This window comes from Methylobacterium sp. D48H (assembly GCF_053345715.1).
This window is the reverse complement of record NZ_JBKFAP010000004.1, coordinates 1-55,092: the sequence shown is the minus strand read 5'-3', so window position 1 is coordinate 55,092 and position 55,092 is coordinate 1. Positions and strand designations below refer to the sequence as shown.

Genomic DNA, 55,092 nt, shown 5'->3' with positions numbered 1-55,092 from the left:
CCGCGCCGCGGTGACCGCCATGATCCCCTCGGCCCTCATCCCCGTGCTCTGCGTGATCCTGCCGGGCCTGGAGGGCGTGGCGAACTTCACGTGGTTCATCGGGTGCGCCCTGGGCTTCGCGATCTACACCGCCCTCATGCGCCGCCCCGCGGGCGCGGCCCGTCCTGCCTGAGGCCGTCCTGCCTGAGGCCGTCCGGATCTGGACCTGCCCCGGTCCGGATCGGAGACACGAACGGCCCGGCGGCGCGGCCTGACCCGCGCCGCCGGGCCCCCCGACCTCTCCATCCCCGGCCGGCTGCGTGCGGGCCTCTGCCCGGCCATCCGGCCGGCTCCCGCCACCCGAGGGCGCCATGCGGATCCTGCTGCTCAATCCGAACACCAGCACGTCTGTGACCGACCTCCTGGCCGGGCAGGTAGGGACGATGGCGGGCGCGACTGCGACCTTCGTCCCGGCCACGGCGCGGTTCGGCGCCGCCTACATCGCCAGCCGGGCGGCCCTGGCCATCGCCGGCCACGCCGCCCTCGACGCCTTCGCGGAGCACGGCCGGGACTGCGACGCGGTCTTCCTCGCCTGCTTCGGCGATCCCGGGCTGCTGGCCCTGCGCGAGGTCTCACCGGTCCCGGTGGTGGGGATGCTCGAAGCGTCGTGCCGCGAGGCCCAGCGGGTCGCCGGGCGCTACGCCATCGTGACCGGCGGGGCCCTGTGGAAGCCCATGCTCCGCGAGTGCGTCGCGAGCCTCGGCGTCGGTGACGGCCTCGCGGGCATCCGGACGATCGCGCGCACCGGCGGCGAGATCGCCAAGGACCCGGAGGCGGCGCTGTCCGACCTCGCGGCCGCCTGCCGGGCCTGCGCCGAGGAGGATCGCGCCGAGGCGGTGATCCTCGGCGGCGCCGCCCTGGTCGGCCTCGCGGCCCGCCTGCAGCCGCACGTGCCGGTCCCGGTCCTGTGCTCGGTCACGTCGGGGGTGAAGGCGGTCGTCGCCGCCGCGGCCGCGCCCTACCGGCGCCCGCCCGCCGTCGCCGCGGACAATGTCGGCCTCGGCCACGCCCTCGCGACGCTGCTCGCGCCGCGCGAAGCCATCGTCTGAGACGGGGCGGGCGGCCCGCCGGCGCGAGACTGGCAGCCGTCCTGCATCGCTCGGAATTCCAACGCCCTATTCCGGATGGGGCAACCCTGTGGGGCCAGCCATGACGATCCAGGCGCACCACGCGACCGACATGCCGGCCCTCGCGGCGCCCGCGCGCCTGGACGACGCCTACCGCCGGATCACGTGGCGGCTGCTGCCGTTCCTGATGGTCCTGTGGATCCTGTCCTGGATCGACCGGGTCAACATCGGCTTCGCCAAGCTGCAGATGCTGGCCGAGCTCCGGTTCAGCGAGACCGTCTACGGCATCGGCGCGGGGATCTTCTTCATCGGCTACTTCCTGTGCGAGGTGCCGAGCAACCTGCTGCTGGAGCATATCGGCGCCCGCAAGACGATCGCGCGGATCACCCTGCTGTGGGGGCTCTGCTGCGTGGCGATGATGTTCGTCACCACGCCGGCGTTCTTCTACGTCCTGCGCTTCCTGCTCGGCGTCTTCGAGGCCGGATTCTATCCCGGCGTCATCCTGTACCTGACCTACTGGTATCCGAGCGAGCGCCGGGCGAAGGTGTTCGGGCTGTTCATGTCCGCCTCGGCGCTGGCCGGCGTCATCGGGGGGCCGCTCGCGGGCGCGATCATGTCGGGGATGCACGGCGTCAACGGCTGGTCCGGCTGGCAGTGGGTGTTCCTGCTCGAGGGCATCCCGTCGATCCTGGCCGGGATCGTCACGCTGTTCTACCTCACGGACCGGCCCGCCAAGGCCGGCTGGCTGACGGCGGAGCAGAAGGCGCTGGTCGAGGCCGACCTCGCGCGCGACGCCGCGGCCCTCGGCCACCGCGAGCACCGCATCCTCGCCTCGCTGAAGGACGCGCGCGTCTGGCAGTGCATCGCGATCTTCTTCTGCATCGTCACGGCGAACTCGGCCCTGACCTTCTTCGGCCCGAGCGTGGTGCGCGACGCCGGCTTCACCGACCCGCTGACGGTCGGCTGGATCATGTCGGCCGCCTATCTCTGCGGCGGCGCCGGGATGATCCTCAACGGCCGCCACTCGGACCGGACCGGCGAGGCGCGGCTGCATTGCGGGGTCCCGGCCTTCGTCGGGGCACTGGCCATCGCGCTCACCGGCGTCTTCATCGCGGGCGCGCCGGTCCTCGCGCTGCTCATGCTCGGGGTGGCGATCGTCGGCACGATGAGCGCGATCCCGGTCTTCTGGCAGATCCCCGGCCGCTTCCTCGCCGGGTCGGCGGCCGCGGCCGGCATCGCGCTCATCAACTCGGTGGCCAATCTCGCGGGCTTCGGAGCGCCGGCGGCGATGGGTTACCTGCGCGAGCAGACCGGCTCGATCGCGACCGGCCTCTGGCTGGTCGCCGCCGTCGAGGCCGCGGCGCTCGTCCTGATCCTGGCCTTCGTCCCGCCGGCGACGCCGGAGATGGGTCGGCGCGCCCGGGCCCGCGCGGCGCACGAGCCGGCGTGAACCGCAGCACGAGAGGGAGGCTTTCTTGGAACACGGACCCGAACGACACGCTCTGACGCGGCGCGGCCTCGTCGCGACGGGGCTGGGCGCCGCGGCCGCGGTCTCCGCGGGCCCGGCGCTGGCGCAGGGCGCGCCCGCTCCGGCGGCGGCTCCGGCCGATGCTCCGGCCGGTGCCCCGACCAAGCCCGGCACGCTGAACACCGCGCCCGTGTCGCAGGCCGGCCTCTCGCCGCGGCTGACCCTGCACGCCATCGACAATTTCCACGGCACGCCCGGCGCCGGGATGGTCTGCGACCTCGCGATGCACGACGGCACCGGCTACCGGCCGATCCGGACGGTCACCACCGCGCCGAACGGCCGGACCGCCGAGCCGCTCCTGGTCGACGAGGCCTTCAAGGTGGGCCGCTACGAGCTGGTGCTGCACCTCGAGGCGTATTTCGCGAACCTGGGCGTGAAGCTCCCGACCCCGAACTTCCTCGGCCTCGTGCCGATCCGGTTCCGGATCCGCGACGCGAGCCAGCGCCACCACCTGCCGGTGCTGTTCACGCCCTGGGGCTATTCCTACTACCGCGGCAGCTGACCCGTCCGATCCCCGACGCGACAAGGAGACCCGGCATGGCGGGCATCACCACACACGTCCTCGACACCGATCGCGGCCGCCCCGTCGCGGGGGTCCGGATCGACTTCTCCGTCCTCGAGAACGGCCAGTGGCGGCTCGTGAAGAGCGTCGTCACCAACGCCGACGGCCGGACCGACGCGCCGATCCTCCCGGCCGACAAGGCCGAGACCGGCCAGTATCAGCTGGAATTCTTCGTCGACCCTTATTTCCTGGGCCGGGCCGGCACGGCGGAGGCCGACATCTTCATCGACAACCCGGTCGTGCGGTTCGCCGTCTTCGACGCCAAGCAGCATTACCACGTGCCGATGCTGTGCGCCCCGTCGAGCTTCACCACCTATCGCGGAAGCTGAGCGGCATGATCGACCTCGACCGCCTCAACGCCCTCGAGCGCGACGCCTTCGTCGCGTATCTCGGCGGCGTCTTCGAGCACGCGCCCTGGGTCGCCCGGGCCGCCCACGGCGCGGCGCCCTTCGCCGACCTCGCCGCTCTCCACGGGGCGATGATGGCGGCCGTGCGCGCGGCGCCGCCGGACGTGCGCCTGGCCTTCCTCAACGGCCATCCCGAACTCGCCGGTCCGGAAGCCCGGGCCCGGGCGATGACCGCCGATTCCGCGCAGGAGCAGGGCAGCGCCGGCCTCGACCGGCTGACGGAGGCGGACGCGGCGGCCTTCGACCGGCTGAACGCCGCCTACCGGCACCGGTTCGGCTTCCCGTTCATCGTCGCCGTGCGCGGCCGGGACCTGCGCGAGATCCGCGCGCTGTTCGAGGAGCGCCTCGCGCGCGCGGTCGCGGACGAGGAGGCGACGGCCCTGGAGGAGATCGGCGCGATCACCCGGATGCGGCTCGACCGGCTGGTGCGGCCGGTCTAGCGCGGCGCCCCGCGGCGATTTCGATCTTGGCCGGCCGGTCGGGCGCGTCCATGCTGGGCGCGGTCGGGACCGCTGTCCCGGTTCGAGGGCTGCATGAAGCGACTGGACGTGGCCGTCATCGGCGGCTCGATCGCCGGGCTGACCACGGCGTGCCTGCTCGCGCGGAGCGGCCACGCCGTCACGGTGTTCGAGCGGTCGGCGGCCGCGCTCACGGGCCGCGGGGCGGGGATCGTCACGCATCCCGGCCTCCGGGCGGTGCTGGCGCGCTGCGGTGCTCCGGCCGGGGCAGGCGAGCTCGGCGTCACCGTCGAGGGCCGCCGGGTCCTCGACCGGGACGGGACCGTGATCGCGGAGCGGAGCCTGCCGCAGGTGCTGGCGAGCTGGGGACGGCTCTACGGGCTGCTCCTGGACGCCGCGCCCCCGGACAGCGTCCGCTACGGCGCGGCGCTCGCCGCGGTCGAATCCGACGGCGCGCGCGTCGTCGCCTTCTTCGAGGACGGTCGCCGGATCTCCGCGGATCTCCTCGTCGGCGCCGACGGGCAGTTCTCGACGGTGCGGTCACGGTTCCTGAGCGGTGTCGCGCCGCGCTACGCCGGCTACGTGGCGTGGCGCGCCGTCGTCGACGCGGCGGCCCTCGCGCCGGCGACCCGGGAGGCGATCGGCGGCCATTTCGCGTTCTGCCTGCCTCCGGGCGAGCAGATCCTCGGCTATCCCGTGCCCGGGCGCGCGGACGAGGCCGCCGGGCTGTGCTTCAACGCGGTCTGGTACAGGCCGACCGAGGAGGCCGCGCTCGCCGCGATGCTGACCGATACCGGCGGCGTCCGCCACGCCCTCTCCATCCCGCCGGGCCGCATCAAGGCCGCGGTGCTGGAGTCGATGCGCGCCGACGCGGCGCGGATCCTCGCGCCGCCCTTCGCCGAGGTCATGCTGCGCGCCGAGCAGCCGTTCCTGCAGGCGATCCTGGACATCGAGACGCCGACCATGATCCCGGCGCGCGGCGTCGCGCTGATCGGCGACGCCGCCTTCGTGGCCCGGCCCCATGTCGGGATGGGCGTGACCAAGGCCATGGAGGACGCCGCCGCCCTCGCGGACGCCCTGGACGCGGCCGGCGCCGACGTGGACGCCGCGCTCACGGCCTTCGAGGCGCGCCGACGCGCCTACGGCGCGGCCGTCGTGGCGCGGGGACGCGATCTCGGCGCGTACCTGCAGGCGCAGCAGCGCGGCGCGGCCGAGCGGGCGGCGGCGGAGCGGTTCCGCAGCCCCGAGGCGGTGATGGCCGGGACGGCGGTCCCGCCCGATGTCCCCCGCGCTTAGGCCGCGCGGCGGGTCGCCTCCGCGCGCACGGCGGCCGGGAGCGCGAGGGGCGGGTTCGCGCTGTCCAGGAACTCGACGGTGGTGAAGATCAGCTCCGTGTCGCCGATATTGGCGAGGTCGTGGGTCATCGACTCGCCCGGCCCGAACGACAGGTGCTGGATGTCGCCCGCGCGGTAATCGACCTCCGCGACCCGCCCGTCGCCGTAATGCGAGCGGGCCCGCCCCGCCGTCACCGCGGTCCAGAAATAGTCGAGCACGTGCGTGTGGAAGCCGATCCGGGCGCCGGGCGCCAGGACGATGGTCCAGACCCGGGAGCGCTCATCCTCCGAGAGCAGCCGGGTGCCGACGCAGCCGTTGTCCCGCGCCGCCGCGTATTCCTGTGCCAAGTGGGGCGGCAGCGCCGCCGGTTCCGTTCCCTGGGTCATGGCGTTCCTCCGGCCCGCGAGGCTAACGCAGTTCCCGCGAAAGTCATCGCCGCGGCCGCCCGCTCCGGTGACGCGGGCGGGCCGGACCGGCGCCTCCCGTGATCCGGGGATCCCGGGACGGCCCTACAGCGCGTCGGACGACCGCGCCGCCGTCACCACCTGGCGGTGGGTGGCGAGCAGCCCCGGAAGCGCGGCGTCGAGCATGGCGGCCCGGACCGCGTCGCGGTCCGCCGTGCCGTCCATGCCGTAGACCCGCGAGCGCAGGCCGACGTAGACCAGCGCGCCGTGGATGCCGAACAGGAGCTCGAACTCGTCCGCGGCGAGCGGCTGAACCTCCGGGTCCGGCAGGTTCGACTCGGCGCGCATCCCGGCGAGCAGCGGCGCGAAGATGCGCGCGCGGACCATGCCGAGGTAGCGGCTCGGCAGATCGAACCCCTTGAGGCCGGCCGACACGAAGATCCGCAGCCACGCGTAGTCGTCGATCCGGCGCTGGTAGTCGATCTCGAAGCGCCGGAAGCGCTCGAGGACGGGGAGCGCGGTGTCGCGCACCGTCGCCTCCCAGCCGGGATCCCAGCGCCTGAGATAGACCTCCTCGTAGATGCGCTCGATCAGCGCCGCCTTGGTCGGGAAGTAGCGGAACAGCAGCGGCTGCGTGATGCCCAGCCGGCGGGCGAGCTCCCGGGTGTGCCCGTCGAGGCCGACCTCGGCGAAGTAGGCGACCGCGCCCTCGACGATCTGGCGCTCGCGGGCCTCCGGCGTCAGCCGCCGGCCGGTCGGCACGCGACCGTCACTGTCCGCCGGCCTGCTTGACGCCATCTCGGTTTCGCCTTCTATTGAGCGAACGATCAATAAGGGCCTCCAGCCTGTCCCATCGGGGCGGTCATGGGCAAGCCCATCGGGAGGAGGACCAGGGCTTGAAGGCGCCCGACTTCGCCTACGCGCGTCCGGCCTCGCTCGACGCGGCGCTGGCCCTGCTCGCCGAGCACGGGGAGGACGCCGTTCCGCTGGCGGGCGGCCAGAGCCTCGTCACGGCCCTCAACATGCGGCTCTCGGCGCCCGGCCTGCTGGTCGACCTCAACGCGATCCCCGAACTCACCGGCGTCTCGGAGGCCGGCGGCGAGGCCGGCAGCACTGTGCGGATCGGCGCGATGACGCGTCACCGCGACGTCGGGACCGCGGCACTCGTGCGCGAGCGCCTGCCGCTGCTCGCCGCCGCCCTGCCGCACATCGCCCATCCGGCGATCCGCAACCGCGGCACGATCGGCGGCTCGGTGGCGCTGGCCGACCCGGCCACCGAGTGGCCCGCCTGCTGCCTCGCCGCCGGCGCCTCGATCGTGGTGCGCGGCCCCGGGGCCGAGCGGCGCGTCCCGGCGGACAATTTCTTCCAGGGCCTCTACACGACGGCCCTGGAGCCCGGCGAGATCGTCACGGCGATCGAGTTCCCGGTTCCGGGGGCCGACGCGGTCTGGGGCTTCGAGGAACTGTCGCGCCGCCACGGCGACTACGCCCTCGTCGGCCTCGCGGCGACCGGGCGGCGAGGCGAAGGCGGCCTGTCGGACCTGCGCCTCGCCTTCTTCGGCGTCGCCGACCGGCCGGTGCTCGCCCGCGCCGCCGCGGCGGCCCTGGAGGCCGGCGACCTCGCGGGCGCCCAGGCGGCGCTCGCCGGTGAGCTCGACCCGCCGGACGACCCGACGACCAAGGCCGCGACGCGGCTCCACCTCGCCCGCGTGATCCTCGGCCGCGTGGCGGCGAGGATGCGCGGCGGCAGCGCGCAGGAGGGCGGTCCCGATGGCGTCTGAGAGCCCCGACCGCGCGCACGCGGTCGCCTTCACGCTGAACGGCGAGGCCGTGCGGGCGCATGTCCCCGCCCGGATGCATCTCGGCGACCTGCTGCGCCAGTCCTTCGGCCTCACCGGCGTGCATCTCGGCTGCGAGCACGGCGTCTGCGGCGCCTGCACGATCCTGGTCGACGGCCGGGCGGTGCGGTCCTGCCTGATGCTCGGCGTCCAGGCCGACGGCGCGACCGTCGAGACCGTGGAGGGCCTGACCGAGAGCGGGCGCATCCGCGACCTGCAGGACGCCTTCCACGCCCGCAACGCCCTGCAATGCGGCTACTGTACCCCCGGCATGCTGGTGACGGCCGCCGAGCTCCTGGACGACGCGGACGCGGCCACCTCGCGCGAGGCGATCCGCGCGGCGATCGCGGGCAATTACTGCCGCTGCACCGGCTACCACGCCATCGTCGACGCCATCGCGTCGACCGCCGAGGCGCGCGGGCAAGGCCGCCGGGATGCCGGCAGGGATGCCGGCCTGGAGGCCGCCGAATGAGCGCGGATCCGGGCGGCCTCACCTTCCTCGACCGGCCGAACAGCTATATCGGCCGCTCCGTCCCGCGGCCGAACGCGCGGCGCCTGCTCGAGGGACGGGGCGTCTACGTGGACGACGTGGCCGTCGCCCGCCTCGGCCACGTCGCCTTCCTGCGCAGCCCCCACGCCCACGCCCGCATCGTCGCCCTGGACACCGCGGACGCCAAAACGATGCCCGGCGTGATCGCCGTGGTGACGGGGCCCGAACTGGCGGCCGTGTGCACGCCGTGGGTCGGCGTGCTCGGCCACTTCAAGGGCCTGCGCTCGGCGCCCCAGCACGCCCTGGCCCTCGACCGGGTGACCTGGGTCGGCGAGCCGTTCTGCGCGGTCGTCGCGCACGGCCGGGCCGAGGCCGAGGACGCGCTCGCGGCGATCACGGTCGAGTTCGACCCGCTCCCCGCCGTCGTCGACATGGAGACGGCGCTCGATCCCGCGACGCCCGCGATCCACGCCGAGCTCGGCGACAACCTCGCCTTCGAGCGCGTCCTCGACGTCGGCGACGTCGACGCGGCCTTCCGCGACGCGGCCCTGGTGGTCGAGGAGACCTTCCAGTTCGGCCGGCACACGGGCGTGTGCCTGGAGCCGCGGGCGATCCTGGCCGACTGGACGGCGGCGGACGGGATGCTCACCGTCCACCACTCCTTCCAGGCGCCGCACATGATGCAGGACATCCTGTGCAAGCACCTCGCCCTCCCCGAGGGGGCGGTGCGGGTGATCTGCAAGGATGTCGGCGGGTCCTTCGGGATCAAGGTCCACATCTACCCCGACGAGATGGCGACCTGCGCGCTGGCGCTGATGCTCAAGCGCCCGGTCAAGTTCGTCGCCGACCGACTGGAGAGCTTCCAGAGCGACATCCATGCCCGCGACCACCGGGTCACCGCCCGGATGGCCTTCTCGGCCGAGGGCGACATCCTCGCCCTCGACATGGACGACCTCACGGGCATCGGGCCCTACTCGGTCTACCCGCGCACCAGCGCGGTCGAGGCCAACCAAGTCGTCAACCTGACCGGCGGCCCCTACCGGCACCGGCACTACCGGGCCCGGGCCCGGGTCGTGCTCCAGAACAAGGCGCCGACCTGCCAGTACCGGGCGGTGGGCCACCCGATCGCCACGATGGTGGCCGAGGGGCTCGTCGATCTCGGCGCCGCCCGGCTCGGCCTCGATCCTTTGGCCGTGCGCGAGCGCAACGTCATCCCGGACGACGCCTATCCCTGCGCGGGCGTCTCGGGAATCAAGCTGGAGAAGCTGTCCCACCAAGCGGCGCTCGCCAAGCTCAAGGCGATGATGGACTACGACGGCCTCCGGGCCGAGCAGGCGGACCTGCGCCGGCGGGGGATCCACCGGGGCATCGGGCTCGCGGCCTTCATCGAGATCACCAACCCGTCGGCGGCCTTCTACGGGGTCGGCGGCGCGCGCATCTCCTCCCAGGACGGCTGCACGATCCGGCTCGATCCGCAGGGGGGTGTCGTCGCGTCGGTCAGCGTCACCGAGCAGGGCCAGGGCACCGAGGGCATCATCGCGCAGATCGTGGCCACCGCCACGGGCGTGCCGATGGACAAGGTCCGGGTGATCTCCGGCGACACGCAGGCGACCCCCTACGGCGGCGGGACCTGGGCCTCGCGCGGGGCCGGCATCGGCGGCGAGGCCGCGTGGCAGGCCGGCAAGGCGCTGCGCGGCAACGTCCTGGCGGTGGCGGGCGCGATCCTGCAGGCCGATCCGAAAAGCCTCGACGTCCGCGACGGCGCCGTGGTGGACGCAGGCACCGGGACCGAGCGCATGCCGCTCGCGGAGCTCGGCCGCATCGTCTACTTCCGCCCCGACACGCTGCCGCCGGGGGTGCAGCCCGAATTCGTGGCGACCCGGCACTACGTGCCCAAGGACTACCCCTTCGCCTTCACCAACGGCGTGCAGGCCTCCTACGTCGAGGTCGACACCGAGACGGGCTTCGTGCGGCTGCTCAAGCACTGGTGCGTCGAGGATTGCGGCACCGTGCTCAACCCGCTCCTCGTCGACGAGCAGATCCGCGGCGGCATCGTCCAGGGGATCGGCGGGGCCCTGTTCGAGCACTGCCTCTACGACGGCGAGGGGCAGCTGCTGAACGGGTCGATGGCCGACTACCTCGTGCCGATGGCCGGCGAGATGCCCGATATCGACGTCGCCCACGTGGTCTCGGCCACCGCGTCGTCCGAGATCGGCGCCAAGGGCGCGGGCGAGGCCGGCACCGCCGGCGCGCCGGCGGCGGTCGTCAACGCCATCAACGACGCGCTCGCGCCGCTGAACGCCCGTGTCGCGCGCCAGCCGGTGACGCCCGAGGTCGTGCTGGAGGCGCTGGGACTGATCTGAAACCGGCTGCGGGCTTCCCGTCTTTGCGAGCGCAGCGAAGCAACCCAGGGCAGCGGGACGCTGCCGAACGTGGCGGATCCCTGGATCGCTTCGCTGCGCTCGCGAGGACGGATGACCCTTTCGGGTCAGGACACATCGACCATCACGGGGCACGGTCCGCCGAAGAGACCGGTCCCGACGAGGAAACGCCGACGGAGGGACGGGAATGGGAACGGGCTTCGACAGGCGCCGGCTGCTCCAGGGCAGCGCCGCCGCATCCGCGCTGGCGCTCGCCGCCCCGGCGCTCCTGCGCTCCGCGATCGCGCAAGGCGGTTCGACCGGAGGCCCGATCCGGATCGGCTTCCCGGTGCCGCTCACCGGCGCCTTCGGGGCCGAGGCGAACGACCAGGTCCGCGCCGCCCAGCTCGCCGTCAAGGCGTTCAACGAGGCCGGCGGCTTCCAGGGCCGCACGGCCGAGCTCCTCGTGCGCGACGACAAGCTCAACCCCGGCGAGGCGGCGACCCGGACCCTCGAGCTGATCGAGAAGGACAAGGTCAACTTCCTGGTCGGCGGCCTCTCGGCGGCCGTGACCCTGTCGATCAACAACGTCGCCCGCGAGCGCGGCGTCATCTACAACTCGATCAGCCAGTCCGACGCGATCAACGAGGCCAAGGATTTCGGCCGCACGACCTTCCACGAGGCCCTGAACCCGCACATGACCGCGGGCGCGGTCGGCCGCTACGTCTTCCCGAAATCGGGCAAGCGCGTCGCCTTCCTCAGCGCCGACTACGCGTACGGCCACGAGATGATGCGCGGCTTCAAGCGCGCCGGCGAGGCCTCGGGCATCGAGGTCGTGGCCGACATCCGCCACCCGATCGGCGCCTCCGACTACTCGGCCTTCCTGCCCCGGATCGCCGCGCTCAAGCCCGACGTGCTCTGCCTGTGCAATTTCGGCCGGGACCAGGTCGTCTCGATCCAGCAGGCGACCGAGTTCGGCCTGAAGCGCTCGACCAAGCTCGTCGCGCCGGTCCTGCTCTTCACCGCCCGCAAGGCCGGCGGCGACGCCTTCGACGGCGTGATCGGCGGCACCTCCTACTACTGGCGCCTGGAGGACAGCGTGCCCTCCGCCAAGGCGTTCAACGACCGGTTCCGCGCCGCCTACAACGGCGCCGTGCCGTCGGATTACGGAGCGCTGGGCTATGCCGGCGTCCGCTCGGTGCTGGAGGGCGTGAAGGCCGCCGGGTCGGTCGAGACCGACAAGGTCGTGGCCGCCATGGAGGCCCTGAAGGCCGACTTCTACAAGGGGCCGCAGAGCTTCCGGAAATGCGACCACCAGTCGGTGCAGTCGGTCCTGATCGTCGAGGCGAAATCGAAGGACATGAAGACTCCGGACGACGTCTTCACGATCCTCGGCACGGAGGGGCCCGACGAGCGCTTCCTGCGCGGCTGCGACGAACTCGGGCACAAGGCGTGAGGCGCTCCGTGCGGACCCGCGGGAGGGCGCGGCCTTGAGCGCCATCACGATCGGCGGCTTCCCCCTCGATCTCCTCGCCCTCCAGCTCGTGACCGGCATCGCGCTGGGAGCGATCTACGTGCTCGTCGGCATCGGCCTGTCGCTGATCTTCGGGCTGATGAACGTCGTCAACTTCGCCCACGGCGCGTTCTTCATGGTCGGCGCCTATGTCGGCGTCTTCCTGTACGGCTACACCGGCAGCTTCTGGCTCAGTCTCGTCGCGGCGCCGCTGGCGATGGGGCTCCTCGGGCTCGCCGTGGAGCGCGCGCTCGTGCGCCCCCTCTACGGGCGCGGCATCGACGACCCGCTGCTCCTCACCTTCGGCCTGTCGTACGTGATGGTCGAGAGCGTGCGCATCGCCTTCGGGCTGACGGGCCTGCCCTTCGGCGCGCCGCCCGAGCTGCGCGGCGCGGTCGACATCGGCATCGGCTACTTCCCCCTCTACCGCCTGTTCCTGATCGGGTTCGCGCTGGCGGTGGTGGGCGCCCTGTGGCTGTTCATCGAGCGCACGCCCTTCGGCCTCGTGATCCGGGCCGGCGCCCGCGACCCGCAGATCGTGCAGGTGCTCGGCATCGAGATCACCAAGGTCTGGCTCGCGGTCTTCGCCCTGGGCTGCGCGCTCGCCGGGCTCGCCGGCATCCTCGCCGCGCCGCTGCAGGGCGTCACGCCCGAGATGGGGGTCCCGGTGCTCGCCGAGGCCTTCGTGGTCACGGTGGTGGGCGGCATGGGCTCGCTGGCCGGGGCCGTGCTCGCCGGGCTGATCGTCGGGATCGTGGTGGCGATGACGTCGCTCGTCGCCCCCGACATGACCAAGATGGCGATCTTCGCCCTCATGGCCCTGGTGCTGCTCGTGCGGCCCCGGGGCCTCCTCGGCCGGGCCGGAGCCCTCGGATGAGCGCCCGCGCCCCCTCCCCCGCCGTCACGAAGGGCGGCGCCCTTCCGGCTACCTTGCCGGCGGCCCGGCCGGGCTCCGGCCGGACCGGGCGCCGGCTGGCGTGGTGCGGCCGGCACCGCGTCGCCCTGACGCTCGCCTTCCTCCTCGTGTTCCCCTGGATCGCGCCCTACCAGGCCCTCGCCGTGAACATCCTGGTGCTCGGGCTCTACGCCCTCGGGTTCAACCTGCTGTTCGGCTATACCGGGCTCCTGTCCTTCGGCCACGCCGCCTTCCTGGGCGGCGGCGCCTACGGCTGCGGCATCGCCATCGTCCATTACGGGCTGCACCCGGCCCTGGCCCTCGTCGCCGGCACGCTGCTCGCGACACTCATCGCCGCCGTCATGGGCGTGCTGGCGATCCGCACCCGCGGCATCTACTTCGCGATGACGACCCTGGCGCTGTCGATGTGCGTCTACTACGCCTTCTACCAGGCGGAGGCCTTCACCGGCGGCGAGAACGGTCTGCGCGGCATCAACGTGCCGACGCTGACCCTGCCGGGCTTCAGCCTCAACCTCCTCGACCCGGTGGTGAAGTACTACGTCGCGCTGGCGGTGGTCGGCGTCGCGGTCTGGCTGTTCTCGCGCCTCCTGTCGTCGCCCTTCGGGGCCGCCCTCGAGGCGATCCGCGAGAACGAGGGCCGGGCGCAGGCCTGCGGCTACGACGTGCGCCGCATGAAGCTCGCGGCCTTCGTGATCTCCGGGGCCCTGTGCGGCCTCGCGGGCGGTCTCCAGGCGATCCACCTCTCGATCGTGCCGATCGAGACGATGCACTATTCGACCTCCGGCCAGGCCGTGATGATGGCGCTGCTCGGCGGAATGGGGACCTTCTTCGGGCCCTTCGTCGGCGCCGCGACCTTCGCGCTCCTGCAGGACGGGCTCGCCACCGTGACGAGCCACTGGCAGCTCTTCGTCGGCGCCGTCTTCATCGCCTTCGTGCTGTTCCTGCCGCTCGGCATCTGGGGCGAGGTGCTGGCGCGCCTGAGGAGGGCCGGATGGTGAGCGCCGCCCCGGTCGCCGCGCCGGCCAAGGCGCCGAGTACGGCGCCGCCGATCCTCGCCACGGAGGGGCTCGGCAAGCGGTTCGGGCATTTCCGCGCCCTGTCGGACGTGACGGTCGCGTTCCCGGAGGGCGGCATCACGGCGATCATCGGGCCGAACGGGGCGGGCAAGTCGACCTTCTTCAACCTGATCTCGGGCGCCTTCCCGCCGAGCGAGGGCCGCGTGCTGTTCCGCGGGCGCGACATCACCGGGGCGGCCCCGCACGCCTTCGCCCGGATGGGCATCGCCAAGTCGTTCCAGATCACCAACGTCTTCCCGCACCTCACGGTGCGCGAGAACGTGCGGGTGGCCGCCCAGGCCCGGCGGGTCCGCTTCGCGTTCTTCCGGGACCGCGCGGCCTATCCCGAGCTGGCGGAGCGGGCCGAGGAACTCCTCGGCGAGGTCGGGCTCGGCGCCCGGATGGACCGCCTCGCGCGCGAACTCGCCCACGGCGAGCAGCGGGCCCTGGAGATCGCGGTGGCGCTGGCCGCCGAGCCGAGCCTCCTCCTCCTCGACGAGCCGACCGCCGGGATGAGCCCCGAGGAGACGCGCGAGATGATGGACCTCGTGCAGCGCCTCGCCGAGACCCGGACGCTGATCCTCGTCGAGCACAAGATGAAGCTCGTCATGGGCCTGTGCCGGCGCCTCGTCGTCCTCCACCAGGGCCAGCTCCTGGCCGAGGGCAGCCCCGACGACATCCGGGCGCATCCGGAGGTGCGCCGCGTCTACCTGGGCAACACGGCGGGCAAGATCACGGGCACGACCGCATGAGCGCCGCCGTCACGCAGCCGCTCCTGGCGGTCGAGGACCTGCGGGCGTGGTACGGCCACTCCCACATCCTGCAGGGCCTCTCGCTGGAGGTGCGCCCCGGCGAGATCGTCACGCTGGTCGGCCGCAACGGCGCCGGCAAGACCACCACGCTGAAGGCGATCATGGGCCTCGTGGCGAAGCGCGAGGGGCGCGTGACCTTCGCGGGCGCCGACATCCTCCACCGGCCGCCCCACGAGCGCTTCCACCAGGGCCTCGCCTACGTGCCGGAGGAGCGGCGCATCGTGCCGGGGCTGACCGTGGAGGAGAACCTGCGCCTCGGCATCCTGGCCGCCAGGGGGGCAGGACGGGGCGCGCGCGCGACGCGCCGCGACGAGGCGCGGCGGATCGAGGTCATCGCCGAGACCTTCCCGCGGCTGAAGCAGCGCCTGAAGCAGGAGGCGGTCACGATGTCGGGTGGCGAGCAGCAGATGCTCGCCATCGCCCGGGCGCTCATGGCCGAGCCCGTGATGGTGCTCCTCGACGAGCCCTCGGAGGGGATCATGCCGATCCTGGTCGAGGAGATGTTCGCGCAGTTCGTCGCGATGAAGCGGGCCGGCACCACGATCCTGCTCGTGGAGCAGAACGTCGAGCTCGCCCTCGACGTGTCCGACCGCGTCTACATCGTCGACGGCGGCGCCGTCGTCTACCACGCCCCCGCGGCCGCGCTGCGGGACGATCCCGAGATCCAGGCGCGCTACTGCGCGGTCTGAGCGCCCGCACCGGCCGGTGGGCGGCGCAGTGTCAGGAGGAGACCAGGATGGACATCGCTGGCGCGTATCGGATCCCGGTCGCGCGGGAGGCCGTCTGGGCGGCGCTGAACGATCCGGAGGTGCTGGCCCGCTGCATCCCCGGCTGCAAGGAGCTGGTGCAGGCCTCCCCGGAGGAGATGACGGCCAAGGTCGCCCTCAAGGTCGGGCCGGTCTCGGCGACCTTCGCGGGCACGGTCCGCCTCGAGGACTTGCGCCCCCCCGAGGGCTACAGCCTCGTCGGCCAGGGCAACGGCGGCATGGCGGGCTTCGCCAAGGGCCGCGCCGCCGTCAGCCTCGCGGCGGAGGGCGGCGAGACGCTCCTGACCTACACCGCCAAGGCCGAGGTCGGCGGCAAGATCGCGACGCTGGGCGGCCGGCTCATGCAGGCGACCGCGCGCAAGCTCGCCGACGAGTTCTTCGGCAAGTTCGCCGCCGAACTCGGAGCGACCGGCGACCCGGCCGCGCCCAGGGCGGCCGAGGCCTAGGAAAACCGCGCCTCGACCGCGCCTTGACCGCGCCGGCCGGGACGGTCGCGCCGGTCCGGCGCGTCGGAGATCGGTCATCGCTGCGATCCGATCTGCAGGACATTGAAGCCGCGCTGCAGGGAGGTCCCGAGGAACTCTCCGAACGGGGTGTTCGCACCCGCGGCACGATCGACGCGGAGGACGGCGGCACAGCCGCGCTGCGGGCTCTCGACCGAGCGGCCGTCGACGGAGGCCGCAGGGGCCATGCCGGCTCGCCAACGCGCCTTCAGCGCGGAGACGGCCCTGTCGGCCGTCCGGCAATCGGGATAGGCAAGGGATACGAGCAGGGCCGGTCCGTTCTTGCCTTGATAGTCCGCCACGATACCGCCGGCATAAGCCGGGACGCCGTCCCGTCCGCGCTCGCGCTGATCCGCGATCGCCTTCCTCTGCGCGGCCAGATCGGTCGTCGCCGACAGGAGGGCGGCAGGATCGTCGGGGGTGATCCCCATCAGCGGCGTCACGACGGCCGCTTGAAGGATCGCGCCCGGGTCGCGCTCATCCGCGGCGGCCAGACCCGTCAGCGCTGTGGCGACCGCCTCGTGATCCGCCGCGCTCCGACCGACCCCGACGCGTGTCTCCAGATCCGCGGCCGCGGACGCCTGCGCGATGACGCGATCGATCGCCAGGATCGCGCTGGTCTCGCCCATCGGGCCGGACCAGGGATCGGTCGGCTGCCGGGCCCTGAGATTCAGGGCGCGCGGCTCACCGTTGGCGAGAATGCGCGGCGCGGTCGAGACCGGCCGGAAGTTCCTGTCCTTCAGCTTGGCGACCAGAGTGTCGGCTGCCGCCTTCGTCGCCAGACCCCAGTAACTCACGCGCGCCGGAGGCTGGCCGAAGGCCGCGAAATACGAGATGTCCTCGAACGGGATGCCGGCCTTCTCGGTCCATGTCTGCGCGCCGCCGTAGCTGAGGGCGTTCAGCGGGCGGATGCTCTGCGCGAAGGCCATGCGCCGCAGGCCGGCGTCGCTCAGCGCACCGCCGGCGGCCCGGGACAGCGCCTGGACGTCCATGAAGACGATCGGCATCGGGTCAGGCGTCGCCAGGACGGAGTCCGGCACCGCGCGGAGAGCCGCCTCCAGAGTGCTGGCCGCCTGGGCCGCCGGCGCGATCATCAGGACTGAGAAGGACACGACGACGAGGCGGGATGAAACTGAGCGCCAGAGAGGTCGTGTCACGTCGAATCCCATGCTCCAGGTCCCTCGGGAGCGCCGATGCCCGTCTGCCGGTCATGACGATGATCGCGTCGGGTAAGAAGAGATCTCCGCAGTGCTCACCTGATCATTGCTGGACAGGCTCTCTTCTGTCTCCCTCAGTCGATTTTAGCTGAGCCGCTCTCGGCTTCCACTAGTGAGGGTGACCTATTGACCGCGCCGCCCGGATCGCCGCCGATCGGACGCCCGGCGCCGTCGAGACGAGCGACGACCGATGGGGGGCGTCGGCTCTGTGAGAGCCGCAACGTGACTTCGGCCTCCGCGTGTCGCCCCCCGCGCGCCGATCCTCTCACGCGAGCGATTCTCCGGTCCGATCGCGCATCGTGAGGACTGCGGCGAGCGAGATGGCCGACAGCACGGCGACGTAGAGGCCCGGCCCCGTGGGCCAGGCCAGGTGGTGGACGATCCACGTCGCGGCCATCGGGGCGGTGCCCCCGACCAGCGCCATCGAGGCGTTGAAGCTGATTGCCAGGGCCGTGCAGCGCGAGCGGTGCTGGAACATCTCGACGAACGCCGTCGGCACGACGGCGGCGTTGCCGGCGATCAGGATCGCGAACGCGACCTGGCTCAGGACGATCAGAAGCGTGTCGCCGGTGGTCAGCAGCATGAAGAGCGGCCACGACAGGATTGTCAGGCCCGCCCCGGTCAGGACCAGAACACGCTTGCGCCCGAAGCGGTCGGACAGGGCTCCGGCGATCGGGATGCACACGGCTTGAACCACCATGGCGAGGGAGTTGATGAGAAACGCCGTGTGTTGCGGGAGGCCCGACACGGTGTGCATGAACGTCACGAGGTAGACGAACACCACGTAGAAGCCGCACGCCAGGCCGAGATTCATCGCGAAGGCGCGCAGCATGGCGGAGCCGTCGATCTCGACGGCCGTGCGCAGCGGTGAGCGCTGGTCCGTCGGTGCCCGATCTTCGCGAAACACGGTCTCGACGTGATCGTCGTCGATATGGCGACGCAGAGCGAAGATGAAGACGCCGAGCACGATCCCGAAGAGGAACGGCAGGCGCCAGCCCCACTGGTGCACGTCCTCCGGCGTGAGCAGGCCGGTGACGAGCGTCCCGGCAATGGAGCCGAGCAGGATCCCCCCGGCGGCCCCGATGCAGGCGAGGCTGCCGGTCAGGCCGCGGCGCGCCGGTGCTGCGGTCTCGGACAGGAAGATGGCCGAGGAGGTGTACTCGCCGCCGACGGAGAGACCCTGGCCGAGCCGCAGCACCACGAGCAGGACCGGCGCGAGGAGTCCGGCCGACGCGTAGGTGGGCAGGCAGCCCATCAGGAAGGTCGAGACGGCCATGAGGCCCGCCGACAGCAGGAGTGCCGTCTTCCGGCCGTAGCGGTCGCCGATGTGGCCGAACACGATGCCGCCGATCGGGCGCATGAAGAAGGCGGCGGCGAACACCGCGAAGGCCGACAGTAGCGACGTCGTCGGGCTGTCGGACGGGAAGAAGTTCCGGCCGATGACGGCACTGAAATACCCGTAGGTGGCGAAATCGTACCATTCGAGCGTGTTGCCGATGGCGCCCGCGACCACGGAGCGACGCCGCGCCGCGCCGGGGACCTTCGGGCCGTCGGCGATCGCGTCGGAACTGATCGGGAGCGGCGGCTCACCGTACGGAGGGGTGGATTGCATGATGCGCCCGCCTTGCCGCCGAATTCAGTCTAGACGCTAGACTGAAACGCCAAGCTTGGCGAGACCATTGGAGAAGGACGACATCGCTCTTCCGCTCGACAGTTAATAGGCGCTGGGCCGCCCCGCGCGGGCGAGCCCGCCAAGGCCGCACGCACCTCCGTCCTCCGCGGCCAGACCGCGATCGGGAGGCCCTCCGTCCTCACGGTGCCTCGGCGTCGGCGGGAAGATCCGGAGCTTCGGCCGCCGCGGCGAACGCCCGCCGGGCCCGCTCGATCTCGGCGTGGTGCGTCTCGGCCCAGATCCACACGCCGCAGAACGCGGCGCCCAGGCTCCGGCCCAGCGGCGTCAGCGTGTAGTCCACGCGCGGCGGGATCACCGGGTGCACCGTCCGCCGGACGAGACCGTCCCGCTCCATCTGGCGGACGGTCTGCGTCAGCATCTTCTGGCTGATCCGGCCCACGGCCCGGCCGAGCTGCGTGAACCGGAGGGTGCCGTGCTCCTCCAGGGCCTCGAGGATCAGCATGGTCCACTTGTCGGCCACTTGGCCGATGATGTCGTTCACCAGGGCCTCGATCGCCGGATCGACGTCCTGCGGGGGTGTCCCGCGCCGCTTCGCCTCGATCGCGGGGTCAGGGGCAGCCCTGCGCATTCGACACTCTCCTTTCGGTGCGTACAAATCTTTTCGGTGCCTACTTCAGGGCGGAGAGTGTCAACCATACTCTCTGCGGCGACAACAACGGGGTCGCCATCATGAAAACCTCCGGCAACACGATCCTCATCACGGGCGGCGGGTCCGGGATCGGAGCCGCGCTCGCCCATCGCTTCCACGATCTGGGCAACACCGTCATCGTCGCCGGTCGCCGCGCGGAGGCGCTGGAACGGGTCACGGCCGGCCGCCCGGGCCTGCACGCGATGCCCCTCGACATCGCGGATGCCGGAGACATCGCGGCGTTCGCCCGGCGCGTCACGGCCGAGCACCCGGCCCTGAACGTGGTGATCAACAACGCCGGCATCATGCGCTTCGAGGCGCTGGATCAGGCGCGCGACCTCTCCGACGCGGAGGCGACGATCACCACCAACCTGCTCGGCCCGATCCGTCTGACGGATGCCCTCGTCGCGCATCTGGTCACACGGCCGGACGCGGCGCTGATCAACGTGTCGTCCGGGCTGGCCTTCGTGCCCCTGACGACCACACCGACCTACTCGGCGACGAAGGCGGCGATCCACAGCTACACGGTCTCGCTGCGCGAGGTCCTCAAGGGCCGTGTCGAGGTGATCGAGCTGGTGCCGCCGGCGGTCCAGACGGATCTCACGCCCGGCCAGGCCACCCGCGCGGGCTACCTGCCGCTGGCCGATTTCATCGACGAGGTGATGGCCCTGTTCCAGCAGCAGCCGACGCCGCCCGAGATCCTGGTGCAGCGCGTCGCCTTCCAGCGCAACGCCGAGGCCGAGCACCGCTTCGACGCGGCCGTCGCGACCCTGAACGAGGCCGCTCGCGCGGCCCGCGCGGCGCAGGAATGAGGTGCGCGCGGAGATCCGCGAGGAGATCCGCGTCGCCGCGCGCGGGCGCGACCCGTGTTTCATCAGTTCAGCCCGGAGACGATCGATGCCGTTCGCCAATTTCAAGATCCCGCAGGGCATGATGACCGGTCCGCAGAAGGCGGATCTGATCCACCGCACGACGGATCTGCTGGTCTCCTTCTTCGGGGAGGCCGCGCGCCCGCACACCATGGTCTTGGTCGACGAGGTCGTGGATGGCGGCTACGGGCGCGCGGACGAGGTCTTCGATCTCGAGGCCCTGCGACGCCTGCGGGCGCACCACGAGACGGGCCCCGTTCCGACGGGACTAGGAGGGAGCGCCGTTGCGTGAGACTCTGGGCCTGCCCCGGCGGGCGGGGCGAGGCGGAGTGCCATGCGATGAGCCAGGACGACGAATCGCCGCCGGCGCGGCGCCGCTTCCTCGCACAAGGCGCGGCGGCGGCCGCGGCCGTCCTCGCGGGCGGGCCGGCCCGATCGGACGAGGCGGCGCCTCCGGCCGTTCCCGAATGGATGAAGGTCCCGGGCGCCGATGTCGGCAGCCAGACCTACGGCCGGCCCTCGCGCTTCGAGGAGGGCGTCATCCGCAACGTCCCGAAGGGTCTGAAGCAGTACATCTCGGCGTCGAGCCGCACGCCGCTGCAGGATCTCGACGGCATCCTGACGCCCAACGGCCTGTTCTACGAGCGTCACCACGGCGGCATTCCGGACATCGATCCCGCCCAGCACCGGCTGATGATCCACGGACTCGTCGAGACGCCGCTCATCCTGACGATGGACGACATCCGCCGCTTCCCGTCGGAGTCGCACATCTACTTCCTCGAATGCTCGGGCAACCCGGGCTTCGAGGCGATCAAGGGCAAGACGGCGTCGGACCTCGTCGGCCTCGTCAGCTGCGCCGAATGGACCGGCGTGCGCCTCGCGACGGTCCTGGCGGAGGCCGGGCTCAAGCCGGACGCGCGGTGGGTCGTGGCCGAGGGCGCGGATTCCGCCGCGCTGACCCGCAGCATCCCGATCGCGAAGTGCCTCGACGACGCCCTGCTGGTCTACAGCCAGAACGGCGAGCGGCTGCGCCCCCAGCAGGGCTACCCGCTCCGGGTGCTGCTGCCCGGCTACGAGGGCAACATGAGCGTGAAGTGGCTGCGCCGGCTCAACGTCACGGCGGAGCCGGCCTATTCCCGCGAGGAGACGTCGAAGTACACCGACCTGATGCCGGACGGCACGGCGCGGCAATTCACCTTCGTCATGGAGGCCAAGTCGATCATCACGCGGCCCTCGGGCACGCAGCGGATCGCCCCCGGTTTCCACGAGATCACCGGCCTCGCCTGGAGCGGGCGCGGGCGGATCCGCGGCGTGCAGGTCTCGACCGACGGGGGCGGGAGCTGGCGCGACGCCGCCCTGCAGGAGCCGGTGCTCAACCGGGCGCTGACGCGGTTCCGCCTGCCCTGGCGCTGGGACGGGACGCCGACGACCATCGCGAGCCGGGCGATCGACGAGACCGGCTACGTGCAGCCGGGCTTCGAGGCGCTGACGGCGGTGCGCGGCCTCAAATCCTTCTACCACAACAACGCGGTCGTGCCCTGGCGCATCGCCGCGGACGGCGAGGTGGCCAATGGCTATGCGTGAAGCCCGCGCCGCCGCGGGGATCGCCCTGGTGCTCGCCGGCGCCGGGCCGGTACGGGCGACGGAGCGCCTCGGGATCGGGCGTCCGGCCACGGAGGCCGAGATCGCCGCCTGGAACATCGACGTCGACCGGGACGGCCGGAAGCTGCCGCCCGGACACGGCAGCGTCGCCCACGGCCGAGAGGTCTTCGAGACCCAATGCGCCTCGTGTCACGGCAGCCGGGGCGAGGGCGGGACCGGCGAGCGGCTGGCCGGCGGCCAGGGCACGCTCGCCTCGGCGAAACCGCTCAAGACCGTCGGTAGCTTCTGGCCCTACGCGCCGACCCTGTTCGACTACATCCGGCGGGCGATGCCGATGAACGCCCCGCAATCGCTCAGCGCCGACGACGTCTACGCGGTCTCGGGCTACGTCCTGTACCTGAACGGGCTCGTCCCGGAGAGCGCCGTGCTCGATGCCGCCACCCTGGCCGCCGTCCGCATGCCGAACCGCGACGGGTTCGTGCCGGATCCCAGGCCGGATGTGAGACCCTGACGGGAGCGGCGTACCCGATCAGGCCGCCCCGGCCCCGCCCGCCGCCGTGGCGCCACGGTGCTGTGGCCGTTCCGCCACTGTCCTCGCAACATTATTACATTCGGTTGCCGGGGCGTTGACCCGGCCGGTCGCCGCGGCAAGTATTTTCCTGCCAAGGTTATCCGGGCACGGCCCGGAGCCGGCGTGGTAATCCGGTGCGCGCTGCGCGGTGCGTCCGGATCTGCCCCGCACCTGTCGACTGGGCGCGCCCGTTCCCCGCGGCCGCCGGTGCCGCGCACCGGGACGGTCCGGCGGCGGCGATGACGCGCGTCACGGGAGGCGGCCTTCGGCGCGACGACGTTCCTCGGGCGCGGTGCCCCAGCGGAGCGCGCGGTGCCGCCCGTCCGGGCGTGACGCCGCCCGCCTCCGCGTGGCCGCGCGCCGGCAGCAGCGAGTGTGTGGTGGCGAGTTCTGGACGATTGTCGTTCCGCGAGAGTCCCAGGCCGCGCCGGGGATGCGCCCGCCCTGCCGGGGCGCGGCGCGGCAGCCCGCGCCTGGCCCTGGCGGCCATGCTGTCCGCCGGCGTGCCGGTCGGGGAGGTCCGCGCGCAGGAGAGCGTGACCCTGGAGGAACTGTCGGTCGAGCATGTCGGCGAGGGCGCCGCCCGGACGACGGCGTCCGGGCGCGGCAGCATCGGCCTGATCGGTCCGACACCGGGCTACGGCGCCGGCGCGGCGGTCAGCGCGACGCGCACGGCCACACCGCAGATCGACGTGCCCGTGGCCGTGTCGGTGGCGCCGCGCGAGACGATCACCGATATCGCCGCCACCCGCGTCGACCGGGTGTTCGCCTACCTGCCCGGCGTCGCCCGCCAGAACAATTTCGGCGGCCTGTCGATCTTCAGCTACGCCATCCGCGGCGTGACCACCTCCGAGATCTACAAGAACGGCTTTCCCCTCAATCGCGGGACGCCGCCGCCGCCCGACGCCCAGAACATCGAGCGCATCGAGGTGCTCAAGGGGCCGGGAGCGGCCCTGTTCGGGCGCAGCGACCCCGGCGGGCTGGTCAATCTGATCACCAAGCAGCCGACCGCCGAGCGGTTCGTCGAGTTCGGCAACCAGGTCGACTCGTTCGGCCTGACCCGGGGCACGATCGATGCCGGCGGTGCGCTGAGCGCGGACGGCACGGTGCTCTACCGCTTCAACCTCGCCGCCCAGGGTGCGGGCAGCTTCCGCGACTTCGTCGACAGCGACCGGCTCCTCGTCGCGCCGGTGGTGAGCTGGCAGGTCACCCCGGACACGCGGATCACGGTCGAGACCGAGTTCGTGAAGAACCGGATCGTCTTCGACCGGGGCGTCATCGCGCTGAACCGGCAACTCGGGTTCCTGCCCGTCTCCCGCTTCCTCGGCGAGCCCGGGCAGAGCACCTATCAGAACAACAACACGCTGCAGGTCCGCGTCGACCACCGGTTCGACGAGAACTGGCAGCTTCGCCTCGCGACCTACTTCAACACGGGCGATCTCGCGGGCGAGTCGGCGGAGATCCGCGCCATCGCTGCCGACAACCGCACGGTCTCGCGCGACCGCAACGTGCGCGACTACCGCTGGGACGTGGCCGTCGGGCAGGCCGACCTCGTCGGGCGCTTCGATACCGCCGGCATCGGCCACACGCTACTGCTCGGCATGGACCGGGAGAGCACCGACAGCCGCACGCAGTACTTCCGCTCGAACTTCCGCACGAGCCCGTTCGCCCTGGACATCTACGCCCCGGTCTACGGGCAGGCGCTGCCGCCGATCACCATCCCGCGCAACAACCTGGAGCGGATCACCAACACCGGCCTCTACGCGCAGGACGAGATCGTCCTGAGCCCCGAATGGCGAGCGCTCGTCGGTGTGCGCCTCGACATCTTCGAGCAGAGCTTCCGCGAGCGCGCCGTCCGCAGTCAGGTCGACCAGTCGCGGGTCGCCGCGTCGCCCCGGGCGGGCCTCGTCTACCGGCCGATCCCGGAACTCGCCCTCTACACCAACGTCGGCACGAGCTTCCGGCCGAACATCGGCCCGGACGCCGCCGCCGTGACCCGCGGCACGGCCCTGCCGCCCGAGACCGGCCTCGGCTACGAGGTCGGCGCCAAGTCCGAGCTGTTCGGCGGCAGCCTGCTCCTCACCGCCGCCGCCTTCCGGGTGGAGCGGGAGAACGTGCTCACGCCCGATCCCGCCAATACCGGCTTCTCCCTCGCCGCCGGGGCCGTCCGCAGCCAGGGGTTCGAGCTGACGGCCCAGGGGCAGATCACGCCGGAGCTGAAGCTCCTGGCCGGCTACGTCTACGCCGACGCCCGGGTGACCAAGGACAACGTGCTCCCGGTCGGAGCCCCTCTCATCAACGTGCCGCGCCATTCCGGCAGCCTCCTCGCGGTCTACGAGCCGGAGGGGGCGTGGCGCGGCTTCGGCATCGGCGGCGGCGTGCGGGGCGTGGGCGCGCGCGCCGGCGACGCGGCCGGCTCCGGCTTCACCCTGCCGGCCTACGTCGCGGTCGACGCGCTCGCCTACTACCGCTTCGACAATGCCCGGATCGCGCTCAACGTCGAGAACATCTTCGACACCGCGTACTACGAGAGTTCGCTGAACGTGTTCCGGGTCTATCCGGGCTCGCCCCGGCGGATCACGGGCTCGGTGACGGTGCGGTTCTGATGGCGGGCCCGCGGCCCCCGTCCAGGCAGCCGCCGGGATCGTCGCGCCGGCGAGAGGACGCGCCTGCGGGACTCCGCAGGCCGACCGCTTCTGCGCTATGTCGGATTCCGTGCTGCACGGCAGCAGCGACGCGACAGGCCCGGGCAACGGGGCCGAGGGGACGGTATTCGGGTGGGTAAGGCTTTGATGGAAGCGATCGTCCCGTCCGATGGCACGGCGCCCCGCGTCGTGCGGCGCCGCATCGTTCTGCTCTACCTCGTCCTGATCGCGGCCAACGTCGCCGCCTGGTCCTGGGCCTACAGCCTGTTCGCGGGGCAGCCGGCCCTGCTCTCGACCGCGCTGCTGGCCTACGTCTTCGGGCTGCGCCACGCGGTCGACCCCGACCACATCGCCGCCATCGACAACGTCACGCGCAAGCTGATGCAGGCGGGCCAGCGGCCGGTCTCGGTCGGCTTCTGGTTCGCCCTCGGCCATTCCACCGTCGTGGTGGTGGCCGCGGCCGCGGTGGCGCTGGCCGCCACCAGCCTGATCACGGCCTCGGAAGGCTACCGGGAACTCGGCGGCCTGATCGGCACAGGCGTCTCGGCCGCCTTCCTGATCCTCATCGGCCTGGTCAATCTCGTCGTCCTCGCGGGGGTCTGGCGCGCGTTCCGGCAGGTGCGGCGCACCGGCCGCTACGTCGAGGCCGACCTCGACATGCTGCTCGCCAACCAGGGCGTCCTCGCCCGGATCCTGCGGCCGCTGTTCCGCCTCGTGACGCGCTCCTGGCACATGTACCCGCTGGGCCTGCTCTTCGCGCTCGGCTTCGATACCGCCACGGAAGTGAGCCTGTTCGGGCTCTCGGCCGCCCAGGCGAGCCAGGGCATCGATCTCTGGACGATCCTGGTCTTCCCGGCGCTGTTCACCGCCGGCATGACGCTGGTCGACGCGACCGACGGCGTGCTGATGCTCGGCGCCTACAGCTGGGCCTATGTCCAGCCCATGCGCAAGCTGTTCTACAATCTCACCATCACCCTGGTGTCGGTGGTGGTCGCGCTGGTGGTCGGCACGCTGGAGGCGCTGAACCTCCTGGCGGACAAGCTCAACCTCCAGGGCTGGCTCTGGGAGCGGATCGCCGCGATCAACGACCATTTCGGCGTGCTCGGCTTCGGCATCGTCGGCCTGTTCGCGGCGGCGTGGCTCCTGTCGTTCCTCATCTACCGCCTCGGCCGGTTCGACCGGATCGACGTCAAGCCGGCCGACATCCCCTGACCGGCGTCGGCCGTGTCCACGCGGGACGTCCGGCGCCGGTGACCTGGGCCGATGTCGAAGCGCGCCGGATGCGCGCGGCGGGCTGAACCTACCCGGCCGCCTCGCTCAGCCTCAGGCCGGTGAACGTCAGCGTCGCCGTGTAGATCGGGGCGCCGGCCGCATCCCGGACGACCACCGTGTAAGTTTGCCTGTCCCCGTCGCTCGGGATCTCCCATCGCGCGACGTCCGGGAGGGAGATCATCGCTTCTCTGCGCGCAGCGTCGAAATCGGCGCACTCGGTCCCGTCCTCGTCACGTTGCAACTGACCGTCGTGGATATCGAAGAAATAGCGCGGCACCCACGCCTCCGTGACTGGCTTCCCCTCACGAAAGCTAACCGGGATCAGAAACGCCGGTTCTCGGCGCGCGGCGCCCGATCCGCGCCGGTGACCGCGGCCGACGCCCTCGGATGAGCGGGCGTCGACCGGGCCCGGCCGGCTATCCGTTCCGGGCCTTCCGGCGCGGGCGGCCGTGCCGTCGCGTCGCCGGATCGCGTCCCCGAACGGACACGTCGCGCGGGGCTGCGGATCGGAAGTGAGAGCGCCGCGCGACGGCGTGCGCGGCGTGACGGGACCGCTCCGGCCGTTCCGGCCGGGCCCGTGCCTCCGGACGGGCGGTCGCGGACCCGCGGTCTCTCAGCGGTCTCTCGTCTTCGTGGTACGGGAATCCTGCGTCTTGTTTCCGTCGTCGGCCGGCGAGGCGCCCGGAACGCCGGTGTTGCCCGAGCCCCCGCCCCTCTCTCCGCCCTTCATCTGATCGCCGTGCTGCATCCGCTGCCCGCCCGACCCGGACGGCGCTGGCCCGGACGTCGATCCTCCGGCGGCGCCCTGTGCCGTTGCCGCGCCGGCTGTCCCGAGAAGGAGCGACGAGACGAGGACGAAGATCCGGATTGGGGTCATGATGTTCTCCCGAAAACTACCATTGGGCAAGCACAGAAAGCTGTCTGAGTTCCGGAATATCGCAAAATATCGAGGGTGAGCTCATGATGTTATGTTTTTCTTATTGAATACTGCGAGTCGACGTGCCGAAATATCCGATGGCGGTCCGGGCGCGCGCGCATCGGCGGGCAAACCGCCCGGATCGCGCCTGAGCTGTGGGAAGCCGACGTGGATAGGCCTCCCAGCGGGGAGCCCGCAGATCGGTCCGACACGGCGCGGCGGGCCGCGCTGAGAGCGGCTCGGAGGGCCGGAGGGGTCGGTCCGCCGACGATGACGGCACGAAATGACCGCCGCGGCGTGAGCCGGGCGGTCCAGGTGGTCTCGGGATGTCCAGAGTTAGACGATCGCGGGCCGCGCTTAATCCGCGCCGCGCGGAGCGGACCGCCGTGCCGGCCGCGTCCTCCGGCGGGCCTCGTCGTGCTGCGGCGCTCGCGCGCCATGTCCACGTCGTCGGCGGCGATGCCGACGCGTCGGTCCTGACCCGCGTCCGCGACGAGGACACGCGCCCCATATAACCGTCGCGGGAGCGCGGGCCTCCAGGAGGCCGTCCGTGGCGGCGCGGGGATCCCGCAGAGCGCCGGGTTCGACGCGGTGCTTCCCGATCGGAGCCGCGCAAAGTCGGGGGATGAGGAGGACCGAGATGCTGCGCGACAATGTCGAGCGAGGCCGCTTCGAGCTGCAGGTCGGCGGTGACGCCGTCTTCGCGACCTATCGGCGGGAGCCCGGCCAGCTCGTCATCAGCCACGTCTACGCGCCGCCGGTCCTGCGCGGCACCGGGGCGGCCGGCCGGCTCATGGAAGGCGTCGCGGCGCACGCGCGCGCCGAGGGCGATCGGATCGTGCCCCTGTGCGGCTACGCCCGGGCGTGGCTGCGCGGGCATCGGACGCATCGCGACCTGCTCGCGTGAGGCCGCGACCGGGCCGGGATCGGCCGCCGCCGGGGGGCGGTGCCGGGATCGCCTGGCGCTAGGTCATCCGTTGCGCCACGTGCCGCCGCCGGCGCTGGACGGCCTCGCGGACATGCGCGACGAGCAGGGCGACGAGGCGGATCTCGACGCTCTCCGTTCGCCTGTGGGCCTCCATCCGGATCGTCTCCGCCGCGAGCGCGTCGGCCTCCCGCTCCAGATGATCGAGCTCGACCGGATCGGCGCTCGACACGGACAGCCAGATCTCCAGGAGGCGCATGACCCGGGTGGGCGGCTGCAGCGGCCGGAAGCGCCGATACAGGCCGATGCCCGCCGCGCCGAGGGAGGCCAGCGCGCTGATCATGAGCCCGACCCAGTAGGCCGCGTTCTGCGCCTGATCGCTCAGGCTGGGCTGGTTCCCGGTCAGGTACGCCGTCGCGCCCGGGTGGATCGGGAGCGCCTGGACCTTGTCGTCGGTGTCGGGGGCCTCGATGCCGGCCAGATCGTCGTCGAGCGCGACGAGCCGCGGCTTGCCGGTGAGAACCTCGCGGGTGATCTCGCCGGCGAGCCAGTCCGGCATGGCGCCGCGGGCCACGAGCCGGTGGCTGACGGACAGCGTGGTGATGTCGTCGCCCGGGGCCGGCAGGGAACCGAGGAAGGCGCCCTTGGGCACGTCGATCGTGTCGAGCACGGGGTGCTCCTTGGCGATCGCCGCCGCCTCGTCGACCTCGAACAGCTTCGCCGTCCCGGAGCCTTTGCGCAGCGCCGTGAACAGCGGCAGCCAGAGCGCGCTCCCGACCGGGGCCACCACGAACACCGAACCGATCTGGCGGCTGCGGGCGGCCTCCGTCAGCTGGTCGATCGTCAGGATCCGGCGATGCACGCTGCTCGGGGGCACGCCGAAATGCGTCAGGATCAGGTCGAGCAGGCGCGGGTCGAGCTTACGCCCGTCGAGGAGTCCGACGGTGCTGCCCCGCAGCTTGGCCACGCTGTCGACGGGGCTGCCCCCGGGCGCGACGAAGACCACCGCGTCGCGGCGCAGGATGACCAGGGTCTGCCCGTCCTTCGGCGCGGCGTCGCTGCGCACCAGGGCGAGCTGGGTCTCGCCCTTGTCGAGGGCCGCCGAGGCGCCGAGGCGATCCGGCTCGAAGATCGTCCGGATGCGCACCCGCGGATGCTGGGTCTGGAAGAGCTGGGTCAGCGCCTGCGCGGCCTCCCGATCCTCGGTGCTGGTCTTGGCGACCGCGATGTCGAGGGAGAGCAGGCCGAGGAGCAGATGGATGAGCAGAGCAGCGACGGCGGCCCCGGCGATGACGCCGAGGACGATGACTGTCGTTCTGGAACGCCGGATCATCCGTGCCGCGCTGATCTGCCGATCCTCCAGCATAGCGCGCGTGTCTGGCCCAGTCTCCCGCTCCCGGACAGGATCGGACGACGCTCCGCCCCATGCTGTATCGGGTGCCGGCGCGCCGCGATCAGTTCATCTGGCGGTGCCGGTTCTGGACCTCCTGGAGGGCGAGCCTGCGGCCCAGCGTCATCAGCAGCGCTTCGGCCTGCACCTTGAGCTCCGCGTCCCGCAACTCGCTGATCGCGTACATCGCCGCGATGGCATGATCCGCTGCCAGCTCGAGGGGCGACGTCTCCGCACGCGGCACGGCCTCGTCGGCCATGTCCTCGAACATCCGCATCCGGGTGATGTCGAGGAGGATGCCGCTGCCGCCCTGGAGCCGCCCGACATGATCGCCGGTGAAGCGCCCGCGCACCAGGACCCAGCGCGTCCGACCGTCCGCCGAGGTCACCCGATGCTCGGCGAGGTACGGTGTCCCCTCGCGGGCGCTGCGCCGAATCAGATCATCGATCCGCTCGCGATCGTCCGCGTGGATGCTGCTCATGTAGCGGCCGAGCGGGACGCCTTCCTCGGCCTCGGCTGGATCGACATTGTACACCAGGGCGACGAAGGCGTCGGCCCGCACCCGATCGACGCCCGCGTCCCATTCCCAGCGGCCGACGACGTCGAGCGCGTCCAGCGCCGTCTGGAAGGTTTCCGAGGCTGTTTGCCCGTCTAGGGGCTTAAAAGCTGCCACCCGAGCACCCGTATTCAGTTAACACTAACATGGGTGGGCCTAAAGCGCTGCAACCGCAAGGGGCATAATCTGGTCTGCAATCAACTGTTGCGTGCCGGACACGGGTCGGCCCCGGCGAGCCGCCGGGGCCGGGTACCGACGACGGGCCGCGGGCGGTCCTTGCAGATCGGAACGTGGACACCCATTATGACTACAGTGGTCACGGAGGGCGCCATGCAGGAGATCCAGCTTCGGGACGCCAAGGCGACGCTGTCGGCCGTCATCGACCAAGCGAAGCAGGGCGCGCCCTCAATCATCACCCGCCACGGCCGCCCCGAGGCCGTGCTGCTCAGCTTCGAGGACTGGCAGCGGCTGTCCCGCGTCCCGTCGTTCGGCCGCCTGCTCATGGCCGCGCCCGTCGCGGCGGACGACCTCGCCCCTCCGTCCGGCGGGCTCAGAAGCGCCGAGCTGTGAGGCGGTGTACCTCGTCGACACCAACGTGCTCTCGGCCGGCGCGCCGACCAAGGCCGTTCCGGCCGTCGCACTGATCGACTGGATGGACCGGAATAGCGCGGGGCTCCACCTCTCGGTCGTCACGATCGCCGAGATCGAGGACGGCATCGCGAAGAGCCGCAGGGACGGTGCCGCGCGCAAGGCCGAGCGCCTCGCGGCGTGGCTGGAGACCTTGCTGCACCTGTACGCCGCCAAGGTCCTCCCGATCGACCTCGCCGTCGCGCGCCACATCGGCGGGTTGTCCGATCTGGCGCGCGGACAGGGGCACGCGCCCGGCTTCGCGGATCTCGCGATCGCCGCCACCGCGCGCTGCAACGGCTGGACGGTCCTGACCCGGAACGTGCGGCACTTCGCGCCGCTCGGCGTTGCCGCCTGCGATCCCTTCGTCGCGCTGCCGGCCGATGGGCGGTGACGGCGTCGCGCCGGTCACCGCGGGGCCGCGGCGGCGTGCCGATCGCGGCGGGACTATCGGGACGGTGTGCAGAACTCGGCCGTGAGACCAGCGAAGGCCGCCCGCAGGAAGGCGTCCACGGGACGGTCGCCGCCCGCCTGGATCCAGGCCTCGATCGCCAAGCGCATCGCACCGAGCGACGCCATGGCGACGAGGCGCAGCGGGGCGCTGCGGACGGGATCCGGCCAGCGCTCGATCAGCGCGGCATGCAGGGCCTGCTCGTGCAGGCCGTAGGCCGCCTGCTTGCGGGCCTTCAGGGTCTCGCTGGACCGCATGACGCGATCGATACTGATGAACTCCCGGGTCCGGAAACCCGTCGACAGCGCCAGCAGGGCGTCCCGGACGGCCTCGACCGGGACCTTGCCCTCCGGCTGGGCCAGGACGGCCTTGCGCAGCGCCGCGCCGAAGCCGCGCATCTGCCAGTCCAGCAGGATCTCTTCCTTTGACTTGAAGTAGTAGAAGAAGGTTCGACGCGAGATGCCGGCCGCCTCGGCGATCGCGTCCAGGGTCGTCGCCTCGTAGCCGTGCCGGCTGAACAGCCGCAGGCCGGTCTCGGCGATCCGTTCCAGAGTCTCCTGCCGTTTTCGCGCGCGCAGGCTGCCGGGCTTCGGTGGCGGGCTCCCCATGCCGGCGTTGTGACATGCGATTCCGCACTTGCAAAGTTGCACGCGGTGCAATTATATTTTTTACACCGAGTGCGATTTTGATGCGCGGTCTCGGGACGCGGTGCGGAGTCCGGTCGGGCGCCCGCCCCTTCCTGCCGATATCGGCAGCCTCGTTCGCCGTCGGGGCCTCCGTCGGCGAACGGAATTCGGTTGGCGCGCGCCGGGGGGCGAGGGCGCGTCGTGATCGGGCTGCGGCCGGCGATGCGCGGCTCTGCGAACCCTCCTGGCTCCCCTCCTCTCGCGAAAGCCCTCCTCATGCTCGAGTCTTCCGGTCCGACAGCGGCACGGCCGTTGCCCAACCGTCGGCAGGTCGGCGCCATGCTGCTGGGAATCCTGGCCGCGGGTGTGACGCGGCCGGCCGCGGCGGAGCCCGTCGTCGAGGACGTCCGGATCGTCGACTTCGACTGGGTCGACGGCGCGCGCCAGCGACCGGTGCCGGTACGCCTGTACTGGCCGAACACGTCGTCCCTCCGGCGGCGCGTCCCGCTGGTCGTGTTCTCGCACGGTCTCGGACAGTCCCGGACCGGCTACAGCTATCTCGGTCGGCACTGGTCGTCCCACGGGATCGCGAGCCTGCACCTGCAGCACGTCGGCAGCGACAGCTCCGTCTGGACCGGCAATCCCCTGGCCCTGCTCGACCGGATCGAGCGGGCGGCGCAGGAACGGGAGGCGATCGCCCGGGCGCGCGACCTGCGCTTCGCCCTGGACCGCTTCCTCGTTCAGGAGGGGGGCGCCTTCGGAGACCGGATCGACCCGCGCCGGATCGTGGCGGCCGGCCATTCCTACGGCGCCAACACGACTCTGATCGCCGCGGGTGCGCGCGTCGTCCGCGACGGGCACGCCCTTCAGGCGCGGGATCCGCGGATCGCGGCCGGGATCGTGATCTCGGCGCCGCCCTTCTACGGCGAGCGCGACCTCCGGGCCGTCCTGGGCGCCGTCGAGATCCCGACCCTGCACGTGACGGCGACCGAGGATGTCATCCAGCTGCCCGGTCGCACCTCGCCGTTCAGCGACCGCCTCGCCGTGTACGAGGCGATCGCGACGCCCCGGAAGTCCTTGGCGGTCTTCCAGGGCGGCTCGCACAGCATCTTCACCGACCGTCCCCTCACGGGCGGTCTGAACCTGAACCCGCAGGTCAAGGCGGCGACCGCCGCCGGGACGCTGGCCTTTCTCGACCTGGCCTTCCGCGGCGATCCGGAGCCGCTGCGCGCGTGGTCCTCGACCTGGCGACCGATCCTCGCCGTCGCGCCCGCGGGCTACGCGAGCGCGTCGCTGGCGCAACCCGCGATAGCGACCCGCGGAAAGGAGCGGACGCGCGCCCAGCCCGTGGAGCCGCTCTGACAGGCCGCTCGTCGCGCCCCTTGGCGACTGAGGTCAGGAGCCCGGCCTCCTCCGCGAGGTCGGTGCACGGGGTCGGCGCCTCGGGTCAGGTCGCTTCGCGCGCCGTCAGGGTGCGGTCGACCAGCTCGAGGATCCGTTCCCGCTCCAGCGCGGTCCCGAACAGGATCCGGTAGAGGATCGGCGAGACGACCCCGTCCAGCACCGCCTCGGGGTCCGGGAAGGCCTCGCCGCGGGCCACGGCCCGATCCGCGATGATCGCGATCTGATCGCGGGTGAAGCTGCAGCATCGCTGGGCACAGTTCGCGTCCGCCGCCGCCAGGACGTCCCGGATCATCTCCCGCCCCGGTGCGGACGACATCTCGTCCGCGTACTGCTCCGCCCACGCCTCGAGATCGGTCCGGCCGCTCCCGGTATCGGCCGGCTCGCCGTCGGGACGGAGCCGCTCGACCGCGACATCGGCCAAGAGCTCGGCGAGCGTGCCCCACCGGCGGTAGATCGTCGACGGCGTCACGCCGGCCGCGGCGGCCACCAGGGGCACCGTGATCTCCGAACGGTCCGTCGTGGTCAGGAGCGCGCGCACGGCCGCCTGAACCGAGGTCTGCACCCGCGCGCTGCGGCCGCCCGGACGCGGCCCTTGCCTCGTCGTCATCCTGCACTCTGCCATCTGGGGCGCCACAAACGCAAAGATATTGCGTTTGTGGCGCGGAGGGCCTACGCATCAAACGCAACGGATTAGCCTTTAGGTTCGCCAATGACCAGGGACCGCAAGCTGAAAGTTGTGGCTGTCGCAGGCAGCGGCACGCTGTTCTTCCACGCGGCGGTGCTCGGCACCTTCCTCGCCGCGTCCGCCGCTCCGACGCCGCTGTACCGGTTCTACCAGGAGACCTACGCGCTCTCCCCCGTGCTCACGACCGCGGTGTTCGCCGTCTACGCGCTGGCGCTCCTCAAGGCGCTCCTCGTCGCCGGGTCGATCTCGGACCATCTGGGCCGACGACCGGTGATCTTCGGCGCGCTGCTCCTCGAGCTGGTGGCGATGGCCCTGTTCACGACGGCCAGCGGGGCTTGGGGACTCATCGCGGCGCGCTTCGTCCAGGGCGTGGCGACCGGCATCGCGGCGAGTTCGCTGGGCGCCGCGCTCGTCGACGTCGACCGGGCGCGGGCCCAACTCGTGAACGCGATCATGCCGCTGATCGGGATGGCGGCGGGCGCGCTCGGAACCAGCGCCCTCGTGCAGTACGGCCCGCACCCTCTCCACCTCGTCTACGCGATCCTGGGCGCGGTGTTCGCCGCGCAGGCCGCTCTCCTCTGGCTCACGCCCGAGACCGGCGAGCGCCGCGCGGGCGCCCTGCGGGCCCTGAGGCCGCGCGTCGTGGTTCCGCCACAGGCCAGGCGGCCGCTCGCCGCGATCACGCCGACCAACATCGCGACCTGGATGCTCGGTGGCTTCTACCTCTCCATCGTTCCCTCGCTGGTCGTCGCCGCGACGGGCAGCCGGACCCCGTTGACGAGCGGCGTCATGGTCGCGGCCCTGATGGTCGCCGGCGCCCTCGCGGTCCTCCAGCGGCGCGGCCGGGACGCCGCGGCCAACCTGACGATCGGGACGCTCGCCATGACCGCCGGTCTCGTCATCGTGCTCGCCGGCATGCACGGCGGGAGCGTGCCGGTCCTGATCGGCGGGACCCTGGTCGGCGGGGCCGGCTTCGGGACGAGCTTCCTCGGCGCCCTCGGCACGATCGTCCCGCTGGCGAAGCCGAGCGAGCGGGCGGAGCTCCTCGCGAGCTACTACGTCGAGAGCTACCTGGCGTTCAGCCTCCCGGTGATCTGTGCCGGGTATCTCGTGCGCCGGATCGGCTACGTGACGACCGCCGACCTCTACGCGGCCGCGATCCTCGCCATGAGCGCGGCCGGGTTCCTGGCGCGGCGGGCGCTGACGTCGCGACGCGTCTCGCCCGGCTGACGTACCCTGCCTGCGGCGCTCCGGTCGGGTCCGCGTCCCGGACGGGCACCGAAGCCGGCCGCCGGGGGCCCTCGCGCGATCGCGCCGCCAACAGCCGTCGTGCCGGCCGGGGCGATCCCGGCGCGACCGTCCCGGCCCGGCCGCGTTGACCCGGATCAACGTTGCGCGAACGGGACGGCCGTTATCGGCACGCTCCCGGGACGCGGAGCCGAGCGGAGGCATCATGCGAGACTTCACCGTCGCCTGGGACGCGAACCGGCTGGCCTGGGTGCGGGAGCGCGTGCGGGCCTACCGCATGCCGCGCCTGCCGACGGGGGCCGGCTGGCGCTACGGCTGCGATCCGGACGTCCTGGCCGACCTGTGCGCCCACTGGCTCGACGGCTTCGACGAGGCCGCGGCCGCGGCCGAGCTCAACCGCTTCCCGCAGATCCTGGCCCGCGTCGAGGATCTCGACCTGCACGCCGTCCACGTCGTCGGCGAGGCGGAAGGCCGGCGCCCGCTGCTGCTGATCCATGGCTGGCCGGGTTCGATCTACGAGTTCTGGTCGGTGATCGAGCCCCTGGCCTTCCCGTCGCGCCACGGCGGGCGGCCGGAGGACGCGTTCGATCTCGTGATCCCGGCGCTGCCCGGCTTCGGCTTCTCGGGCAAACCCGCCGTGCCGATCGGCGCGCGCAGCACGGCGCGGCTGTTCGACCGCCTGATGCGCGAGACTCTGGGCTACCCGCGCTACCGGGTGCAGGGCGGCGACTGGGGCGCCGGGGTCGCGGCCTGGCTCGGCCTCGACCACGCCGCGTCGCTGGAGGCGATCCACCTGAACTACCTGCTGGTGCAGCCCGATGCCGAGCCGGAGAGCGCCGCGGAGCGGGTTTGGCAGAAGCAGGCCGGAGCCACCCAGCAGGCGCTCGGGGCCTACGCGCAGCTGCAGGGCACCAGGCCGCTCTCGCTCGGCTACGCCATGGCGGACGAGCCGGTGGCGCAGCTGGCGTGGCTGGTCGAGCGCTTCCACGACTGGGCCGACCTGCGGGAGCGGCCCTTCGCGCAGGTCTTCACGAACGATCAGCTCCTGACCAACGCCCTGCTCTACATCCTCACTGATTCCTTCGCGACGGCGACGTGGTTCTACGCCGGCGCGCAGCAGGAGGGTGTGCGCCGGATGCCGCCGGGGCGGCGCGTCACGGTGCCGACGGCCTTCGCGGCCTACCCGGATCCGCGCACGCCCGCGCCGCCGCGAGAGTGGCTGGAGCGCGGCTACGCGGTCTCGCGCTGGCAGACGATGCCCCGCGGCGGCCATTTCGCCGCCATGGAGGCGCCGGACCTGTTCGTCCGGGACCTGCGGGACTGGGGCCGCGGCTGACGGCGTCGTCCCGCCGCATCGCGGGCTCAGCCGGACCCGGCGGCACGAACCGGATCCTCTAGATCAGCGCGTAGCCCGCCCCGTCCCGCTCGATCCGCCCGCGGGCGGCGAGGTGCATCCCGGTCACGCTCAGGCCCTCCGCCGCCGCGCGGTCGAGGATGCGCCGGCGGGTCGCGATCGCCTCCGCCGGATCCGTGTCCCAGATGACGGTCCAGTCCGGGTGCGGCATCTGCAGGAGCCGCGAGTGGATGACGTCGCCCCAGATCAGCAACCGGTCCGCGCCGTCCGCGATCAGCACGCCCATGTGACCCGGCGTATGGCCGGGGAGCGGCATCGCGCGGATGCCGGGGGCGAGCTCGGCCTCGCCCGAGAGGCGGCGGATCCGATCGGGGTAGGCGGCGAGCACGGCCTGCGCCGTCTCGAACATCGGTCGCAGGGCGTCGGGCGCGGCGGCCCGCGCTCCCGCATCCGACCAGTAGGCGACCTCGCGCTCCTGCACCACGAGCTCGGCGTTCGCGAACCGCGCCAGGCGGCCCGGCGTCAGGAGACCGCCCACGTGGTCGGCGTGGAGATGGCTCAGCCAGATGGTCTCGACCTGGTCGGGCCGCACGCCCTCCGCCGCCAGCGCGGCGGTCACCCGGTTGAAGTCCGGTCCGAAGACCGTTCCGCACCCCGCGTCGAGCAGCCAGTGGCGCGCGCCGCACCGGATCAGAAAGGCGTTGACCGGCTCCGGCGACGGACCGTCCCCGGGAAGACCGGCCCCCGTCAACAGAGCCCGTCCGGCCAGGCTCTCGGCCGCGGGCATCATGCGCGGCTCCAGCGGGAACAGCCCGTCGCGCAGGGGCGTCACGGTGAAGGCGCCGACCCGGTAGGGCGGGGTTCCGGTCGCGGCCGCGCCGGGGCGGTGCAGGCCGAGCGGCAGCAGGGCGGCGGCGGCGAGCAGGCTGCGGCGGGACAGGTGAGAGGCCATGGCGGGCTCCGCGGGAGACGGGACGCCGCCATCCTGCGGGGCGCGTGGGGCGCGGGCCAGGGATATCCTCCCGCGCACGGCCGGGTATTCTTCCCGCGCTGCCTCGGCGCGGCTTGCGCGCCGGGCCCTTCCCGGTGCCAGATCGGCACGTCGCTTCGAGTCCGGCCGTTTCGCCCCCATGAGCCTGCCCGCGCATCTCGGCCTACGCCTCCTCGTGGTCGCCCTCCTGTGCCTGGCCGGAGCGGTCGCCTGGACCGGCTTCGCGGCCCAGGCGAGCCTGCAGCGGGAGGCCGCGACCTCGGCGGAGCGGATCGCCGCGCAGCTCGCGCGTCAGCCGGGCCTCGGCAGCGCCGGTCCGGTCGCGATGCCCGCCGCGCCGCCGCAACCCGCACCGGCCCTCCTCACCATCCTCCCGGGGATCTGCGCCGACATCCAGCTCGGCGTCGAGTTGCCGCGGCGCGTCTGCGGCGACTGGGATGGCCTCGACGCCGCCCCCGCGTGGTTCCGGGAGGCGGTCGCGGGGGACGCCGCGGCCGCGCCGACGATCCGCGCGATCGTCTTCCGCGAGCGCACGATCGGCAGCGTCACCGCTTGGCCCGATCCGATCGCCGCGGCGGCCCGCGTCTGGCAGCGGGTGCGTCTCGCGGGCGGGCTCGCGCTCGCTCTGACGGCGGCGACACTGCTCCTCAACTGGCTCGCGGTCACGCGCCTCGTCGCGCCCGCCGGGCAGATCGTGCGCGGGCTGGCGAGGCTCGACGCGGCCCGGACCCGGTCGCCGCTGCCGCGCTTCGCCGCCGCCGAGTTCGACCGGATCGCACGCGCCTGCGATGACCTCGCCGACCGGCTCGCCCGCGCGGAGGCCGCGCGCGCGGAGCTGATGCAGCGGCTCGTCACGGTGCAGGAAGAGGAGCGGCAGGCGCTCGCGCGGGACCTGCACGACGCCTTCGGCCAGTGCCTCGCCGCCGCGGGCGCCCGGGCGGCCGCGATCGAACTCGCCGCGCCCGACGACCGCGAGGATCTGCGCGCGGACGCGCGCGGCATCGAGGTCGTCCTCGCCACCATGCGGGAGAGCCTGCGCGGGGCGCTGGCGCGCCTCGAACTGCCCGACCTCGCCGAGACCGGGCTGGAGGACGCGCTGCGGGACCTCGTGGCGGATTGGCGGGCGCAACTCAGGTCCGGCCCGGCCCTCCATCTCGACGTGGCCGGCGACCTCGCCGACATGCCCGTGACCGTGTCGGCGAGCCTCTACCGCATCGCGCAGGAGCTGCTGACGAACGCCCTCCGCCACGGGCGTCCGAGCCGGATCTTCCTGCGGGTCGTCCGGACGGAGACCGGAACGCGGACGGTGACGCTCACGCTGGACGACGACGGCAAGGGCGATGTCTCGCGCACGGCCTCCGGCACGGGCCGCGGCCTCGTCGGCATCCGCGCGCGGCTCGCCGCCCTCGGCGGCAGCTTCACGCTGACGGGTACCGGCAGCGGGATCCGCGCCTGCGCGACCGTCCCGACCGCGGTCTGAGACGTCTCATGCCCACGTCCATCCTCCTCGTCGACGACCATCCGGTGGTGCGCGAGGGCTATCGCCGCCTGATCGAGCGACAGCCGGGACTCGTCGTGACGGCGGAGGCGGCGAGCGCGGCGGAGGCCTACCGCCAGTACAAGGCGCACGGGCCGGATCTCGTGATCCTCGACCTGTCGCTCCCGGGGCCGAGCGGCATCGAGGCCATCCGGCACATCCGCCAGTGGGACGGGGCGGCCCGCATCCTGGTCTTCAGCATGCGCACCGGAGCCGTCGTCGCGCGCCGAGCCTTCGCCGCGGGGGCGTGCGGCTACGTCACCAAGGCGAGCCCGCCGCGGGCGTTGCTGGCGGCGGTGGCGGCCGTGCTGCGCGGCGAGCGGGCGATGAGCGCTGACATCGCCCACGCGATCGCCCAGGACGAGGTGGCGGGCGGGCGCTCGGCCGTCGACGCGCTGAGCCCGCGGGAAGTCGAGATCCTGAGCCTGACCGCGGGGGGTATGACGGCGCAGGCCGTGGCCGAGGCCCTCTGCTTGAGCCTGAAGACGGTGCACAACAACCTGTCCGGGATCCGCGCCAAGCTCGGTGCCCGAACCGATGCACACCTCGTCTGGATCGCCGTGGGCGCCGGGCTCGTGTGCCCGCCCGAAGAGCTGGCCGGCAGGGCGTGACGGGGACAGCGCGCATCTGTCTGAGTGACGGATGATCCTTCCCGACATCCATCGCTGAACTGCGCGCCGCGTTTAATCCGCGCCGATGCGTGCGTGAGGGCACTCCGCGATTGCATGTCACCATCTACTTTGCCATCGCGGCACGAAATGATGCGTGAAGTCACGGTTGATGATTTTGCCGAGACTGCGGATTAAACGACGATTACATGGAGAGGGCGTCGCTGCTCTTGGTCGGCGAGGTGCGCAGGTCGCGGGCCGGCGGGGAGCACCCCCGCACCGATGGCAGCGTGGTCGATCGTGGATCTCCCGTCGGTCGTCGGCTCTCGCCCCGCGGACGAGGCGCGCATCACCGCGCAGGCAGATCGGATCGGAGATTGAATCGGGAGGCTCGCCATGACTGTCGGACAAGCGATGACCCGTGGAGCGATCATCGGCCTGATCGCGCCGTTCATCTGCATCCATGCGGCGCTGGCAGCCGCGTTCACGGGGACGGGCGGCGGCCCTGAGACCACGATCAACGCGCCGTACCGCTCGTCGGTGGGGCAGACGGTGCCGCCCGGCGCGGGGGCCGCGCCGCTGCACGATCCGCGCGAACGGACGCGACGGCAGAAGGACCTCGACGCGGTCCTCGGCAGCGTCTGCGACAAGTGCTGACGTCGTCGCGACAGGTCCGCCTCGAACATCGACCGACACGAACGGGAACGAGCATTTGCGTCCTCCGCACGACATCCGAATTCTCAGCCAGGTGCGCTGCCACCTCGGTGAAGGACCGAGCTACGATCCGCGCACCGGGACGGCGTGGTGGGTCGATATCTTGGAAGCGCGCCTGTTCGAGAAGCCGATCGCGAGCGCCCAAAAGGCGCTCGTCCACGTCCTGCCCGTCCAGGTCAGCGACATCGCGGCGATCGACGGCGCCCACCAGTTGCTCTCGGCGGAGGACGGTCTCTACGTCCGGTCGATCCGGGACGGGGATATCCGGATGCTCTGCCCCCTCGAGGAGGATCTGCACGACAACCGGTCCAACGACGGCCGCGTCCATCCGAGCGGCGCGCTGTGGATCGGCACGATGGACCGCGACGCCACCAAGGGGCGCGGCTCGATCTATCACGTGGCCGGCACGAAGGTGCACCGCCTCTTCGGCGGCCTGACGATCCCCAACGGCATCAGCTTCTCGCCGGACGGCGCCACCGGCTACTTCGTCGATACCGACGTCGGCGTGCTTCACCGCGTCCCGCTCGATCCGAGGACCGGGCTGCCGCGGGGACCGGTCGAGATCCATTTCGACCACCGCGGCGGCGAGGGCGCGATCGACGGCGCCGCCGTGGATGCCGAGGGCCTGATCTGGACGGCGCGCTTCGGCGCCGGCTGCCTCGACGCCTACAGCCCCGCGGGCGAGCGGGTCCGCACCGTGTCGGTGCCGATGCGGCAGCCGACCTGTCCGACCTTCGCGGGACGCGATCTCGACCGCCTGCTGGTCACGTCCGCCTACGAGGGCATGGACGTGGCGGACCGCGCCGAGGATCCGGAGCATGGCCGGACGATCCTGATCGACGTGGGCGCGCGGGGGCTGCTGGAACCGGCCTTCCGGCTCTGCGCCTGACCGGGCCGGACCGCGGTCCTCGCCCGCCCTCGCCCGACATCAGCCGGCGCGTCGAAGCGCAACACCCAGGAGACTTCATGACCGACGCGGGCGAGCGCCCCTATCAGCCGATCGAAGCCTACGCCCTCCTGAGCAACTGCGAGGGGTGCGCGCTCGTCGCCCGCGACGGATCGATCGACTGGGCCTGCCTGGAGCGCTTCGACGCCGACCCGGCCTTCTCCCGGCTGCTCGACCGCCGGCGCGGCGGCCATTTCTCCATCCGCCCCGAGGGGCGGTACGAGACGGCGCGGCAGTACCTGAGCCGCAGCAACATCTTGGAGACCACCTTCACCACCCCGGACGGCTTCGTGACCCTGCACGACTTCATGGTCGGGCCGGAGGGCGGTACGCACCGGCCGCTCCTGGTCCGGCTCGTCAGCGGCGTGTCGGGCCGTGTCCCGATGGTGGTCGCCTACCGGCCGCTGGCGGGCTTCGCCGAGTCCTTCGCGCCGCCGGAGATCGCGGGCGGCCGGGTGACGGCACCGGGATGCCCGGGCCTCGTCGCGGATGTCGAACTCGTGCGGGACGGCGCCGGGGCCGCCGCGCGGTTCGTCCTCGAGGGCGGGCAGGCGCGGAGCTTCAGCCTCTACGGCGATGCCCTGCCGGACGCCCCGCCGGACGCGCGCGCCCTGATGGAGCGGACGCGCAAGGCTTGGGTGCTGTGGACGCAGGACGCCGCCTACACGGGACCGCTCGCCGATGAGCTGATCCGGTCGGCGCTCGTGCTCAAGGCGCTGACATACGCGCCCACCGGCGCGATGGTCGCGGCGGCCACGACCTCCCTCCCCGAGGAGATCGGGGGGATCCGCAACTGGGATTACCGGTTCTGCTGGATCCGCGACGCGTGCCTGTCCTTCTACGTCCTGAAGAAGTTCGGCATGCTGCGCGAAGCCGAGGCCTTCTTCGGGTTCGTGTCCGACCTCTGCGCGCGGGCGGAGGGGCGGCTGCGGCCGCTCTACAGCGTCTCGGGCGAGGCCGACCTCGCCGAGACCACGATCGCGCATTTCGAGGGCTGGCGGGGCAGCGCGCCGGTGCGGGCCGGCAACGAGGCCGCCGAGCAGCATCAGGCCGACGCGTACGGGCAGGTGCTCGACCTGCTCTACCTCTACACACGCCTGGGCGGCACGCTCCCGGAGGCGATGCTCGGGCACGGCGCCCGGCTGGCCGACATCTCCGCCGCGCACTGGCACCGGCCCGACGCGGGTCTCTGGGAGCCGCGCAAGCCCGAGCAGCGCTACCTCCACGCGGCGATCATGAACTGGGTCGCCCTGGACCGGGCGATCCGCCTGTTCGGCCCGCGCGAGACGTGGTGCCGGGAGCGCGACCGCATCGTCGCCTGCGTGAACGGCCCGGGGATCCACCGGGACGGCTACTACCCGCAATATCTCGGCGGTGACGACGTCGACGCCGCCCTGCTGATGGCGCCCCTGGTCGGCTTCCCGGTCGACGAGGCCGCCTTCGCCCGGACCGTGGACGTCGTCATCGAGCGCCTCGGGCACGGCCACCTCGTCTACCGCTACCGGAACGACGACGGCCTGCCCGGCCACGAGGGCACCTTCCTGCTCTGCGCCTTCTGGCTGGTCGACGCGCTGCTCTGGCTCGGCCGGGACGCGGAGGCGCGGCTGCGCTTCAACGCCCTGCGCGCCCTCCAGAACGACGTCGGCCTCTACGCCGAGGAGGTCGCGCCGGACGGCGCCTTCCTGGGGAACTTCCCCCAGGCCTTCAGCCATCTCGGCTTCATCCACAGCGCCCTGATGCTCGACCTGTTCGACCACGGCGGTCGCGCGGCGGTGCAGGGCACCTACGCCGACCGGTCCCTGCGCGAGACGGCGCTGCGCCGGACACCGACCCTGGGCGGCCCCGACTGATCGCCGCCCGCCATCCGCCCGTCCGCTGTCGCCACCCCTCATTCAGCACAGGAGTGCCCATGTCCCGATCGAGCCGTCACGAAGCCCGTCTCCTGAGCGTGGACGAGGCCGATCTCGTCGCGCGCTCGCATCACCCCTGGCTCGGTGAGGCCGATGACGGCGGCTTGGCGGAGCTGGTCGCGCGTCTTCGGGCAAGCCGCGACCGTGCGCGGGATATCTCCCGCCGGCAGCGCCGCGAGCTGCGCGGCAAGGCCGCCCCGTCCGGCGCGCGCGCCGCGACCGACAATACCGGGACCCGCCGGAAGGCCGCGGTGCTGGCAGCCGCGGTGAAGCGCGCCAGCAAGGAGAGCGAGCGCAGGCGGACCGCCCGGGCGCGCGGTCGCCTGGTCACGAGCTCCCGCAGGGCGCTGGCGATGAAGCAGGCCGCCGGCGATCACGGTCTCGCGCGACCGACCTCGCGCACCGCGCACGATGGCATGCAGGCCGTTCCGAACGACGGCCTCGCGCCGTCGGGCGCCCTCGACAGCGCGGGACACGAGATCGCGCGGCGGCGCGGCGGCGGTCCGCGGTAGCGCCAGACCCGGACGGCCGCCGCGGGCGCTCCGGGCTCGGCCCTTGCACACCGGCGTCGGCCTCCGCGGCCACTCACCGGTAGCGGACGGGCCGGATCCGCGGCGCGCCTCTCATCCGGCCGCGGCCGGTCACGGGCGCGGGCCCCCGCCTCGCGGTGCGCTCCGGCGCGGATCCCGCGAGATCCCTGTCGCGGCTCTCACGCGAACCTCGCGGACGCACCCGTCATGGAGCGACAGGAGACGTCGGTCCTGGCAGGGTGGGATCCGATCGTGGCCCCGGGCCGTAGCGGAGCGCGCCCGGACCAGGCGCGCATGAGGATGTTGTCGATGCGGGGCGCCGCGCTGATTTTCGGGACACTTCTCGTCATCGCAACATTCGTGTGGTTCATGTACTTCGTCCCCCTGGGATGTGCGATGAACACGACGGGGTGCCGGGAGACCTTCTCGGTCTGGAGCGGCGGCGGCCTGGTCCATTTCTGGGCGCCGCTCCTTGTCGCGGGCGTGGCGATCCTTTTCGGATTGTCCGGCTCCAGGTAGATCGGCGGTATTCGCGCATTGCGAGGCAGGGCCGCCGACGCTCCGGTCGTCGACGGGATCTGGTCAGCGGCGACGAGAGGGTCGTCGATGAACGTCTAGACGGCCGTGCAGCCGTTCCGGTGATCCTGCCCCTCGGTCACGGGTCAGCTTGCCGGCGGGACCGGGCCGTGCGAGGTGTCGCCCGCGACGATGCCTGACGTGAGTTGATCCGCCGATCGCATGAGCCTCGCCGTCGACCCGACCCGCGCCCGGACCCTGATGACCGCCGATCTGCACCGCGGCTATCGCGGCCGGGAGGGCGACCGACGGTCCGCGCGGGATGCCGGTCGATACCAGTCTCGGCGTCGGACAATCCCCGCGACCCGGCGAAAACGCGACTGGGCCGCCCATTGCAACCTCGTGCCGGCGCCTGCCGGAGGAACCGCGTCCCGCGAGGCGGGACCGTTCGCCAAGACAGGGGATGTCCGGGAATGATCATCTGGTCCGGCTGGGGAATGCTGACGGCGCTGATCGCGGCGGCGGGCCTGATCGGCAGCGTGCTGCTCGATCCGGCGCTCGCCCGCCTGGGCGTCCCGACGCCCACGGGCGTCATCCTGGTGTGGGTGGTGGCGGCCGGCTTCAACTGGTGGCTCGGCACCCGGCTGAACGGCCGGCCGGGCCGCGAACTGCTCGACCCGCGCACGGGGCAGACGGTGATCCTGCGCCCGCGCCACACCCTGTTCTGGATCCCGATGCAGTACTACTCCGTGCTCATGGTTCTGCTCGGTCTGCTCGCCGTGATCGGCGCGATGCACGCCGGCTCGCCGGGCCGGCCTGTCTGATGGGCGAGCGCCGCGCCGCGGGTGCGCGGCCGCGACCTCTCCGAGGCCTCTCAGGCGCTCGACGCCGCGGCGCAGGGATGAAGCCCGTGGTGATTTTAGGGGCAGTCCGGAGCGTCCGGTATCGCGTCGAAGGGCTGCGGTCCCGGCTGTGCTCGGGGGCGGACGACGACGCGGACCGTGACCCGGCAGTCACCCGCCCGGACGCGGTAGCGCTCCCCGTCGACGCGCTCGACTGCATCGATCGGACGCGATCCCAGCACCCGCGCGGCCGCCTCCGCGACGGCCTGGACTTCACGCACGCGTTGCCAGGACGGCGGCAGGGCGGCCTGGGAAGTCGTCGGAAGCAGCGCGAGCCCCGTCGCGCTTAGCCAGCGCCGCGCGGCCATCATGCCCGGGCCTCCCGGGTCCTGGCGGGAGCCGACACCGGCGCCGGGACAGCGGCCCGGATCGGCCGGACCGCGAAGAGCCGAAGGCGTCGGCGCGTGGGCGTCTCTCCGTTCATGCGGCGGGGACGAACCTCAGCGGACCGCGAAGACGGAGGCCGGCGCCCCGTAGCGCCGGTCCCAGCCTTCCCACGCGACGTCGGTCGGTCCCACGGCGAAGTCGACGACCCGCCAGCCGTTTCCGTCCTGGCGCAGCAGCGCGGCGTAGTCATTCGAGTCGAGATCGTCCGCGGCGCGAGGGAGGGGTCGGCCGTCGGGCCGCTGCATCCGCGCGAAGAGGAAGGCCCAGGGGCCGACTTGGTTCAGGGCGTGCACGACGAACTGCACCGGCTGTCCCCGCCCGGTCTCCGCGGGGCCCCGGGCGACATCGAGCAGGGCGCGCCGCGCCGCGCCCTGCGGGGTCTCCGTCCCGGCCTGTGCGGGCTGTCGCGTGCCGTCGCCGCAGGGCTGCCAGGTTCTCTGGGCGCCGGTGTCGGCCGGGCGTCCGTAGCACCAGCCCGCGGCGGCGAGCCGGCGATCGAGGCCGTCGCGCCGTTCGCAGGCCGCCTGCGTGCGCGGATCGTCGCCGGAGCCGCCGCGGCAGAGGCCGTTGGCCGTGGTCCAGTCCCGGAGAAGCGCCGGCACCGGTTCGGCGCGCGTCGCCGTCGGCGCCGCGATCATCAGGGCGCAGAGCGCGCCGACGCGCCGTGTTCGCCGGGTCCGGTCTCTCCGGCTTTCGCAGGGCGCGCGGCCATCACCGGGGAGGCCGCCATCGGCCCGCGCGACGGCGTGGCGGGCCGGAGCAGCGGATCCGCGCGTCTCCGCACCGGCGTCACCCGACCGCGCGCCAGTACCCGGACCGCCGATGGACCTTGCGTGTCCCCCTGTCATGCCCTGAAATCCCTGCCTGCGCCGGTCTCACGTCAGCCTTGAGCAGACCAGACCGAGTTCCGCGCGCGTCCCGCGCGGGACGATCGGCACGATCGTCGCGCTCATGTTGGGCACGCGGCGAGACCTGTCGAGGGGATCGGCGCCGCCGCGGGTCGGAGCGGGTGCGCCTCCGCGGCGCTGCACAGCCGGGTGGCGATCCCACCGTCGGCACTGCCGAGACGGGAGCGTCCCGCCGCGAACAGCCGCGCTCGTCGCCGGCAACCCGTTGCACCGGGCGCTGTTGGGTCCCCGGGAGTGGTTTCCGTATGGCGCGTCGCATCCTGATCACCGGCGCTAGCATCGCCGGCAACACGGTGGCTTGGTGGCTCGGCCGCAGCGGCTTCGACGTGACCGTCGTCGAGCGCGCGCCCGCCTTCCGGGACGGTGGGCAGAACGTCGATGTGCGCGGTGTCGGTCGCACGGTGCTGCGCCGGATGGGTCTGGAACGGGCCGCCCTCGACAGCGGCACCGGCGAGGAGGGCACGGCCTGGATCGACGGCCGGGGACGGGTCGCCGCGCGGTTCGACGTCGCCGGGGCCGAGGGTGATGGGCCGACCGCCGAGATGGAGATCCTGCGCGGCGACTTGGCGCGCCTTCTCTACGAGCCGGCCCGGGAGCGGGCCCGCTACCTCTTCGGCGACCGTGTGGCCCGCCTCGCGGAGGACGGGGACGCGGTCGCCGTCACCTTCGCGGGCGGCGAGACGGAACGCTACGACGCGGTGATCGTGGCGGAGGGCGTCGGCTCATCGACCCGCGAGCTCGTCTTTCCCGGAGAGTACGCGCCGCGCTGGATGGATCTGACCATCGCGTACTTCACGATTCCCAGAATCCCCGGCGACGACCGGATGTGGCGCTGGTTCAACGCCACGGGCGGCCGCAGCATCTCGCTGCGGCCGGACCGGCACGGCACGACGCGCGCGATGCTGACGCTCCGTCAGCCGCCCGGCGGCGAGCAGGACTGGGATATCGCTCGCCAGAAGGCGTTCCTGCGGGCGCGGTTCGCCGGTGCCGGGTGGCAGGCCGGGCGCGTCGTGGCGGGCCTGGACGCGGCGGACGATTTCTACCTCGACGTCCTGCGCCAGGTGAGGATGAAACGCTGGTCGTCCGGACGCGTCGTGCTCACAGGCGACGCGGCTTGGTGCGCGACGCCCCTCGCGGGCATCGGCACGACGCTGGCCGTCACCGGCGCCTGCGTGCTGGCCGGTGAGCTGGCGCGCACCGACACGGTCGCGGCGGGCTTCGCGGCTTACGAGCGGGTCATGCGCCCGTATGTCGAGAGGGCGCAGGGTGTCCCGAAGCTCGCGCCGAAGCTCATGAACCCGCGCACGCGGATCGGCATCCGTCTCCTTCACGCGGCCCTGAACGTCGCGAGCAGGCCCGCCGTTCGCCGCGTCACCGCGAAGCTGTTCGATGGGCGCTCCGAGGAGCCCGATGTCTCCGCTTACGTCGGTCGATCGGCCTGAATCGGCTCCTCGGCACACACGCTCCGGGCGGTTCCACATCGAGCGCTCGGATCGCCACGGCTCGGTTCTCTGCGGGGTCTGACCTTCTCAGGAACGACGGCGTCCGTTGTCGGGGCCGCCTCTCCCGACAAGACCGGCTGTGCCGGCGGGGGAAAATCCTCCCTAGAATTGTGAGATCAATGTCTGTTGTTTCATGAATCGGATCCCTGTCGGGTCTCGACGCGCGCGAGCATGTCGAGGGCATCACCGATCGCGGCGAACTCCGCGGTGTTGTCGAAGATGCACCACGCGCGTCGGCCGAGGGCCTTGTGCGCTCCGAGGCGCTCGGCCATCCGGGACAGGACGCGCGGTTCGTACGCCGAGTAGTACATGCGCGGCGAGCCGTGGAGCCGATAGTAGACGAGGTCCGGCCAGCCACCGGGCATGCCGGCGTTCCGGACCGGCGCGAGGTCGGCCGCGACACGGGCGATCGCGAGGCCGACGAGCAGGCGGTCGACATCTTCTGTGAACCACGTGGCGTGGCGCGGCTCGCAGACGATGTCGCCCGGGAAGCGCCGCCGGAATCCCGATAGGAAGGTCGCCGCGGACGGGCCGTCGAAGGCCAGACTCGGTGGGAGCTGGAGCAGCAGCGGCCCGAGTTTTGTCCCGAGGCCCGTGACCTCCCCGAGGAAGCGCGCGAGGGGCTCATCCACGCCGATGAGGCGCCGCTCGTGCGTGATCGATCGCGGCACCTTCACGGCGAAGCGGAACCCGTCCGGCACCGCCGCAGCCCATCTCGCGTAGGTCGTCGCCCGATGGGGCCGATAGAAGGCGGTGTTGATCTCGACCGCGGAAAAGCGCTGTCCCTACCGCTCCAGATGGCTGCCCGCCTCTGGGAACTGCGGCGCGTAGGCCTTGGGCAGGCTCCAGCCCGCGATTCCGACGGCGATGGCGTCTGATGGATGCATGGAATACCGCTCGGGGCCGAAGCCATGCCGGCCCGACTGGCGATCGGTAGACCGGGATCTGCGCGCATGCGAGCGCTCGACGAGGTGTTCGACCGTCTCCCGCAATCCGCGTTCCGGCGACGCTTCCGGCTGGCGATCGCCGATCGGGTCTACCTGCGAGAGAAGGGGCTCCCGACGGTCTTGGACCACCCGCGGGACTTCGTGCGGCGACGCCTCGCGTCCGCCGAGCCGAAGAACGACGGCAAGCAGACGCCCTTTCGCGGTCATCCCGTCTTCACGGCGCAGCACGCGACGGCAACCTGCTGCCGCGGTTGCCTGGCCAAGTGGCACGCGATCCCCGCCGGCCGGGCACTGACCGCCGTCGAGCAGGCCCACGTGGTCGCCGCGATCGCGCGCTGGCTGCGCTCCGAGGACCCCGAGGCCGCCTGAGGCGCGCGCCAGGCCGGGCGGCCGGCGCCACCGAGACGGGGCAAAGTCGGCGTCGCGGACGAACGCCGCGATCCGGTCACTCCCGCCGCGGCGCTTCAGGCCCGGCGGCGTGCCGCTGCCGGTCGCGGTGTCCGTGCCACACGGCCCCGCCGCTTCTCCCGCTCCGCGGACCTCTTGCTCTTCGCCCCTCCGGCGTTCGCCTCGTCCCTCCCCTGCCCTGGCCGCGCGGCGTGCGCGTCGAGGAAGCGCCGGCACGCGTCGAAGTCCGTCTCCGCGTCCGGCGGGCACGGGATGCCGCGCTGCTGGGCGAGGCTGCGCGCGTAGCCGACCATCGCCGCGCTCGGGCTCCGCCGGCCGTCTGCGCGGCCGGCGTCGTCCTCCTGTCCGCCACGCGGCCCGGCATGGGTGTCGAGGAACGCGCGGCAGACGCTGATGCTGCTCCTGCAGCCACGCGGCAGCGTCACGCCCTTCCGCTCGGATAGGCTCACGGCGAACGCCACCATGGCCGGCGTCGGCGGCCGCTGGTCGCCCTGACCGGCCGGGATCAGGCTCGGATCGAGGCTGACGGTCGGCGCCTGCGCGATCGCTGCGATCAGGTCGTCGAGGCGGGCGCGGGTGCGCTGGCGGAAGGCGGTCGCGCGCGCGACCGCCTCGGCGCGCGTCACCGCCCGGCCGATCTCGGCGAGCTCCGCCTCGAACATGGCGCGCCCGACCGGATCTCCGTAGGCCGGGAACACGCTGCGCACCGCGCGGACGAAGGTCAGGCCGACTTCGGTGACCTCGATGGCCGGATCCTTGCCGGTAGACAGCGTGATGTAGCGGCTCTTCAGGAGCTTGGGCAGGATCGTGTCGCGCGTCGCGGCCGTGCCCAGACCCTTCGGCTCGTTCGGGTTGGCGGGGTTTTCCAGGGCGCGCTTGGCGGCCGGATCGTCCACTTGGTCGATCAGCCGGCCCATCACCACCGGCAATTCGCCTCGGGTGATCCGCCGCGGCGGCTCGGTCTTCGCGGTGGCGATCTCCGCCGTCGCGGCGGAGGCGCCCTCGCCGTCGGTCACGAGCGGCAGGCGGGTGGCGGTGGCTTCCGCCTCGCGCTTGGTCTTGCCGGGCACGGCATCCGTTTCGAGCTCGGCCTCGCTGCCGTAGAGCGCGCGCCAACCCGGGGCGCGCACGACGCTGCCGGAGACGGCGAACCGCCTCACGCCCAGCGGTGTCGCGACATCCGCCGTGACGCTCGTGCGCGCGTCGACCCCGTCGGGCAGGTGCGCGGCGAGATAGGCCTTCGCCACGAGTTCCCACAAGCGGAACTGATCGGTGCTGAGACGGCCGCGCTCGGGCGCCTTGCGCAGGGGCACGATGGCGTGGTGCTCGCCCGGATCCGCGACGTAGTGGCCCTTCAGGCCGCGACGGATCAGCGGCGCAGCGTCGCGCGGAACGACTGTGCTCAGGTCGGTCAGGACGGTCGTGACGGCCGCGATGATCGCGGCGGCATCGCCGGCCTGGCCCTCGGGCAGGTGCTCCGACTCCGTGCGCGGGTAGCTGAGGTACCCCTGATCGTAGAGGTCCTGAGCGATGCCGGCCGTGTGCTGCGGGTCCCAGCCGAACCGCTTGGCGCAGCGTCGCGCCAGGGTGTCCTTCGAGAACAGCCGGGGCGGCGCGCGCCGGACATCCCTGTGCGCGACCGCCAGAGGGCCCGACCACGTCGCCGCGGCGGACCGGATCGTCTCAGCGACCGCCGCATCGAGGATCCGCTCCTTCGGGGCGTGCCAGAGGGTGATCTCCGCGCCTGCATGGGTCCTAAGGTGCAGCGCGACCTTGAAGAAGTCCTGCGGCACGAAGGACCGGATCCGCTCCTCCAGGTCCGCCAGGATGGCGAGGGTCGGCGTCTGGACGCCGCCGAAGCGCCAGGGCTCCCGGAAGGCGGGCGGGCGCAGGCGCAGCGAGATCGCCCGCGTGCCGTTCAGGCCGAGATGATAGTCCTCGTACTGCCGGCAGAGCGCCTCGAGATAGGCGGCGTAGTCGCGCTCGCCCGAGGCGGGATCCTTGGCCAGGGCCGCGAAGGCGCGTCGGATCGAGACCTCGTCGAGCGCGCCGAGCTTGAGCCGGTCGACCCGGCCGTTCCAGCCGAGATGCTCGAGCACTTCCCACGCGATCATCGAGCCCTCGCGACCCGGATCCGTGGCGATGATCACGCGGTCCACGCCGCTCAGCGCTTGCCGGATCGCGGCGATCTTCGGTGCGTGCGACTGCCCGGACCGGTTCGTGCCGTAGCCGACCGGGATCGTGGGAAGGACGATCGGGAGGAGGTCGAAGCGCCAGGGCTTCCACTCGGGCCGGATGCTGCCCGGCTCCTCGGCCGACAGCAGATGTCCCTCGGCGGCCACGCAGACCGTGCTCGGCGAGCGGAAGAAGCGCTGCAACTGGCGCATCGCCGAGGGCTTCTCGAAGAAGAACAGCGTGCGACCGGAGCTCGGAGATGACATGTCGCTGACCGCTCGGGCTGTCGCCGCGCCTGACCCAGGGTTCACATTTTGTTCCAGGCGGGCTCGGGATGCAACTGGCGCCGCGAGACGGGAAGCCGTGGGGAAGCCGGCGGCGTGTCGCCCTCCCCAGGCACACCGGCCGGCGCCGCGATGCTGGAGCGGCGCTTGTACCTGTGCTCCGGGCTCGCCCGCGGCGGCGACCCGGAATGCCTCCGTGGCCGGATTCCCGCCTGTGGCTGGCGCGTCGCCGTCGACCCGCGCACCGTCCTCCGAAGGCTCCGGGCACGCGCTCGCGTTCTACGGGTTGGCCGCCCCCTGTGCCTGCCGAGACCGGCGCGCCTTCAGCAGGCACGGCACCGAGGCCCGGTCGCTGGCCTAGCCGGCCGCGTGCGCCGAGCCGGGCTTGTTGCCGTGAATGAGGTCCCGACCCGCGTAGATGCCGCCCACGACCTGCAGATCGAGACGCTCCGCATCGCGGCGCCGGACCTCCGCCAGGATCGCGCTGGCCGCTTCCGGCTCGGCTCCGGTCGTCAGGAGCGCCTGCTCGCCGAGGAGCAGAGCCGACTCGACCGTCTCGCGGATCTGGTAGGCCACGCCCGCCTGGATCAGCTCGACCGCGTGTTCGCGATCCCGGGCGCGCGCCAGCACGGGCACCAAGGGGAACTCCGCCTTGGCGATCTCCGCGACGCGTCTGGCCATCGCGGTGTCGTCGACGCAGATCAGGATCGCCCGCGCCGTCGCGGCGCCGGCCGCGTGCAGAATGTCGAGGCGGGTGCCGTCACCGTAATAGACCTTGAAACCGAACCCCTCGGCGAGACGGATGTTGCTCGGGTTCGTGTCGATGATCGAGACCGAGCAGCCCTGCGCGATGAGCGGCTGACTGGCGATCTGGCCGAAGCGGCCGAACCCGACGATCAGGGCGCTGCCCACGAGGTCCTCGGGCGCCTCGACGCCGTCGATGGACGGAACGGCCTTGGGACCGAGACGATCGAAGGCGACGACCACCAGCGGCGTGATCGCCATCGACAGGATGATGGTGGCTGTCAGGACGGCGTTGGTCGTGCCGTCGATGATACCCGCGCTCGCGGCGGCCGCGTACAGCACGAAGGCGAACTCGCCGCCCTGCGCCATCAGGGCCGAGCGTTCCAGCGACTCGGCGTGGGAGGCGCGCAGCACCCGGGCCACGCCGTAGATGAGCAGGCCCTTCACGGTCATGTAGGCGGCGACGCCCGCCAGGATCAGGCCGGCATTCGCGGCGATCACCGTCAGGTCGAGGGACATCCCGACCCCGAGGAAGAACAGGCCGAGCAGGATGCCGCGGAACGGCTCGATATCGGCCTCCAGCTGGTGGCGGAAGCTCGACTCCGAGAGCAGGACGCCGGCCAGGAAGGCGCCCATCGCCATCGAGAGGCCGCCGAGCTGCATCGCGAGGGCCGAGCCGAGCACGACGAGGAGGGCCGCGGCCGTCATGACTTCGCGCGCCTTGGCGGCGGCGAGGAGGCGGAACAGCGGGTTGAGCAGCCAGCGCCCCGCGGCAACGAGCGCGCAGACCGAGAGCAGGGCGATGGCGACCGTGACCGCGCGCTCCGTCGCGCTCGCGGCGCTCCCGCCCGGCGCCAGAAGCGCGACGGCGGCGAGGAGCGGCACGATGGCGAGATCCTCCAGCAGCAGGATCGCCACGATGCGCTGACCCTTCGGCGTCGAGAGCGCGCCGCGCTCCTCCAGGAGCTGCATGACGATCGCGGTGGAGGTCAGCACGAAGCCGGTCCCGGCCACGAAGGCGACGGTGATCGAGAAGCCGAGGGCGAGTCCGACCAGGGTGAGGGCGGCGATGCAGGCGCCCACCTGGGCCAGGCCGAGCCCGAAGATCGCGCGGCGCATGCCCCAGAGCCGGGACGGCTCCATCTCCAGCCCGATGATGAAGAGGAACATCACGACGCCGAGCTCCGCCACGTGGAGGATGGCGTGGGCGTCCGTGAATAGGCCGAGCCCGAAGGGCCCGATCGCCAGTCCTGCCAGGAGGTAGCCGAGGACCGATCCGAGGCCGAGCCGCTTGAACAGCGGGACGGCGATGACGCCGGCCGCCAGGAGGGAGACGACCTGAACGAGTTCGCTCGCGGCACCGGATGCTTCGACGGCCATGGCGGGGTCCTTCCGTGGGTGCACTGGCGCCCCGCGGCCCGTGCAGGGCCCCGACGTCGCGCCGATGGATCCATCTTGAGCGAAGCACGCGCAGTCAGAAATGGAAACTATCGAAACGGATCGTTTCCATGAGCACTCATCGTGCGGCCCGCTCTGACGCGCGATCCGGAGCGAGGCCCCTCGTCCGGATCGCGGAGGGGTGTGCTGGCAGGCTGGCGCGGCGACGGGTCTCTGCGCGCGGGGGCTCTGCCGGATCCGGGAGCGGTGTCCGCACACGCGGACGACCGCGCCCGCCAGCCTCCGGCGGTCGAAGAAGACGGGCGATTGACAGCCGATTTCTGGCGCCCTATACGGCGCCTCCCGACGCGGTGCCCGGCCAGGGCGGGCCGCTCGGACGGACTTCCACTGAAGACTGCAAGCAACGGTCGGTGAGCGCCGAGTAGTTTTTTGTTGATCTTCAAATGGCACTTGTGTAAACAGGCGCCGTTCTTTGACAAGTGAATACGGGAAAGAGAAGCGTGGACGGCGCTTGTCCTTGCGGGTCCGGCGAGAGCCGGATCAACGAGAGAAGCGAGCTGTCTAACGCTTCGGAAGCTCACATATCCGGGCAGTGATGCCGGGATGATTGTGAGCCTCTGTCAAGTAGTTGTGATCAGCTTAGATCAATCTCTTCAACGTGAGAGTTTGATCCTGGCTCAGAGCGAACGCTGGCGGCAGGCTTAACACATGCAAGTCGAGCGGGCCTTTCGGGGTCAGCGGCGGACGGGTGAGTAACGCGTGGGAACGTGCCTTCTGGTTCGGAATAACCCTGGGAAACTAGGGCTAATACCGGATACGCCCTTTTGGGGAAAGGTTTACTGCCGGAAGATCGGCCCGCGTCTGATTAGCTAGTTGGTGGGGTAACGGCCTACCAAGGCGACGATCAGTAGCTGGTCTGAGAGGATGATCAGCCACACTGGGACTGAGACAC

Annotated in this window: 53 protein-coding genes, 1 rRNA gene and 1 pseudogene (1 of these 55 only partly in view); 39 read left to right on the top strand and 16 right to left on the bottom strand. The window is 72.2% G+C overall.

Features of this window, described 5'->3' with window-relative positions:
• The 7 genes from ACLBX8_RS10600 to ACLBX8_RS10570 form a co-directional block, all read left to right on the top strand.
• Nucleotides 1–172, top strand: the final stretch of a protein-coding gene (locus tag ACLBX8_RS10600) for an NCS1 family nucleobase:cation symporter-1 (RefSeq protein WP_020094451.1). The gene continues 1,325 nt to the left of window position 1, outside the view; 172 of the gene's 1,497 nt are visible here — the last part of the coding sequence; its start codon lies beyond the left edge, outside the window; its stop codon occupies nucleotides 170–172.
• A gap of 178 nt (nucleotides 173–350) precedes the next feature.
• A complete protein-coding gene (locus ACLBX8_RS10595) occupies nucleotides 351–1,088 on the top strand; it encodes an aspartate/glutamate racemase family protein (protein WP_447715071.1) in 738 nt (245 codons plus the stop codon).
• Nucleotides 1,089–1,188: 100 nt separating this feature from the next.
• Nucleotides 1,189–2,556, top strand: coding sequence for an MFS transporter (locus ACLBX8_RS10590; RefSeq protein ID WP_447699342.1), 1,368 nt, complete (start codon nucleotides 1,189–1,191; stop codon nucleotides 2,554–2,556).
• 25 nt (nucleotides 2,557–2,581) lie between these two features.
• Entirely contained in the window at nucleotides 2,582–3,136 is a 555-nt protein-coding gene (gene uraH, locus ACLBX8_RS10585) for a hydroxyisourate hydrolase (RefSeq protein WP_447715070.1), read from the top strand.
• 35 nt (nucleotides 3,137–3,171) lie between these two features.
• Nucleotides 3,172–3,525, top strand: a complete 354-nt coding sequence (gene uraH / locus ACLBX8_RS10580; protein WP_447699344.1) for a hydroxyisourate hydrolase — start codon at nucleotides 3,172–3,174, stop codon at nucleotides 3,523–3,525.
• A 5-nt stretch (nucleotides 3,526–3,530) separates the two neighbouring features.
• Nucleotides 3,531–4,043, top strand: a complete 513-nt coding sequence (gene uraD / locus ACLBX8_RS10575) for a 2-oxo-4-hydroxy-4-carboxy-5-ureidoimidazoline decarboxylase (protein ID WP_447699345.1) — start codon at nucleotides 3,531–3,533, stop codon at nucleotides 4,041–4,043.
• A gap of 93 nt (nucleotides 4,044–4,136) precedes the next feature.
• Nucleotides 4,137–5,357: an FAD binding domain-containing protein gene (locus tag ACLBX8_RS10570; RefSeq protein ID WP_447715069.1), complete on the top strand. Its 1,221-nt coding sequence runs from the start codon at nucleotides 4,137–4,139 to the stop codon at nucleotides 5,355–5,357.
• Here ACLBX8_RS10570 and ACLBX8_RS10565 read toward each other — a convergent pair.
• Both ACLBX8_RS10565 and ACLBX8_RS10560 read right to left on the bottom strand, forming a co-directional pair.
• Entirely contained in the window at nucleotides 5,354–5,782 is a 429-nt protein-coding gene (locus ACLBX8_RS10565; RefSeq protein ID WP_447715068.1) for a hypothetical protein, read from the bottom strand. The two genes, ACLBX8_RS10570 and ACLBX8_RS10565, sit on opposite strands and share 4 nt — an antisense overlap.
• A 123-nt stretch (nucleotides 5,783–5,905) precedes the next feature.
• Entirely contained in the window at nucleotides 5,906–6,562 is a 657-nt protein-coding gene (locus ACLBX8_RS10560) for a TetR/AcrR family transcriptional regulator (RefSeq protein ID WP_447715067.1), read from the bottom strand.
• Between the two features lie 134 nt (nucleotides 6,563–6,696).
• Between ACLBX8_RS10560 and ACLBX8_RS10555 the strand changes: the two genes are divergently transcribed.
• From ACLBX8_RS10555 to ACLBX8_RS10515, 9 genes are all read left to right on the top strand, one after another.
• A complete protein-coding gene (locus tag ACLBX8_RS10555) occupies nucleotides 6,697–7,581 on the top strand; it encodes an FAD binding domain-containing protein (RefSeq protein WP_447715066.1) in 885 nt (294 codons plus the stop codon).
• Nucleotides 7,571–8,110: a (2Fe-2S)-binding protein gene (locus ACLBX8_RS10550; RefSeq protein WP_091981651.1), complete on the top strand. Its 540-nt coding sequence runs from the start codon at nucleotides 7,571–7,573 to the stop codon at nucleotides 8,108–8,110. The genes ACLBX8_RS10555 and ACLBX8_RS10550 overlap by 11 nt, the downstream gene beginning before the upstream one ends.
• Complete coding sequence (locus ACLBX8_RS10545; RefSeq protein ID WP_447715065.1) at nucleotides 8,107–10,491, top strand: xanthine dehydrogenase family protein molybdopterin-binding subunit; 2,385 nt, start codon at nucleotides 8,107–8,109, stop codon at nucleotides 10,489–10,491. Before ACLBX8_RS10550 ends, ACLBX8_RS10545 begins: the two co-directional genes overlap by 4 nt.
• Before the next feature lie 205 nt (nucleotides 10,492–10,696).
• On the top strand, nucleotides 10,697–11,944 hold the full coding sequence (locus ACLBX8_RS10540; protein ID WP_447682227.1) for an ABC transporter substrate-binding protein: 1,248 nt from the start codon (nucleotides 10,697–10,699) through the stop codon (nucleotides 11,942–11,944).
• 34 nt (nucleotides 11,945–11,978) lie between these two features.
• Nucleotides 11,979–12,878 (top strand): branched-chain amino acid ABC transporter permease, encoded by a 900-nt coding sequence (locus tag ACLBX8_RS10535; protein ID WP_447715064.1) that lies wholly within the window; start codon nucleotides 11,979–11,981, stop codon nucleotides 12,876–12,878.
• Complete coding sequence (locus tag ACLBX8_RS10530) at nucleotides 12,875–13,915, top strand: branched-chain amino acid ABC transporter permease (protein ID WP_447715063.1); 1,041 nt, start codon at nucleotides 12,875–12,877, stop codon at nucleotides 13,913–13,915. Before ACLBX8_RS10535 ends, ACLBX8_RS10530 begins: the two co-directional genes overlap by 4 nt.
• Complete coding sequence (locus ACLBX8_RS10525; RefSeq protein ID WP_447699353.1) at nucleotides 13,909–14,724, top strand: ABC transporter ATP-binding protein; 816 nt, start codon at nucleotides 13,909–13,911, stop codon at nucleotides 14,722–14,724. Before ACLBX8_RS10530 ends, ACLBX8_RS10525 begins: the two co-directional genes overlap by 7 nt.
• A complete protein-coding gene (locus ACLBX8_RS10520) occupies nucleotides 14,721–15,473 on the top strand; it encodes an ABC transporter ATP-binding protein (RefSeq protein WP_100251662.1) in 753 nt (250 codons plus the stop codon). Before ACLBX8_RS10525 ends, ACLBX8_RS10520 begins: the two co-directional genes overlap by 4 nt.
• A 47-nt stretch (nucleotides 15,474–15,520) precedes the next feature.
• Nucleotides 15,521–15,997, top strand: coding sequence for an SRPBCC family protein (locus tag ACLBX8_RS10515; RefSeq protein WP_091981639.1), 477 nt, complete (start codon nucleotides 15,521–15,523; stop codon nucleotides 15,995–15,997).
• Between the two features lie 74 nt (nucleotides 15,998–16,071).
• Here the strand turns inward: ACLBX8_RS10515 and ACLBX8_RS10510 are convergent, their stop codons facing one another.
• The 3 genes from ACLBX8_RS10510 to ACLBX8_RS10500 all read right to left on the bottom strand — a co-directional run bounded on the left by ACLBX8_RS10510 (nucleotide 16,072) and on the right by ACLBX8_RS10500 (nucleotide 19,532).
• Nucleotides 16,072–17,211 carry a hypothetical protein gene (locus ACLBX8_RS10510; protein ID WP_447699354.1) on the bottom strand — a complete coding sequence of 380 codons (1,140 nt, stop codon included), beginning with the start codon at nucleotides 17,209–17,211 and terminating at the stop codon, nucleotides 16,072–16,074.
• A gap of 325 nt (nucleotides 17,212–17,536) precedes the next feature.
• Entirely contained in the window at nucleotides 17,537–18,883 is a 1,347-nt protein-coding gene (locus ACLBX8_RS10505) for an MFS transporter (RefSeq protein ID WP_132368761.1), read from the bottom strand.
• A gap of 199 nt (nucleotides 18,884–19,082) precedes the next feature.
• Nucleotides 19,083–19,532: a winged helix-turn-helix transcriptional regulator gene (locus ACLBX8_RS10500; RefSeq protein ID WP_091981632.1), complete on the bottom strand. Its 450-nt coding sequence runs from the start codon at nucleotides 19,530–19,532 to the stop codon at nucleotides 19,083–19,085.
• Nucleotides 19,533–19,633: 101 nt separating this feature from the next.
• On the opposite strand from ACLBX8_RS10500, the gene ACLBX8_RS10495 reads away from it, so the two are divergent.
• From ACLBX8_RS10495 to ACLBX8_RS10470, 6 genes are all read left to right on the top strand, one after another.
• Nucleotides 19,634–20,404, top strand: a complete 771-nt coding sequence (locus ACLBX8_RS10495) for an SDR family oxidoreductase (RefSeq protein ID WP_447715062.1) — start codon at nucleotides 19,634–19,636, stop codon at nucleotides 20,402–20,404.
• Nucleotides 20,405–20,489: 85 nt separating this feature from the next.
• On the top strand, nucleotides 20,490–20,753 hold the full coding sequence (locus tag ACLBX8_RS10490; protein ID WP_447694016.1) for a tautomerase family protein: 264 nt from the start codon (nucleotides 20,490–20,492) through the stop codon (nucleotides 20,751–20,753).
• A 47-nt stretch (nucleotides 20,754–20,800) separates the two neighbouring features.
• The gene (gene soxC / locus ACLBX8_RS10485; protein WP_234083181.1) at nucleotides 20,801–22,045 is read left to right on the top strand and encodes a sulfite dehydrogenase; all 1,245 of its coding nucleotides are present in this window, start codon (nucleotides 20,801–20,803) and stop codon (nucleotides 22,043–22,045) included.
• Complete coding sequence (locus tag ACLBX8_RS10480) at nucleotides 22,032–22,574, top strand: c-type cytochrome (protein WP_447715061.1); 543 nt, start codon at nucleotides 22,032–22,034, stop codon at nucleotides 22,572–22,574. Before soxC ends, ACLBX8_RS10480 begins: the two co-directional genes overlap by 14 nt.
• A gap of 548 nt (nucleotides 22,575–23,122) precedes the next feature.
• A complete protein-coding gene (locus ACLBX8_RS10475) occupies nucleotides 23,123–25,240 on the top strand; it encodes a TonB-dependent siderophore receptor (protein ID WP_207904185.1) in 2,118 nt (705 codons plus the stop codon).
• Nucleotides 25,241–25,426: 186 nt separating this feature from the next.
• Nucleotides 25,427–26,491 (top strand): HoxN/HupN/NixA family nickel/cobalt transporter, encoded by a 1,065-nt coding sequence (locus ACLBX8_RS10470; RefSeq protein WP_091981621.1) that lies wholly within the window; start codon nucleotides 25,427–25,429, stop codon nucleotides 26,489–26,491.
• An 88-nt stretch (nucleotides 26,492–26,579) separates the two neighbouring features.
• On the opposite strand, the gene ACLBX8_RS10465 is transcribed toward ACLBX8_RS10470, so the two are convergent.
• Nucleotides 26,580–26,828 (bottom strand): DUF6894 family protein, encoded by a 249-nt coding sequence (locus ACLBX8_RS10465; protein WP_026605132.1) that lies wholly within the window; start codon nucleotides 26,826–26,828, stop codon nucleotides 26,580–26,582.
• A gap of 1,279 nt (nucleotides 26,829–28,107) precedes the next feature.
• On the opposite strand from ACLBX8_RS10465, the gene ACLBX8_RS10460 reads away from it, so the two are divergent.
• Nucleotides 28,108–28,374, top strand: a complete 267-nt coding sequence (locus tag ACLBX8_RS10460; RefSeq protein WP_447715060.1) for a GNAT family N-acetyltransferase — start codon at nucleotides 28,108–28,110, stop codon at nucleotides 28,372–28,374.
• Between the two features lie 58 nt (nucleotides 28,375–28,432).
• Here the strand turns inward: ACLBX8_RS10460 and ACLBX8_RS10455 are convergent, their stop codons facing one another.
• Nucleotides 28,433–29,758: a TAXI family TRAP transporter solute-binding subunit gene (locus tag ACLBX8_RS10455; protein ID WP_447715059.1), complete on the bottom strand. Its 1,326-nt coding sequence runs from the start codon at nucleotides 29,756–29,758 to the stop codon at nucleotides 28,433–28,435.
• An 88-nt stretch (nucleotides 29,759–29,846) separates the two neighbouring features.
• Nucleotides 29,847–30,455 (bottom strand): PAS domain-containing protein, encoded by a 609-nt coding sequence (locus ACLBX8_RS10450; protein ID WP_447715058.1) that lies wholly within the window; start codon nucleotides 30,453–30,455, stop codon nucleotides 29,847–29,849.
• 213 nt (nucleotides 30,456–30,668) lie between these two features.
• Here ACLBX8_RS10450 and ACLBX8_RS10445 point away from each other — a divergent pair, with 213 nt between their 5' ends.
• Together ACLBX8_RS10445 and ACLBX8_RS10440 are read left to right on the top strand one after the other, a co-directional pair.
• A complete protein-coding gene (locus tag ACLBX8_RS10445) occupies nucleotides 30,669–30,908 on the top strand; it encodes a type II toxin-antitoxin system Phd/YefM family antitoxin (RefSeq protein WP_026605131.1) in 240 nt (79 codons plus the stop codon).
• Between the two features lie 4 nt (nucleotides 30,909–30,912).
• The gene (locus ACLBX8_RS10440; RefSeq protein WP_447699358.1) at nucleotides 30,913–31,359 is read left to right on the top strand and encodes a PIN domain-containing protein; all 447 of its coding nucleotides are present in this window, start codon (nucleotides 30,913–30,915) and stop codon (nucleotides 31,357–31,359) included.
• A 53-nt stretch (nucleotides 31,360–31,412) separates the two neighbouring features.
• Here ACLBX8_RS10440 and ACLBX8_RS10435 read toward each other — a convergent pair whose 3' ends face one another.
• Nucleotides 31,413–32,024 (bottom strand): TetR/AcrR family transcriptional regulator, encoded by a 612-nt coding sequence (locus ACLBX8_RS10435; protein WP_447699359.1) that lies wholly within the window; start codon nucleotides 32,022–32,024, stop codon nucleotides 31,413–31,415.
• Nucleotides 32,025–32,381: 357 nt separating this feature from the next.
• Here ACLBX8_RS10435 and ACLBX8_RS10430 point away from each other — a divergent pair, with 357 nt between their 5' ends.
• A complete protein-coding gene (locus ACLBX8_RS10430; RefSeq protein ID WP_447699360.1) occupies nucleotides 32,382–33,404 on the top strand; it encodes an alpha/beta hydrolase family protein in 1,023 nt (340 codons plus the stop codon).
• Nucleotides 33,405–33,489: 85 nt separating this feature from the next.
• Here ACLBX8_RS10430 and ACLBX8_RS10425 read toward each other — a convergent pair whose 3' ends face one another.
• Nucleotides 33,490–34,053, bottom strand: a complete 564-nt coding sequence (locus ACLBX8_RS10425; protein ID WP_132368769.1) for a TetR/AcrR family transcriptional regulator — start codon at nucleotides 34,051–34,053, stop codon at nucleotides 33,490–33,492.
• Nucleotides 34,054–34,155: 102 nt separating this feature from the next.
• Between ACLBX8_RS10425 and ACLBX8_RS10420 the strand changes: the two genes are divergently transcribed.
• A complete protein-coding gene (locus ACLBX8_RS10420) occupies nucleotides 34,156–35,361 on the top strand; it encodes an MFS transporter (protein ID WP_091981604.1) in 1,206 nt (401 codons plus the stop codon).
• Nucleotides 35,362–35,584: 223 nt separating this feature from the next.
• Nucleotides 35,585–36,715, top strand: a complete 1,131-nt coding sequence (locus ACLBX8_RS10415) for an epoxide hydrolase family protein (RefSeq protein WP_447699361.1) — start codon at nucleotides 35,585–35,587, stop codon at nucleotides 36,713–36,715.
• Nucleotides 36,716–36,773: 58 nt separating this feature from the next.
• Here ACLBX8_RS10415 and ACLBX8_RS10410 read toward each other — a convergent pair whose 3' ends face one another.
• Nucleotides 36,774–37,685 carry an MBL fold metallo-hydrolase gene (locus ACLBX8_RS10410; RefSeq protein WP_447699362.1) on the bottom strand — a complete coding sequence of 304 codons (912 nt, stop codon included), beginning with the start codon at nucleotides 37,683–37,685 and terminating at the stop codon, nucleotides 36,774–36,776.
• Nucleotides 37,686–37,863: 178 nt separating this feature from the next.
• On the opposite strand from ACLBX8_RS10410, the gene ACLBX8_RS10405 reads away from it, so the two are divergent.
• The 8 genes from ACLBX8_RS10405 to ACLBX8_RS10370 all read left to right on the top strand — a co-directional run bounded on the left by ACLBX8_RS10405 (nucleotide 37,864) and on the right by ACLBX8_RS10370 (nucleotide 45,309).
• The gene (locus ACLBX8_RS10405; protein ID WP_447699363.1) at nucleotides 37,864–39,204 is read left to right on the top strand and encodes a sensor histidine kinase; all 1,341 of its coding nucleotides are present in this window, start codon (nucleotides 37,864–37,866) and stop codon (nucleotides 39,202–39,204) included.
• 8 nt (nucleotides 39,205–39,212) lie between these two features.
• Entirely contained in the window at nucleotides 39,213–39,872 is a 660-nt protein-coding gene (locus tag ACLBX8_RS10400; protein WP_020094410.1) for a response regulator transcription factor, read from the top strand.
• 393 nt (nucleotides 39,873–40,265) lie between these two features.
• A complete protein-coding gene (locus ACLBX8_RS10395) occupies nucleotides 40,266–40,526 on the top strand; it encodes a hypothetical protein (protein WP_026605127.1) in 261 nt (86 codons plus the stop codon).
• A 55-nt stretch (nucleotides 40,527–40,581) separates the two neighbouring features.
• Complete coding sequence (locus tag ACLBX8_RS10390) at nucleotides 40,582–41,472, top strand: SMP-30/gluconolactonase/LRE family protein (protein WP_056531092.1); 891 nt, start codon at nucleotides 40,582–40,584, stop codon at nucleotides 41,470–41,472.
• Between the two features lie 77 nt (nucleotides 41,473–41,549).
• Complete coding sequence (locus ACLBX8_RS10385) at nucleotides 41,550–43,379, top strand: glycoside hydrolase family 15 protein (protein WP_447699364.1); 1,830 nt, start codon at nucleotides 41,550–41,552, stop codon at nucleotides 43,377–43,379.
• A 59-nt stretch (nucleotides 43,380–43,438) separates the two neighbouring features.
• Nucleotides 43,439–43,951, top strand: coding sequence for a hypothetical protein (locus ACLBX8_RS10380; RefSeq protein WP_447699365.1), 513 nt, complete (start codon nucleotides 43,439–43,441; stop codon nucleotides 43,949–43,951).
• Nucleotides 43,952–44,365: 414 nt separating this feature from the next.
• Nucleotides 44,366–44,488: a hypothetical protein gene (locus tag ACLBX8_RS10375; protein ID WP_447699366.1), complete on the top strand. Its 123-nt coding sequence runs from the start codon at nucleotides 44,366–44,368 to the stop codon at nucleotides 44,486–44,488.
• A 470-nt stretch (nucleotides 44,489–44,958) separates the two neighbouring features.
• The gene (locus tag ACLBX8_RS10370; RefSeq protein ID WP_056531099.1) at nucleotides 44,959–45,309 is read left to right on the top strand and encodes a hypothetical protein; all 351 of its coding nucleotides are present in this window, start codon (nucleotides 44,959–44,961) and stop codon (nucleotides 45,307–45,309) included.
• A 95-nt stretch (nucleotides 45,310–45,404) separates the two neighbouring features.
• On the opposite strand, the gene ACLBX8_RS10365 is transcribed toward ACLBX8_RS10370, so the two are convergent.
• On the bottom strand, nucleotides 45,405–45,698 hold the full coding sequence (locus tag ACLBX8_RS10365) for a hypothetical protein (protein ID WP_447699367.1): 294 nt from the start codon (nucleotides 45,696–45,698) through the stop codon (nucleotides 45,405–45,407).
• Nucleotides 45,699–45,827: 129 nt separating this feature from the next.
• Nucleotides 45,828–46,376 (bottom strand): hypothetical protein, encoded by a 549-nt coding sequence (locus tag ACLBX8_RS10360; protein WP_447715057.1) that lies wholly within the window; start codon nucleotides 46,374–46,376, stop codon nucleotides 45,828–45,830.
• Between the two features lie 551 nt (nucleotides 46,377–46,927).
• Between ACLBX8_RS10360 and ACLBX8_RS10355 the strand changes: the two genes are divergently transcribed.
• Nucleotides 46,928–48,124 carry an FAD-dependent monooxygenase gene (locus tag ACLBX8_RS10355; RefSeq protein ID WP_447699369.1) on the top strand — a complete coding sequence of 399 codons (1,197 nt, stop codon included), beginning with the start codon at nucleotides 46,928–46,930 and terminating at the stop codon, nucleotides 48,122–48,124.
• 191 nt (nucleotides 48,125–48,315) lie between these two features.
• Here ACLBX8_RS10355 and ACLBX8_RS10350 read toward each other — a convergent pair.
• Nucleotides 48,316–49,071 (bottom strand): annotated as a pseudogene (locus tag ACLBX8_RS10350) (DUF72 domain-containing protein).
• Between the two features lie 66 nt (nucleotides 49,072–49,137).
• Between ACLBX8_RS10350 and ACLBX8_RS10345 the strand changes: the two are divergent.
• Nucleotides 49,138–49,500, top strand: coding sequence for a DUF4186 domain-containing protein (locus tag ACLBX8_RS10345; protein WP_447699370.1), 363 nt, complete (start codon nucleotides 49,138–49,140; stop codon nucleotides 49,498–49,500).
• 95 nt (nucleotides 49,501–49,595) lie between these two features.
• Here the strand turns inward: ACLBX8_RS10345 and ACLBX8_RS10340 are convergent, their stop codons facing one another.
• Nucleotides 49,596–51,980: a type IA DNA topoisomerase gene (locus tag ACLBX8_RS10340; protein WP_447699371.1), complete on the bottom strand. Its 2,385-nt coding sequence runs from the start codon at nucleotides 51,978–51,980 to the stop codon at nucleotides 49,596–49,598.
• A gap of 375 nt (nucleotides 51,981–52,355) precedes the next feature.
• Nucleotides 52,356–54,122 (bottom strand): monovalent cation:proton antiporter-2 (CPA2) family protein, encoded by a 1,767-nt coding sequence (locus ACLBX8_RS10335; RefSeq protein ID WP_447699372.1) that lies wholly within the window; start codon nucleotides 54,120–54,122, stop codon nucleotides 52,356–52,358.
• A gap of 672 nt (nucleotides 54,123–54,794) precedes the next feature.
• On the opposite strand from ACLBX8_RS10335, the gene ACLBX8_RS10330 reads away from it, so the two are divergent.
• Nucleotides 54,795–55,092, top strand: a 16S ribosomal RNA gene (locus ACLBX8_RS10330); the annotation flags it as partial.

Excerpts from the sequence above, each read along its gene's own strand:
- ACLBX8_RS10385 (WP_447699364.1), top strand. The coding sequence starts at position 41,550 with ATGACCGACGCGGGCGAGCGCCCCTATCAGCCGATCGAAGCCTACGCC.
- ACLBX8_RS10565 (WP_447715068.1), bottom strand. The coding sequence starts at position 5,782 with ATGACCCAGGGAACGGAACCGGCGGCGCTGCCGCCCCACTTGGCACAG.
- ACLBX8_RS10530 (WP_447715063.1), top strand. The coding sequence starts at position 12,875 with ATGAGCGCCCGCGCCCCCTCCCCCGCCGTCACGAAGGGCGGCGCCCTT.
- ACLBX8_RS10335 (WP_447699372.1), bottom strand. The coding sequence starts at position 54,122 with ATGGCCGTCGAAGCATCCGGTGCCGCGAGCGAACTCGTTCAGGTCGTC.
- ACLBX8_RS10415 (WP_447699361.1), top strand. The coding sequence starts at position 35,585 with ATGCGAGACTTCACCGTCGCCTGGGACGCGAACCGGCTGGCCTGGGTG.
- ACLBX8_RS10375 (WP_447699366.1), top strand. The coding sequence starts at position 44,366 with ATGAACACGACGGGGTGCCGGGAGACCTTCTCGGTCTGGAGCGGCGGC.
- ACLBX8_RS10475 (WP_207904185.1), top strand. The coding sequence starts at position 23,123 with ATGCTGTCCGCCGGCGTGCCGGTCGGGGAGGTCCGCGCGCAGGAGAGC.
- ACLBX8_RS10405 (WP_447699363.1), top strand. The coding sequence starts at position 37,864 with ATGAGCCTGCCCGCGCATCTCGGCCTACGCCTCCTCGTGGTCGCCCTC.
- ACLBX8_RS10515 (WP_091981639.1), top strand. The coding sequence starts at position 15,521 with ATGGACATCGCTGGCGCGTATCGGATCCCGGTCGCGCGGGAGGCCGTC.
- ACLBX8_RS10480 (WP_447715061.1), top strand. The coding sequence starts at position 22,032 with ATGGCTATGCGTGAAGCCCGCGCCGCCGCGGGGATCGCCCTGGTGCTC.
- ACLBX8_RS10355 (WP_447699369.1), top strand. The coding sequence starts at position 46,928 with ATGGCGCGTCGCATCCTGATCACCGGCGCTAGCATCGCCGGCAACACG.
- ACLBX8_RS10410 (WP_447699362.1), bottom strand. The coding sequence starts at position 37,685 with ATGGCCTCTCACCTGTCCCGCCGCAGCCTGCTCGCCGCCGCCGCCCTG.
- ACLBX8_RS10395 (WP_026605127.1), top strand. The coding sequence starts at position 40,266 with ATGACTGTCGGACAAGCGATGACCCGTGGAGCGATCATCGGCCTGATC.
- ACLBX8_RS10505 (WP_132368761.1), bottom strand. The coding sequence starts at position 18,883 with ATGCAATCCACCCCTCCGTACGGTGAGCCGCCGCTCCCGATCAGTTCC.
- ACLBX8_RS10420 (WP_091981604.1), top strand. The coding sequence starts at position 34,156 with ATGACCAGGGACCGCAAGCTGAAAGTTGTGGCTGTCGCAGGCAGCGGC.
- ACLBX8_RS10590 (WP_447699342.1), top strand. The coding sequence starts at position 1,189 with ATGACGATCCAGGCGCACCACGCGACCGACATGCCGGCCCTCGCGGCG.
- ACLBX8_RS10380 (WP_447699365.1), top strand. The coding sequence starts at position 43,439 with ATGTCCCGATCGAGCCGTCACGAAGCCCGTCTCCTGAGCGTGGACGAG.
- ACLBX8_RS10340 (WP_447699371.1), bottom strand. The coding sequence starts at position 51,980 with ATGTCATCTCCGAGCTCCGGTCGCACGCTGTTCTTCTTCGAGAAGCCC.
- ACLBX8_RS10460 (WP_447715060.1), top strand. The coding sequence starts at position 28,108 with ATGCTGCGCGACAATGTCGAGCGAGGCCGCTTCGAGCTGCAGGTCGGC.
- ACLBX8_RS10435 (WP_447699359.1), bottom strand. The coding sequence starts at position 32,024 with ATGGGGAGCCCGCCACCGAAGCCCGGCAGCCTGCGCGCGCGAAAACGG.
- uraH (WP_447699344.1), top strand. The coding sequence starts at position 3,172 with ATGGCGGGCATCACCACACACGTCCTCGACACCGATCGCGGCCGCCCC.
- ACLBX8_RS10545 (WP_447715065.1), top strand. The coding sequence starts at position 8,107 with ATGAGCGCGGATCCGGGCGGCCTCACCTTCCTCGACCGGCCGAACAGC.
- soxC (WP_234083181.1), top strand. The coding sequence starts at position 20,801 with ATGAGCCAGGACGACGAATCGCCGCCGGCGCGGCGCCGCTTCCTCGCA.
- ACLBX8_RS10550 (WP_091981651.1), top strand. The coding sequence starts at position 7,571 with ATGGCGTCTGAGAGCCCCGACCGCGCGCACGCGGTCGCCTTCACGCTG.
- ACLBX8_RS10455 (WP_447715059.1), bottom strand. The coding sequence starts at position 29,758 with ATGCTGGAGGATCGGCAGATCAGCGCGGCACGGATGATCCGGCGTTCC.
- ACLBX8_RS10520 (WP_100251662.1), top strand. The coding sequence starts at position 14,721 with ATGAGCGCCGCCGTCACGCAGCCGCTCCTGGCGGTCGAGGACCTGCGG.
- ACLBX8_RS10370 (WP_056531099.1), top strand. The coding sequence starts at position 44,959 with ATGATCATCTGGTCCGGCTGGGGAATGCTGACGGCGCTGATCGCGGCG.
- ACLBX8_RS10470 (WP_091981621.1), top strand. The coding sequence starts at position 25,427 with ATGGAAGCGATCGTCCCGTCCGATGGCACGGCGCCCCGCGTCGTGCGG.
- ACLBX8_RS10500 (WP_091981632.1), bottom strand. The coding sequence starts at position 19,532 with ATGCGCAGGGCTGCCCCTGACCCCGCGATCGAGGCGAAGCGGCGCGGG.
- ACLBX8_RS10495 (WP_447715062.1), top strand. The coding sequence starts at position 19,634 with ATGAAAACCTCCGGCAACACGATCCTCATCACGGGCGGCGGGTCCGGG.
- ACLBX8_RS10445 (WP_026605131.1), top strand. The coding sequence starts at position 30,669 with ATGCAGGAGATCCAGCTTCGGGACGCCAAGGCGACGCTGTCGGCCGTC.
- ACLBX8_RS10425 (WP_132368769.1), bottom strand. The coding sequence starts at position 34,053 with ATGACGACGAGGCAAGGGCCGCGTCCGGGCGGCCGCAGCGCGCGGGTG.
- ACLBX8_RS10490 (WP_447694016.1), top strand. The coding sequence starts at position 20,490 with ATGCCGTTCGCCAATTTCAAGATCCCGCAGGGCATGATGACCGGTCCG.
- uraD (WP_447699345.1), top strand. The coding sequence starts at position 3,531 with ATGATCGACCTCGACCGCCTCAACGCCCTCGAGCGCGACGCCTTCGTC.
- ACLBX8_RS10540 (WP_447682227.1), top strand. The coding sequence starts at position 10,697 with ATGGGAACGGGCTTCGACAGGCGCCGGCTGCTCCAGGGCAGCGCCGCC.
- ACLBX8_RS10345 (WP_447699370.1), top strand. The coding sequence starts at position 49,138 with ATGCGAGCGCTCGACGAGGTGTTCGACCGTCTCCCGCAATCCGCGTTC.
- ACLBX8_RS10400 (WP_020094410.1), top strand. The coding sequence starts at position 39,213 with ATGCCCACGTCCATCCTCCTCGTCGACGACCATCCGGTGGTGCGCGAG.
- ACLBX8_RS10525 (WP_447699353.1), top strand. The coding sequence starts at position 13,909 with ATGGTGAGCGCCGCCCCGGTCGCCGCGCCGGCCAAGGCGCCGAGTACG.
- ACLBX8_RS10570 (WP_447715069.1), top strand. The coding sequence starts at position 4,137 with ATGAAGCGACTGGACGTGGCCGTCATCGGCGGCTCGATCGCCGGGCTG.
- ACLBX8_RS10365 (WP_447699367.1), bottom strand. The coding sequence starts at position 45,698 with ATGATGGCCGCGCGGCGCTGGCTAAGCGCGACGGGGCTCGCGCTGCTT.
- ACLBX8_RS10430 (WP_447699360.1), top strand. The coding sequence starts at position 32,382 with ATGCTGCTGGGAATCCTGGCCGCGGGTGTGACGCGGCCGGCCGCGGCG.
- ACLBX8_RS10595 (WP_447715071.1), top strand. The coding sequence starts at position 351 with ATGCGGATCCTGCTGCTCAATCCGAACACCAGCACGTCTGTGACCGAC.